The organism is Pleionea sp. CnH1-48 (assembly GCF_024124665.1).
Taxonomy (GTDB): domain Bacteria; phylum Pseudomonadota; class Gammaproteobacteria; order Enterobacterales; family Kangiellaceae; genus JAMXSB01.
The window spans coordinates 57,672-115,342 of the sequence record NZ_JAMXSB010000013.1 but is presented as its reverse complement, the minus strand read 5'-3'; the positions used below and the strand labels follow the sequence as shown (position 1 = coordinate 115,342).

Genomic DNA, 57,671 nt, shown 5'->3' with positions numbered 1-57,671 from the left:
GTGAGTGCAAACTAATTGGCTTTTGAATGACTAGCTAAGCTTTAGATATAAGGCTTGGAATTGTTAAAATTTGCTGCTATGAATCATTTTATTGGTTTATGAGCTATTAGATGGAGGGAATATAGCAATAAGGTCAAAAGAAAAATGAAGTTGGCGGTTTAAAGCAGCTGAATCCTGATGTTGGTTGTCGGCAATTATTCTTTTGGATTAGATAATTTGCTTGGTGGATAGTTGAAAACAACAGCCTATACTAACCAATTATTATTGTTACGGTGGGTATTTATGTATCGCTTACTAATAACTTTCGCTCTATGCTGTTTGAGTGGCTGCGCAACTCTTGAGTCATTGTATATAAATGACAAAGTACAAGATCAATTACCATCAGCAGCTACTGTTATTGTGTCCATAGGAATATACAAACCAGCTCCTTGATATAATGATTTTTATGCCAATAACTTATATTTCAAAGATGAGCATTCTAATGAAAGCATATTAAAAGCAAGATATAACTCCAGTACCTTCTCCAGTTCTGTCAATGACTACAATGATGTTCATAACAAAATAGGTGTTTATAAGATCTTACTTAAACCGGGGAAATATTCTTTTACTGGCGTTAGTTTTCATTGGTCGGGTCCGGGAATGGCTTCTTCTTCGAAATCAAAGGGCAAGTTCTCTGTGCCTTTTGAGATTGAGTCAGGTAAAACCTACTATCTAGGTCGATTTGTTGCACACTCGATACCAGATCCGAGGAAGGTCCTCGCAATCCCTCTGGTAGGGTACTTTGTTTATGATCACAATAAGGCTAAGGACTTGGAAGTCGCATCCCTAAAGTACCCTGAGCTGAATATTGAATCTATCTATTCTATTGAACTAGAGGGTAATGCCCACCCTTATATTTATCGTGAAATGCTAAAAGAGCCTAGTGTTGACTTCGAGTCGTGGGAACTACATGAGTTTTAAATTCAGTTGTTAGTCGGTGATGCAGTAGTATTTAGGTGGTTTAGACATTGAGTAAGATACTGAACACTATTATATACTTTGATTTATGCTTAAGAGTTACTGTAACTCATTGATTCTTAAGTCCTGTTGTCGTAATAGGTTTAGCTTTTATACTGTAGCGTGTCTGCTTGCTATTTAATCTGGTTTTCCGTATAATTCGCGGCTCATTTTTACAGCATGTCAATGCTGTTCTATTTACAATCTGCTTAAACTCCTTGCTATTGCACTATTTAAAGGGCAGTGGCTGGAAACCGAAAGGAGCAATTATGAATCATTACGAAATCGTATTCATGGTTCACCCGGACCAGAGCGATCAGGTTCCTGCCATGATCGAGCGTTACACGGGCATCATCAAAGACTCTGGTGGAAACCTTCACCGAATGGAAGACTGGGGTCGTCGTCAATTAGCTTACGCTATCCAAAACGTCCACAAAGCTCACTACGTTTTAATGAACGTTGAGTGTGATTTTTCTGCTATCGAAGAAATCGAAAACATTTTCCGTTTCAACGATGCTGTTTTACGTCATTTGACTATCCGTCGTAAGAATGCCGTAACCGAGCCTTCTCCATTAGCAAAAGAGAACAGCGAAGCCGCTACTAAAGCACCTCGTGCTGAAGAAGCCGCCAAGCCTGCTGCTGAAGAAGCCGCCAAGCCTGCTGCTGAAGCAGACGCAGAATAATTTAGGAGATTAATCACATGGCACGTTATTTTCGTCGTCGTAAATTCTGCCGTTTCACTGCAGAAAACGTTACAGAAATCGATTTCAAAGATCTGGCTACATTAAAAAGCTACATCACTGAAACTGGTAAAATCGTACCTAGCCGTATCACAGGTACTCGTTCTAAATACCAGCGTCAGTTAGCAAAAGCTGTTAAACGCGCTCGTTTCTTAGCTTTATTACCATACAGCGATTCACACAAGTAAGTCGCCTGTCGTCAGAATTTTGAATTAAGAGGAAAGACTGATGGAAGTCATTCTGTTGGAAAAAATCCGTAACCTGGGTAACCTGGGTGATAAAGTATCTGTTGCAAACGGATACGGCCGTAACTTTTTGATTCCTCACGGAAAAGCAGTTCCGGCTACAGCGACTAACGTTGCTGATTTCGAACAGCGTCGCGCTGAGTTAGAAAAAGCGGCTGCAGAAAGCTTAGCGGCTGCAGAAGCGCGTTCAGAAAAATTGAAAGAGTTGAGCATTACTTTGACAGCTAACGCTGGTGATGAAGGTAAATTGTTCGGTTCTATCGGTACTCGTGACATTGCTGATGCGATCACCGCTGCTGGCGTTGAAGTATCTAAAGCAGAAGTTCGCATGCCGAACGGTGTTATCCGTACAGTTGGTGAGTTTGAGATTGCTATCCACTTGCACACTGACGTTGACACTACTATCACTGTTAACGTTGCTGCAGAAGAGTAAGTCATTACTTTGATGTAGCAGACACTGAATGTTCTTTACGGAACCTTGAGTGGATGACAGAATAGAACCCCTTGTTTGGTGCAAACCAAACAAGGGGTTTTTTTTATATGAAACGAGTGTTGCAATAGGGCTCTAAGAACCTGTTCTTTGCCTGCAAACTCATGGGTATTAACGCATTCTATCTAGATGGTCTTATGAGCAATTCTGATCCCCAATTAGCACAGTTAAAAGTTCCTCCTCATTCTTTAGAAGCTGAGCAATCCGTATTAGGTGGGTTGATGCTGGATAATGAAGCTTGGGATAAAGTCGGCGATAAGATTGTCGCTGATGATTTTTATACCAAAAGCAACCGGGCTATTTTTCGAGCGATTCAGTATTTGGCGGCCAACTCTAAGCCGATGGATGTGGTGACCGTTCATGAGTTTCTTGAGCAAGAGGGGGAGGCAGATAACACCGGCGGCTTGGCTTATCTGGACGATTTGGCGAAAAATACACCCAGTGCCACCAATATTTTGGCTTACGCAGAGATTATTCGAGAACGCGCTATCTTGCGTGAAATGATCCATACTGCGAATGAAATTGCTGATTCTGCCTACTTCCCCAAAGGCCAAAACTCGAATGATTTGCTTGATAGGGCTGAATCTTTAGTATTCAAAATTGCTGAAAAGCGCGAGACCAATGATGCTGGCCCACAAATCGCGGCAAGCTTTCTTGAAGAAACACTAGAAAAAATTCAATTTGCTGTGGAGTCCGATGGCGGCATGACGGGTCAGTCTACAGGCTTCAAAGATCTGGATGAGAAGACTCGTGGATTGCAGCCAACAGACTTAATCATTGTGGCAGGACGTCCGGCAATGGGTAAGACAACCTTTGCGATGAATATCGCTGAGCATGCCTCTATTCACGGCGGCAAACCGGTGGCGGTGTTTAGTATGGAGATGCCTGCCAATCAGTTATTGATGCGTTCTTTTGCATCGATCGGTGGCGTTGATGCAACTCGGTTGCGTTCAGGACACCTGGATGATCGCGATTGGGATAATCTGATGGTGGCGACCAATATCCTCAAGAACAACTGCAAAATGTTTATTGATGATTCTGCTGGGCTCTCACCTAACGAAGTCCGTTCTCGGGCGCGTCGTATTGTACGTGAGCATGGCGATATCGGCTTGATTGTAATTGATTACTTACAGTTAATGCAGGTACCTGGCCTATCCGATAACAGAACGCTGGAAATCTCAGAGATTTCGCGCTCATTAAAAGCTCTGGCAAAAGAATTGAAGGTTCCTGTTATTGCGTTATCACAGCTGAATCGCTCGTTGGAGCAGCGTGCAGATCGTCGCCCGGTTATGTCTGATCTGCGTGAATCAGGAGCGATCGAACAGGACGCGGATATCATTATGTTTGTTTACCGTGACGAAGTGTACAACAAAGCCACCGAAGCCAAAGGCTTGGCCGAAGTGATTATCGGTAAACAGCGTAATGGTCCCATTGGTACCGTTAATTTATCGTTCCAGGGGCATTTCAACCGCTTTGTGAATTATGCGGCCGAATACATGGAAGAGGAGTACTGATGCGGCCAACCCGTGCAACCATAGATTTGTCGGCGTTGCGGCATAACCTTTCTATTGCCAGACAGTTAGCTCCCAAAAGCTCTACCATGGCTGTGGTTAAAGCCAATGCTTACGGTCATGGATTATTACCTGTAGCGCGAGCATTGTCTGCAGCTGACGCTTTGGCCGTTGCCTGTCTGGAAGAAGCGGTGGAAATTCGTCAGGCAGGCATCCATGCGCCTATTGTTTTGCTAGAAGGCTTTATTGATCAGTCTGAGTTAGATATGGCGAGTCTTTATAACCTGCAAACGGTCATTCATCATCAGGCTCAAATTGATATTTTGGCAAAAAGTTCATCGACTCAACCTTTGATTGTTTGGCTTAAGTTAGACAGTCGAATGAACCGCCTTGGCTTTGATGAAGAGAGTTATTTGCAGGCTTACCAAGCATTAAAAAATTTACCGCAGGTAAAAGAGATTCGCCTGATGACCCACCTGGCCTGTGCTGATGAGATCTCTAATGATAAAACATCACAACAGTTATCTTTGTTTAAGCGTTTGGTCCACGACAAAAACGAACTTAAAACCGTAGCCAACTCGGCGGCGGTTCTAGCCTGGCCAGAATCCCATTATGACTGGGTACGCCCTGGTATTTTATTATATGGATGCTCGCCACTTTCAAATCGCGTTGGAGCTGATCATAAGCTGCAACCTGTGATGACACTAGAGTCTCGCTTGATTGCGATTAAATCGATCAAGAAAGGAGATTCTGTCGGGTATGGCGCTCACTGGGTTGCTGATAAAGATTCTTATATTGGCATCGTTGCCATAGGTTACGGTGATGGCTATCCCCGTCACGCGAAGAATGGTACGCCGGTCTGGATTAACGGCCGCTTAGCAAAATTAGCGGGTCGTGTTTCTATGGACATGATTGCGATTGATTTGGGGAGTGAGGCAAGTGACAGTCTCGGTGATCGTGTTGTCTTATGGGGCAGTGAACTACCTGTTGAAGAAGTAGCTCGTCATGCCGATACTATTCCCTATACTTTACTTTGTGGAGTGACATCACGGGTCAGTTTTCATTGTGTTAACGAAGTTCATTCGAGTTAAAGTTGATGCAACAGAGACAGTCAACGAAAAGCCCACACACCAAATTTTAGTTCTGTTTGAAAAGTGATGACTATATTTATTATTTAGTTATACCGATAAAAAACTAAGTCATACTGTCATATATACCCGTCGCCTTTCAAGATGCAGCGGTGCTGGCCGCGCGCACTCACCCCAATCGCTTAGTCTATCTAAGCTCAGGGGACTCGTTTGCTGGCCGCCTACCTGCACCTTGAAATACTTTGGGTATAGTTCCTTACCTTAAAGATCGAGAGAGCATTATGATTGAGCGTCTGAGCGTTGTGACTTCGCACCAAGGATTGTTTGAAATTACAGATAAGATTAACTGGGCTGTTAATAAAAGTGGGATGTTTGAAGGGCTCTGCACTGTTTTTGTAAGGCATACGTCATGCAGCTTAACGATTCAGGAAAACGCTGATCCTTCTGCTCGTCGAGATTTGGAGCATTGGTTGAATCGGTTAGTTCCAGAAAATGATCCTCTTTATACTCACACCTTCGAAGGGCCTGATGATATGCCTGCTCATATCAAAGCGTCTCTTACTGCTGCATCGCTTTCGATTCCTTTTTCACAAAGCCAGCTTTTGTTAGGTACCTGGCAGGGGATCTATTTATGGGAACACCGCCATCAAAATTCAACGCGAGAAGTTGTTGTACACATGCAAGAATAAACAAAATAAAACAAGGAGAAATGCTTGTTGGTTTTTCTCCTTGGATAAAAATGATTTCCTGATTTCTCTTCTTTTATATCTCTCTTTCAAATTTATTTTTAACTTTTTATTGCGCTGCGCTAATCGCGATTAGCAATGAGCTTCTGGTTTTTTTTATCGCTTTTAACAATTAATTTAATTTTTAGTTGGCAAAAAAAAATCAAATATCATTATTTGAAATTAAAAAATGATTGATTATCGCTATTAATAATTTGCCGTCGCGCATTATTTTGACTTGTTAATTTTTTTTGTTACATTGGCGATGGATTAAAAAATATTAAAAGAACCAAGACGCTATGGGAGCAGCGATATAATGAAAAAAAAGAAACCTAACTCACAACCCTTCTGGATAAAAGCATCGGTATTAGCTATTGCTTCTGCAATTGCTTTTCCTACTTTTGCCGAAGAGGAAGAAGCAGAAAAAAAAGAAGATGAAGAAGACTCTGTAAAAGTAGTTGTTGTTGGCTCTCGTTCTTCTCCTCGTTCTGTCGGAGAGTCGGCCGTACCTGTTGATATCATTACTGGAGACGAATTTACCAGTCAGGGTATTACAGATATGAACTCTATGCTGGCAGTATCGGTTCCCTCTTATAACGTAAATGCTCAACCGATCTCTGATGCTGCTACGTTAGTTCGTCCTGCTAACTTACGTGGCCTGCCACCAGATAGCACATTGATCCTTGTTAACGGAAAACGTCGTCACCGTTCTGCAGTTATTGCATTTTTAGGTGGTGGTATTTCCGATGGCTCACAAGGTCCAGACATTTCTGTTATTCCAAGCGTTGCGTTGCAGCAGGTTGAAGTTCTGCGTGACGGTGCAGCTGCACAGTATGGTTCTGACGCAATTGCTGGTGTTCTTAATTTCCAGTTAAAAGATTCTGATTCTGGCGGTTATGTAGAAGTGAGTAATGGACAGTATTATGATGGTGATGGAAACGCCTTCCAGTTGTCTGCTAACAAAGGTATGCAGCTAACAGAAAAAGGTTTCTTAAACTTAAGTTTTGAATATAAGCAAGCAGACCCTACTTCAAGAAGTGTTCAGCGAACGGATGCGGCGGGACTGATCGCAGCAGGAAATACTAATGTGGCTGACCCTGCACAAATTTGGGGGGCCCCTGAAATAAAAGAGGATTATAAGATCTTCTTCAATTCTGGTGTGGAAGTTAATGATAACAGCGAAGTTTATGCTTTTGGCAATTATGCACAACGTGAGGTTGAAGGTGGTTTCTTTTTTCGTAATCCTTTAACTCGTAGAGGTGTTTTTGGGGCTTATACACCTGATCCCAACGATCCTGATGCTGATGATATTTATTTAGGAGTCCTAGTTGGTAATCTAAATCCAAACACAGCTACATGCCCCACAGCAATACCTTTAGGCCCTAGTGGTCTCCCTGATGCAGGAGCATTAGCCGCAGTAGAGGCTAACCCTAACTGTTTTACTTTCTATAGTCAGTTCCCTGGTGGATTTACACCTCGTTTTGGTGGTGTTGTAACGGATCGTTCTATCGTTGCGGGTTATCGTGGTGAAGACGAAAATGGTTTTGCCTATGACTTTAGTGTTTCCTACGGTAAAAACGATGTCGAGTTTGCCATTAAAAATACTATCAATGCTGCGTTTGGACCTAATACGCCAACGGAGTTTACTCCTGGTTCTTACATTCAAGAAGAGGTGGGTGCAAACTTTGATGTATCTTATCCGTTAGATAACGGTAATATCGCTGCGGGTGTTGAAACTCGTCGTGATACTTTCGATATCATCGCGGGTGATGCGGCTTCTTATACCTTCAATACTGACCTGGCTGCTCAGGGTTTTGGTATTGGTTCTAACGGTTTTCCTGGCTTCCGTCCAGAAGACGAAGGTGCTCGTGATCGTAGTCACTGGGCAGCTTATGTTGACGTTGAGCTTGATTTAACCGACAGCTTCTTACTGACTCTGGCAACTCGATTCGAGGATTACGAAGATTTTGGCTTTACTGAAAATGCTAAAATTTCTGGTCGCTGGCAGTATACGGATACCTTGGCTTTTCGTGGTGCTTTCAGTACTGGCTTCAGAGCACCAACGGTTGGTCAGGCGAATGTAAGAAACGTAAGTACCGTTTTCGGTGCCAACGGTTTAGAAGATCGTGCAACGCTACCACCAACAAACCCGATTTCTGTGCAGTTAGGTGCGACACCGCTTGAGCCAGAACTATCTAAAAACTTCTCTGTCGGTGCGGTATACGAAGCGGATGACTTGTTCATGACGGTGGATTATTACCGCATCAAAGTTGAAGACCGAATCAGTCAGAGCAGCTCCATTGCTTTAACTCCTGCTGATATTGCTGCCTTGTTGGCGCAAGGGGTCACTGATGCATCCAGCTTTAGTGCCATTCGTTTCTTTACTAACGACTTTGATACAACTACTCAAGGTGTTGATTTAGTTGTTAATTACTCAATGGAAATGTGGGGTGGAGATGTTGATTTTGGTGTGATTTATAACTGGACAGACACCGAAGTTAACCGCTTTAATGCGCAGAACATTAGTTTGACTCGAGTGCGTTTGTTAGAAGAAGGCTTACCTGATGTTCGGGCGACACTTTCGATGAATTACACTAATGATGCATGGCGTGTAACGGCTCGATACAACCATTATCATGGGTTCTATGAAGATCACTTAGACTCAGAAGTGTTCCCCATCGAAGTAGACAGCGCTGCAACTGTTGACCTCGAAATTGGGTATGATGTCAACGAAGACATTGATATTGTCTTTGGTGCTCAGAACATCTTTGATGAGTTTCCTGAAGATAACCCATGGGCTGGTGAAGCGGGTGCGGCTTATCCGGTGACTTCGCCGATGGGCTTTAATGGTGGTTACTACTACTTCCGTTTAGGTTATTCCTTCTAAAAGTAAGTTATCTCAAGGCCCAATTATTACTTAGGTTAGTGATATTGGGCCTAATTATCATTTTTTTCTATTTTTTATTTAATAATTACTCAGTTAGGCCGATACAGGATAGGACGAATGCTTAGCGAATTGTTGTCAATTGTCCTAAGCTTACCTAAACATCATAATAATTTACTGTATTTATTTCTTGTGTAATAAATCCCAGTAGCGATGGGAGGCTCATTTTAATATGTCTTTAACGGTTTCTGCTCGTATAGCCGGTGGCTTTTCTTTGGTGGTGGCTTTATTGGTTATCACCAGTATCACCAGTATTTCCAGCATCCGCAGTATCAGCAATAATTTACACAGTGTCGTAGAAGATGCGACGCCCATGCTGCAAAACAGTGGCGAAACGATTTCTGAGTTGCTTGAAGCAAATGACAAGATAAATCGCCATCAAAAAAGCCAGTTAAGTGCCGAGCTTGGAGGGTTTGAAAAGGAGTTTGAGCAAATTAAAGCGCGCTTTGTGAAGCGTCAAAAATTGTTGGCGAAGTCTATCAAGTTAATACAGGGCGCTGAGTCACCGTTTAATGACAGTCGAGCCAGCTCCGAACGCTATTTTGCTCTTATTCCAGAAGTAATCGCGAATCATCAGCTAGAGTTACAGCTGGCCGAGAAGATCAGCGATGCTAAGGGAGAATTTGAAGACGCTGCTGATAATGTCGATAGTATCATCTTTGACTTTGCCGATGAGGTGAGCGACAGCGCGGCCAAGGAACAGGTTCAGGCCATTGGTAATTTGATTCGAGAAAGTACCATTAGCACTTTAGATGCACTTAATCTTGATCGATTAACGACGATTCAAACCGTTTATAAAGATAATCAGGCGATCATTGAAGCGGTTAATTCACGTTATTCTGCTCTTGGTAATACCAGTGCTCGTTCCTCCGATTATTACAGCGAGCTCAGAGAAGCGATCGATAGTTTGCTCAACATGACGAGTGGCAATGAAAGCCTGCTCAGTTTGTATATGGAGCAGATTCGGGCTGGGAATCTATCAGCCAAAACACTCAATGAAGCCGAAGGGCATCTCAGTATAGCGATATCAAAAATGAGGACCGTTGTGTCCAGTATCAAGCAATTTGCTGATCGCTCAAAGGATGAAGCTATATCACAGGTTGAAAGCAGTTTGTCGATCATTGTGATCATGCTTATTGCTGCTGTGGTTGCTGCTGGAGTTATTTCTTATTTAGTGATTCGAGGAATTCGAGGCCCTCTTTCTGATATTGTTGAAGCCATTGCACAAGTTGCTACCGGTGATTTAACTCAAAGAATAGATATTCAAACGAACGATGAACTGGGTGGATTAGCGGCAAGTGTGAATGATTTGGCGGTGAAGTTAAGAGATATAGTGGGCCGTATTGCTGATAGCGCCCAACAGCTTGCTTCAAGTGCCGAAGAAACCGAAGCCATTGCAAAGCAAGGCCATGAGTCGATTAATCGTCAGCGGGAGCAAACGGAGCTGGTGGCAACTGCCATGACCGAAATGACCGCAACGGTAGGAGAAGTCGCGAACAGCGCTAATAATACGTTGCAAGAAGTTCAGAGTGCCAATCAGGAAACGGTTAGAGGACAAGAAGTTGTTGAAAGCAATATCAGAACCATTAACAAACTGGCTGGTGAAATTGAAGAGTCATCCAATGTTACCAACAAGTTGAATGAGTACAGCGAAAATATTGGCTCTGTTCTGGATGTGATTCGTGGTATTGCTGATCAAACCAACTTACTGGCACTTAACGCTGCCATTGAGGCCGCCAGAGCAGGAGAGCAGGGCCGGGGATTTGCAGTGGTAGCTGATGAAGTCCGTACCTTGGCGAGTAAAACTCAGGTATCTACGTCAGAAATCCAAGACATGATCGAGCGTTTGCAAAACGGAACCCGTGATGCAGTGAATGTTATGCAGCAAAGCCAAACGGAAGCTCAGTTAAGTGTGGATCAAACGGCATTAGCTGGAGAAGCATTGCAAAGTATTACTCGAGCCGTCGCTGTCATTAATGATATGAGTACTCATATTGCCAGCTCTGCCGAAGAGCAAAGTTCGGTAACGAATGAAATGCACGAAAACATTTCGAACATTTCAGCATTGGCTGAACAGAATGCTCAAGGTGCTAATGAGAGTTTGTCGGCGAGTCGCCAGTTGGCAGTTTTGGCTGAGCAACTGCAACAGATGGTGATGCAGTTTAAGATATAAGGCAGGTTGGTTTTTTAGATATTTCTGGCTCGAAAAAGATCAAAAGTATCTGGAATTAGTTGACGCAAGAGAAAGGGCGATAAGTAACAAGACTTATCGCCCTTTTTTAGTATCGAGAGGAGCTAAACTCTACGATAGCTTTAAATTACATTTTAGATTGAAACAAATCAACAAAAGGTTGTTTTCCTGCATCTCCAGAACTTACCAAACTCTGAGTCCACTCTAAGATATTTTTTCCATCATTTTCAGGCTTCTTTAGGTTTTTCTTGCCGATTCTAGAGGTAATAAATTTTGCTGCTTCAAACGCGTTGTTATGTGTTGCTGTGCGTAATAAACTGCCTTTTGAACCACACGATATAGCTGGATAGAGAGAACGCAGGTTCATGCCTGACGTTTTCAATTTCCGTCGCATCGATGTTCTGTCATCGGCTTTTGCATAGTCACATAGGCTGGTTGCCAACCTAATTAAGTCATCATTGGCTTTTGCCGGGGTTGCCAGCATAGAAAAAGTAAAGCAGGTTGCTAGAAATAAAACTTTTTTTCTCATACCTGGATAGCTCCTATCAGTGACTCTTATTACGGTTTGTGAGGTCAATATATTCCCGTCGCCTTTCAAGATGCAGCGGTGTTAGCTGCGCGCACTCACCCCAATCACTTAGTCTATCTAAGCTCAGGGGATTCGCTTGCTGGCTGCCTACCTGCACCTTGAAATACTTTGGGTATAGACACTCAATATTGCTCAGTTGTGTTTTGAGTATCGGCTAAGTCTAAAAAATCTTTAATTTTTTACTGCATGACCATGTTGGCATCTAAAGCAAAAGCGGTAACCTTAGCTAGCTTTTACCCGTTTCACTTTTGTTTTTTGAGTGACAACCTCAACGCCCATTAAGCGTAGCGTATCGTTGAACAGCCTTTCGGGATTGAAAGGTTTGACAACATAGCCATTAATTCGATATTTGCTGAGCTTTCGAACGGTATTTTTATCGACAGATTCTGCCAATACCAAGATAGGGGTATCTTTCCAGCGTTCGTCACTACGTATTTTATGTATGATTTGCTCTCCCGGCTCATCAGACAGATCTAAATCAGTAATCATGCAATCAGGAGCAGGTTGAAGCTTCATATATTTAAGAAAGTCGCGTGCTTTACCGAATGTAGTTATATTGAACTCTTTACGGTTAAAGATACTACCAAGTAACTTGTTATCTAACTCATCCGCTTGCAATGCGACAACATACAGTTGCAGTCGGGCCATGATCGAACCAGCGTGATTTAACAGACACAGTATTAATTAATAGTCCAAAACGCTCAGATCCGCAGGGTTTTTGTTAACTATTGGTGAGATGTTTCAAGAAAATTCGAGCCTTAGGCCGCTTACTTTTTTGAGTACGTCCATGCTGAATAAGTAAAGTATGGACTGTGAGAAGCTTGCTAGAGTATAGAGCTTGGGTCTTCATCATCTTTAGGGTGCTGGAAGTAGGTGACTAACGGTTTTGATAATGCTCCTGTGTCGAGAGCTGAAGCTCCGCTTGAGTTTGTGCTGATCGCATCACTCAGTTTCTGTGGTGGCAGTGGCTTGGTCTCGATGGGAGGTGTTGTTGCTAAAGGCGATAACTTGAGTTTTACCTTGTGGGTTTGTGTGGCATTGGTTTCTCCTTCAAGACTGACAACAAAAAGCTTGCCTTTGGCTTTGCCTTTTGTGGACAGTGCAAAGGAAACTTCCAGCTCGACATTATCCAGACTAAAGAAAGAGGAATCCCGAGTATTTTGTGCTTCTACCAGCTCTTGTTTGACCTGTTCTATAAATTCTCCGAGTTCTATGCCACCTTTCATACTATTTTTCTTAGTTGGTTTATGAGGAGCTTCAGTATTTTTAAGCCAGAGTTTGCTTGAATACAATCCCTCATTCGAATTAATGATAGCGCTTTTGTTTCCTACTATAAGCTTCTAGACCGCTTCAGGATAAGCCAAAAGAAATGGATCTGCTTTGGTTCCCCGTATTACAATACGCGGCTCACTGAACAGGTGAAGACTTAATATTACTAAGACTTCTCTTTAGTTAATTAATTTTTCAATTAAACCAATGAGTTATTTAGATAGAACCCTATCCGTTGCGCCGATGATGGATTGGACTGACCGTCATGATCGCTACTTTTTGCGTCAAATTAGTCGTCATACCTTGCTGTATACCGAAATGGTAACCACCGGGGCGGTTATTAATGGTGATCGCCAGCGTTTGTTGGGATTTGATGCGGCAGAGCATCCTATTGCAGTGCAATTAGGCGGCTGTGACCCTCATGAGTTGTCTGAGAGTGCTCGAATTTGCCAAGATTTTGGCTACGATGAGGTGAATTTAAATGTCGGCTGCCCCAGTGATCGCGTTCAAAAAGGCCGCATTGGTGCCTGCTTGATGGCTGAGCCTGAGCTAGTAGCTGAATGTGTGAGTGCGATGCAAAAGGCGGTGGATATTCCAGTGACGGTCAAAACTCGTATTGGAATCGATGACCGAGACAGCTATGAGGAGTTGCATGATTTTGTCTCTCAGGTGGCACAGGCTGGCTGTAAGACTTTTATCGTTCATGCTCGTAAAGCCTGGCTAAAGGGATTAAGCCCCAAAGAAAATCGCGAAATCCCACCATTGCATTACGATACGGTTTATCAAATAAAGTCTGATTTCCCCGAGTTAGAAGTGATTATCAATGGGGGGATTAAGACGCTCGAAGAGACGGAGTCTCATTTAAAGCACGTGGATGGTGTGATGATTGGGCGTGAAGCTTATCAGAATCCATATATCCTTGCTGACGTCGATCAGCGCTTTTTTGGCGCAACCCATAACAAGGTAGCTCGCTCGCAAGTTGTCGATAAGATGTTGCCGTATATCGAAGGCTATCTCCAGCAAGGTGGGCGTCTGCAACATGTTGTAAGACACATGCTTGGGTTATTTCACGCTCAGCCAGGTGGTAAGCAGTGGCGTCGATATCTGAGTGAAAATGCTCATCGTAGTGATGCTGGAATCGAAGTGGTGCAGGCCGCTTTAGAAAGAATTCCTACCCGAATATAGACAGTGGGCAGATTAACCATAATTTGGTTAATTTTGTCATAGCCGCCAAAGCAAGGAGCTGCTTTGGCGTTGTTAATTTTACAAGAATGTCTTTTAAATCTAATAATATCAATGTGTTAAGTCATTATTTAATGGGTTGGCACGAATTCTGAATTACTCTTCTCTGTCAATCACCGGTGACGTTTACAAATTTTAAATTTTATGTGAGGTGAACAATGGGAGTTTTTAGCCGTATTTCGGACATCGTGAACAGCAATATCAATGCGTTGCTGGATAAAGCAGAAGACCCTGAAAAATTGGTTAAAATGATTATTCAGGAAATGGAACAAACGTTAGTAGAAGTAAGAACCGCATCGGCGCGCACCATTGCCGACAAAAAGGAATTGGCTCGTAAGATGGAAGTCATGAGTCACGATATAGAGGCCTGGCAGGAGAAAGCCGAACTGGCGATATCTAAAGGACGTGAAGATTTAGCTCGCGCCGCACTGGAAGAGAAAAACCGCATTAGCGAGATTCTGGAAGCACAGCGCAAAGAGTTTAATCACCTTGAAGACGCTCTCGCAAAATTGGAGCAGGATGTTGGCCGTTTGCAAAGTAAATTAAACGAGGCAATTGCTCGTCGCGATGCGATTTTGCTACGCCGAGAAACCCTCGAAAAGCGCAAAGCGGTAAAGCATCAAGTTAATGCACCTGCAATCGATACTGCTTTTAATAAGTTTGAATTATTCGAAAAGCGAATGGATCAGTTAGAAGCAGAAGTTGAAGCAATGGATCTTGGCCAGAATAAAAGTTTGAGCGAAGAAATCGATGAATTGGCTTCTAACGAAAAAATTGATCAGGAGTTGGAGCAATTGAAACAGAAAGTTGCACAGGCTTAGGCTTGTGCAATTCCCTACCGTAAGTCTTTATTGTTAACCATTGAAGGAGTTTGACATTATGAGAAGCCACTACTCTCGTTCACACCGATTTTATCGTCCCAGTAATCGTAAAAAAGTAGCTGGGGTTTGTGCTGGCATCGCTTTGCATCAGGGGTGGGATGTATCTTTGGTTCGAATCGCGATGGTTGTTTCTTTGATTTTTTTCACTACACCTACTTTGGTTGGGTATATTATCACTGGGCTGATTACAGATTCGATATAACCTCTGGCTAAAAGAATCTATACTATCTTTTTGAATATACCGTTAGAATACTGGCACCTGTGTTTTTAAGAGTGCCATTATGAGATTATTTAAACAAACTATCGCTGTGTGTGTGATTATGTTATCGCTCTGGTCGGTAGAGGGTCATAGTCATTCGCTCAAGGTAACCGATTCTTGGGCGCGCGCCGTGGTAGAAGGACAAAGAGTGTCTGCCGTCTATCTAACGCTAGAAAACGCCTCAGACAAGATGATCGAAGTCGTTGATGTTGAGTCTGATGTATCTCGTTCGGCAATGTTTCATTTGACTCAAGAACAAGATGGCGTTGCTCGCATGTTACATCAAAGCTCAATTCAGGTGCCTGGTGAAAATCGCGTCGAGTTTAAACCCGGCGGGTTGCACATTATGCTGATGGGCATAAAAAAGCCATTGTCTGAGGGACAAACCATTGAGCTTGATCTAGTGTTGAAGAATGGCGAAGTTATTAAGGCCAAGGTGCCAGTAAAAAAATAAATGTCAGCTAATTGGAGAATATTCGTATGACGGATGCATCTGTACCAAAAGAATCCCCAAGTTTCTTTAGCCCAATAAAAGCTATCAGTTTAACGCTGGTGGTCTTGTTTATTTTAGGGTTCTTGGTTGCCATTTTTTGGAGCGTTGAGCCTGAGCTGTTTGATGTTAGAAGCGAAGCTGCTCAACGCAAAACTGCTGATGGCCAACAATTGGTTATTGGCTATACAACAGTAGAAACCACTGCGAAAGTCGCCGAGGCGTTATTAAATAAACCGGGCGGATACTTAAGCAATGATATTCTGCCTCCCAGCGTTTTTATGGACAATATGCCTTCCTGGGAATACGGTGCGCTGATTCAGGTTCGTGATATGGTGGGAGCCTTGCGCGATCACATGAGCCGCAGCCAGTCTCAATCGATTGAAAATGAGCATCTAAAGAAAGCTGACCCATTAATGCGTAACGACCATACTTCCTGGTTTGCGCCAGAAGCTGAAAGCAGTTACAAAGAGTCCATCGTGCTGTTGAGAGCTTATCGGGATGCTCTACTGGATCAAGAGAACCCCAACGTTCAATTTTATTCTCGTGCTGACAATCTGCGCAGCTGGTTGGAGTTTGTCGAGAAACGATTGGGTGCCTTATCGCAGAAGCTTTCTGCCAGTGTTGGTCAGGCCAGGGTAAATACCGACTTAGCTGGTGATGCAAACGCCACACAATCTACCCATGTGGATTCGCAACTGATGGTTCAAACAGATTGGTTAGAAATTGACGACCATTTCTACGAAGCTCGTGGTGCTTGCTGGGCATTGATTCATCTTCTAAAAGCGGTCGAGGTAGACTTCGCACAGGTGCTAGAAAAGAAAAACGCCACCGTCAGCTTGCGACAGATTATTCGCGAGCTTGAAGCCACTCAGGAGCCAGTGTGGAGCCCTATGGTGCTTAATGGCAGCGGATTTGGCTTTTTGGCGAACCATTCCTTGGTGATGGCCTCTTATATTTCGCGTGCTAATGCTGCGGTTATTGATATAAGACGCTTACTCGAGCAAGGATAATACCTTAGTTTTTTGTACAATATACAGCCACTGCCAGGTGGCTGTTTTTCTAAATATCTCTTTTCTGTATTAACTTCTTACATTCTTTAAACCTTTTCTTATCGGCTTGCGTCATAATAGTAGGTAAGTGACCTAAAAGGCCGTCTTTTTGAATAACAATGTTGTTGCTTTAGAAACTGCTCAGTCTTCCAAAGCTTTAGAAAGCTCGTGGGTTAGAGATGCAAAAAATGGTGATGTAAGAGCATTTGAGCATCTGTATCGAACTCACGAAAAGAAAGTCTATGCTTTGTGTTTGAGAATGTGCGCACAGGTTGGACTCGCAGAAGAGCTGACTCAAGAAGCTTTTATTAAAGCATGGCGTTCATTGGCTCAGTTTCGTGGTGATAGCCAGTTTGGTACCTGGCTCTATCGATTGACCAGCAACACGGTTATTAGTTATTTTCGCAAAGCTAACTTGTTGGTTTTTGATGAAAATATAATGGAAGAAGTTCTCGAGTTGCGACCTGGTCCTGAAGTTTTGGGCGAGCAACGCGATTTAGAAAATGCCATTAGTCAATTACCTGAAAAAGCTCGGATGATATTTGTTCTTCACGATGTTCAGGGTTATGCTCACAATGAAATTGCCGACATGCTGGATTGTGCTGTTGGAACATCGAAAGCACAGCTTCATCGAGCACGACAGTTGTTAAAAGGGTGGCTGAATTATGAGTAATGATGGTTATGACAAAAAGCCTACATTAGAGCAGGCGGTGGCGGCATTGTCCGACGAGGTCGAGCCAAGCCGCAACTTATGGCCAGGAATAGAGTCCCGCTTGCAGACTCCGATTGAGCGACAACCATACACAGGTTCTCGTTGGATGCCTCACGCAGTTGCTGCCAGTTTGGTGGTTGCGGTTTCGTCTTTGGCTTTTTCTGTATTTACCTGGCAGCATGCTCAAGCAATAAATTCAGAGCAAGTTGCACTGCTAGAGCAAAACATGGAGATACGTCTGCTGGAGCAAAGGCATCGACTGATGCGAGCTAACTTTCAGCAAAAGTTAGATGAGTATGCAGACTCCATGGATTCTGCTGTGGTAGCCGATATCCGCAATAGTTTATTTGTGATCGATGAAGCTCTGGAAGATTTAAGGGTTGCTATGGCCAAAGAGCCGGAGAATCCGCGCCTGGCTAAATTGCTGGTAGAAACCTATCGTCAGCAACAATTAGTCATTCAGCAGGTGCCTTTTAGAGATCGCTCCATTTAGGTTATAAGTTTAGTGTTTAGAATTGATGCATTAATTTGAGGTTTTAACATCTATGAAACGAGTTTTGTTTTTTGTTCTCTTGTTTAGTTTGAATGCCATGGCTGCAGAAAAAGTGGACCAGGTGCTGGATGTTGTTGCTGACGGTAAGGTAGAAATTTCCAACGTACGTGGAGATATTGATATCGAAGGATGGGATAAAGCTCAAGTTCATGTTAAAGGACGCTTAGATGAAATTACCGAGTCTTTTATCTTCAAGACAGAAGGTAAAGTCACTCATATTAAGGTGAAGCTTCCACAGAATACTCGAATGAGAGGCCATTCTGGTTCAAAACTGAAGATCTTTGTTCCAAACCCAAGCAATGTAGTCTTTCAAGGTGTCGCTACGGATGTCAGCATCAAAGGCGTGAGTGGTGGCGTTGACGTAACCAGTGTGAGCGGCAACGTTGCATTAGAACAGATTGCTAAGCATGTTTATGTAAACAATGTCAGCGGTGATCTGGATTTTAATGGTGTAAAAGGCGCGTTAGAGGTTTCGACGGTCAGTGGCAATGTTAAAGCCATCGTGATGAGCCGGGATATTCAGGTGAGTGCTGTTTCTGCGGATGTAAATGTTAAAACTGAGGAAGTTGAAAACTTAAAAGTTTCTACTGTATCCGGTGATGCTAAAGTTAAAGGCCAGTTGGCAGAAAATGGCAACGTTCGAATGTCTTGTGTTAACGGAGAGGCAACTTTTGATTTTGTTGGTGATGTTGACGCGGATGTTAATCTACAAACAGGGCCGGGTGGTGATATCTATAATAAGCTGACATCCCATGAACCCAAAACCTCTTTCATTCAGGATAAGCAATTGCGATTCACCGTAGGAAAAGGTCAAGGTAGCGTAAAAATGACCACTGTGTCTGGCAGTATCAGTGTAAAATAATCATTATGAGCTTTAATTGATATAGAGATATTTAGGTATTTTTTATTGATGTTTAACTCGGTATGATGACAGTTCTTTGTTGGAGTCAATACAAAGATACATTGTAGGAAACAAGCAATTAATCTTTTGCTAGCGACTCAATACCAAATCGTTGTTTCAGAAAAGGTTATCAGTGCAAACGGTTATAAGTGAATTAAGACATCGAAAACTGTTTAAGTGGGCAACCCTATACCTGGCTCTGGCCTGGGGTGTGATACAGGTTGCTGATGTCTTTTTTAATCCATGGGTTCCTTACGCGGTGCTGTTCGCAGTCACCGCGTTTCCTGTTGTTATCACCATTATTTGGTTGTTCGATCTACATAAATCATCAAAAACAATTCCTGCATCGGAGCTGCGTCAATTCAAAATTGAGCGAGGTATTGAGTTTGGCGTTATTGTACTGGTTGGGTTATTAGTTGCTGGGTTATATCTTGGCGGAGCGGCCGACCGATTATCCACTGAGCCAGAAACCCTGACTGAAACACCATCAACGCCAACGCCGATGGCTGCTGAAAAAGTGGCGGCTATGTTGGATGATTCTAATCGCAAGTCGATTGCGGTGCTCCCCTTCGATAGTTTTAGTGATAATACTCAAGATGAACACTTTGCTGATGGACTGTCAGAGCAATTATTGCATGTACTCGCGTCTGTAAAAGAACTACGGGTATCTGCTAGAACCTCGTCTTTTGAATATAAAAATGCCGATATCAATATTAAAACCATCGCTCAACGACTTGGGGTTCAATATATATTAGAAGGTAGTGTTCGCCGCTCTGGCGAGACTTTGCGAGTGACGGCGCAGCTCATTAATGCCAGTGATGATAGTCACTTGTTTTCAAAGGTCTGGGATAGAGACTTCGAAGATCTATTTACTATTCAAGATGAAATTGCCAACTTGGTTTTGCAAGAACTTAAAGTTCAATTGTTAGGTGAGTCTCCCATCGGGCTCGAATATCGTGGGACTGAGAATCTGGATGCTTTTGCTGAGTATTCCAAAGGCCAGGGTGAACTAAGAAAACGGACTGCCCAGTCATTTGAAGCGGCTATCAATAGTTTTCAGCAAGCGATTGAATTTGATAACCGATACGCCGAAGCCTATGCCGGATTGGCAGAAAGCTATTTACTCCAGGCCAGCTATAAACTGGTAGAACCTGGTGATGCTCAACAAGCTGCCTGGCCTGCGTTGGAAACAGCATTAGGGCTTAACCCTGAGCTTGCCGATGTTCATGCGGTTATGGGACTGTATCTGTGGCAAAAGTCAGGACACAGCGACGAAAAAGAAAACCTGCTTGATAAAGCCCAGGTGCATTTGGCAAAAGCGATGGATATAAACCAAAGCTATGCCGAGGCTTATATGTGGTACGGCAGTATATTGCAGCAGAAAGGTCAATGGGAACAAGGAACCCAGTTCCATAAAAAAGCTTATGAGCTTGATCCTCAATCGCGGGTCGCAGGATACAACTATGGTCAGGATTTGCTATGGCAGGGTAACTATCAGTCGGCTATGCGAGTATTTAACGCCCTGATTAGAACGGATCCTAACTATCCCAATGCTTACAATTTGGCTGCGGATGTCAGTTATAACGTCGGCCAGTTAGACCAGGCATTCAGCCTTTACTTAAGAGCTGCTGAGTTGGCGCAAGATGATCGATTTTGGCCTATCCAGTCAATTCGATTGCTGATTGTATTAGGGCTTTATGACGAAGCCAGCTCTCAGCTGGCACGACTTAAAGATAAGAAAACGTCTGAGCAATACTTTATGCAACTGTTCGATCTTGAGGCGATGTTGCTTATGGCTCAAGGTAAGCAGGATGAATTCATTCAGCTTACGCAGCAAAACTGGCCTGACTTGGAAGACGAGACTCATAAATACAATAAGTATTCTATGCTCGCAGGTCAGTCATTTTGGCGTGGTGTCGCTGCCATGATGCAGAATAATTCTAAGCAGGGTGTTGAGTTCTTATCCAGTGCGTTAGATACCTACATCAAGCTGAAAAAGCAGAAGAAAAAGTATTATATGGAGCAGGAAATTCGCACCCAGTTGATGCTCGCTCGTGCTCATCAATTAGTTGGTGATTATGTTAAAGCGAACACTCAGCTCGATCACGCGGTAAAGCTTCTGGATAAGCGTAAAGCCGATGGCTTTAACCATCATTATCTTACTTATTTCTATTCGTCTTTGGCGGCGATGAAAGGAGATACTGATGAAGCGCTAAGGCTATTTAATCAAGCCGTGCAAGAAGGCTGGACGGATGTGTGGATGGCAAAGGTAGATCCTACCTTTGATAATATTCGCGGGGATTCGGTCTTTACTAATATTCTGGCTGGATTAGAAGCTCAAATCAGTATTATGCGCCGACAGGTGTTGAAACAACAGGCTTCGAAGTTTGCGTTAAAATAGTATTTTTAACTGATATAAAAAAGGGGACTGTGCGTCCCCTTTTTTATTGAAAAATCATTCTTAGAATGCAGGCTTGTCGCTGCTTTCTTCGTAACGATTTACGCTGGCTTCGATTTCTTTACGAGCGGCTTCGGCATTCGCCCAACCGTCAATCTTAACCCACTTACCAGCTTCTAAATCTTTGTAGTGCTCAAAGAAGTGTTCGATTTGGTTACGTAGTAATTCTGAAACCTCATCAATGTCTGTCACGTCTTTGTACATAGGTGTCAGCTTCTCAACTGGAACAGCGATTAGCTTAGCATCAGTACCTGACTCATCGGTCATGTTAAGTACGCCAACAGGACGACACTTGATCACAGAACCCGCCAATAGAGGGAAAGGTGTTGGAACCAAAACGTCAACTGGGTCGCCATCTTCAGACAAAGTGTGAGGAACATAACCGTAGTTACATGGGTAGTGCATACAAGTCGCCATGAAACGGTCAACAAACATAGCACCAGAATCTTTATCAACCTCATATTTTACCGGATCGGCATGGGCTGGAATTTCGATAATAACGTTAATTTCGTGCGGAAGTTTGGCTCCCGCAGGGACTAGATTCAAACTCATGATATTTCGCTCAACTGATTATTTTATATTCTTGACGGCGCGTATTATAACCATCTTGCAACGCAAAATAAATTACTAGCGTTAATTAATAAAAAATCAGTAAAAACAATAATATACAGTTTAGATATGGTTTTATTCCCTGAGCCGACTATGATTCAAGTTATAAAAAACTAAGTAATTATTCGATCTTTGGCTTAATACGGCAGGATTTGTATCCGATAGAACTTCTTTTTATTGGGATATTCCTTCCTGGTCAAAATCTGTCACAGTGAGTTCCATACCCGTCGCCTTTCAAGGTGCAGCGGTGTTGGCTGCGCGCACTCACCCCAATCACTTAGTGCGTCTAAGTTCAGGGGATTCGCTTGCTGGTCGCCTACCTGCACCTTGAAATACTTTGGGTATAAATAAAAAAATAGTCAGAAGTGACGGGCAAAAAAGCCCCGGCAGTGTTACTTGTCAGTCGACGATTGTTGGTGTCTGTTCATTAGTGGGCAGATGTTCATCGCGGTTGTTGCTCCTTACTTGGGAGTTGTTCAGGGTCTGTTGGGGGATATATGAAAGATTTGTTATTGATGCCACCGATAATGGGAGGCATTGGTCTTATTGCTGCTTTCCTTATTTTTGGATTTATCAAAAAGCAGGATGCTGGAACAGGAAAAGTTCAGCAGATAGCGGATTCCATTCACCTTGGTGCCATGGTGTTTATGCGCCGAGAGTACAGCATACTGTTTATGTTTGCTGCTGCCTTAACGATATTTCTTTTTGTGAGTTTTCAGTCATGGCATACGCCTGTCGCATTCATTGTTGGGGCGCTGTGCTCGGCTGTAGCTGGCTATATAGGAATGTACACAGCAACTCATGCTAATGTTCGTACTACGGTGGCAGCGAATCAACAAGGGGCATCCCAAGCTTTGTCGGTTGCTTTCTTTGGTGGCTCAATCATGGGGCTTACCGTCGCAGCGATGGGATTGCTTGGTCTGGGCGGACTGTACTTATTGTTTGGCGCTGATCCTGAGCATGCCGAAGCGATACATGGCTTCGGTATGGGCGCATCAACGGTGGCTCTATTCTCTCGTGTAGGTGGCGGCATCTTTACCAAAAGTGCTGATGTAGGGGCTGATCTGGTGGGTAAAGTGGAAGCGGGTATTCCCGAGGATGATCCTCGAAACCCAGGTGTGATTGCCGATAATGTGGGCGACAACGTGGGTGATGTGGCTGGCATGGGATCTGATATTTTTGAGTCTTATTGCGGCTCTATGATTGCCACGATTGCTATTGCATCAGCCATGTCGGTGGCAACAGTTGCTGAGCTATCGCCAGGTGCTACCTCTGCTGAAAAACTGATGTTTTTACCTCTGGCCTTAGCCTCCGTTGGTTTAATTTGTTCGATTCTCGGCATTATTCTGGTGAAGTTTATGTCGGCTTCAGAACCGGCAAAAGCGCTACGTTTTGGCACTATAGGCGCAACAGTGCTGCTCATTGGGGCTGCTTATGGTGTTGTGAGTTTCTTAAACCTCAACATCAATATTTGGTTCTGTGTTATCTGTGGTGCGGTTGGCGGCATCATCATCGGTCTCGTCACCGAGTATTACACCGGTGGCAAACCGATCGAAGACATTGCTCGCGGTGGTGAGACAGGACCTGCCACGGTTATGATTTCTGGTTTAGCGATTGGTATGGAGTCGGTGGTTATTCCTGTACTAACGATTGCAGGAATTATTTTTGTGAGTAGCTCCTTATTGCCAGAAGGGGTTGGCGTTTACGGAGTTGGTATTGGTGCTGTTGGCATGTTGGCGACTGTTGGGATTACCATGGCCATCGATGCCTACGGGCCTGTCGCCGATAATGCGGGCGGGATTGCCGAAATGGCGGGCCTCGGTGAAGAGACTCGCGCGATTACTGATGGTCTCGACGAAGTAGGTAATACAACCGCGGCTATCGGAAAAGGTTTTGCGATTGGTGCCGCTGGATTAGCCGCGTTAGCCATTATTGCTGCCTATATCGAGGTGGTCTCAAAGAATATTGATGGTTTTAACCTGAGCATCAATGATCCCATGGTATTGATGGGGATGTTCCTGGGAGGCATTTTTCCTTTCTTAGTCAGCGCCATTACTATGCGTGCGGTGGGAGATGCGGCTTTCGATATGATCAAAGAGATTCGACGCCAGTTTAAAGAGATCCCTGGATTACTCGAAGGAACCGCAGAACCTGATAACGCCCGTTGTGTAGAAATTGCTACCACCGCAGCGCTAAGACGGATGGTGTTGCCTGGAGCGCTTGCCGTATTTGCTCCCATGGTTGTGGGGTTTGCTCTGGGAGCGCAAGCATTAGGAGGCATGTTGGGCGGTGCGCTTATTAGTTGTGTGTTGTTGGCATTGACCATGGCGAATGCGGGTGGAGCCTGGGATAACGCCAAGAAGTATGTCGAAAAAGGCAATCTGGGTGGTAAGGGCTCCGAAACACACAAAGCTGTGGTCGTTGGTGACACGGTGGGCGATCCTTTTAAAGATACATCTGGTCCTGCGATGAATATCTTAATCAACGTTATGGCTATTGTGAGTTTAGTGATTGCACCGTTGTTGAAATAAGCCGATGAAGGGTTGTTTAATTTTAATTTGAGATTTGTGGGGCTGAGTAGGTGGCTTGGCTCTGCAAACTCTTGAATCTTTTGCCATACTTTCCATGGACGGTTTGATTTGGCTTATTACATTACTATGAATGCGATGGTTACTCTAAATGAGTTTGGCGAGCTCGAAGATGAAGTAAAACAGGAGTTTTACTCTGACGTTAAGGATTGCTTGCAAGACTTAAAAGATTGCACTCAAGAGATGGGCGATGGAGAGTCTGAGGAACTTATTCATCGAATGTTTCGTGCTATCCATACGATTAAAGGCAACTGCAACATGGTGTTTTTGCCGATGTATGTTGACGCCTTGCACTTTATTGAAGAGATGGTTCAGGATGTCCGGAATGGAGCCTATCCTTACAACTCTGCGTATGCGACCTTATTTGTATCAAGCTGCAATCGTGTTGTTGAGCTCTTGGGCGACTCTATTGCAACCGGACAGGCTGATGAGAAAGCACTAAGCGGTATTCGCCAACTGATAAAAGAAGTGAGAGAAGCAGGTGATGAGCGAAGACCCACCATCGCTCGTTGTGCTGATTCGGCGATTGCCGATGGTCATTACTCTCTTGATCTTATTGCCGCAGCTGATAGTGAAGGGAGTGTATTCAGTATTTTTGATGCGACGGATATGGAGTTCTTTCAATATCTGATCGATTGTCAGAGTCAGATGTTTCCAGATGTTCGTTCTAAAGTTCAAAATATGATCCAATTGTCTTTGGTGTTGAATGAGTCCATGGGAATGGCAGTCGATGAGGAACAGCTAACGGCCGCATTGTACTGCTTCGAGCTATCAAGCCTTTTTGGAAAAGCCAAAACAGAAAACGAAAAAGACTTTGCACAACGACGAATTTTTACTGCGGGTGGTTTGCTCAGTCGAATGCCTGGGTGGAATATAGCCGCAGAAATGATTTTTCAGTCACAAGAAAAATTTGATGGCACAGGATTCCCTAAACAACTTAAGGATAAAGATATCGTACCCGGCGCTCAAATCATCCAATTAGTGTCTCATTTTTTTGACAAGATATTTTCCTGTCGAGACCTGGGGTACAAAAAAGGTTTATTCGCTGCGGTAAAAGCAATTAATGAAGAAGCCGAACGTATTTACTCACCCAAAATTATTCGAATATTTAACAGTGTTATTAAGTCTCACTATTTGTCTCGTAGTCAATGGTAGTTAGGTTCTAACCCTTTTTAAAATATACGCTCGTTAGTTATTAATAGAGTCATATTGTTTTGACTCTGTTTATTACTACGGGAGGGTATAATGAGATTAATCGTAGCTTTTATTTTTTCAGCCGTGGTTGTAATGGGCTTGTTGTTAGGTATGAGCCAGATGGTTGTTGCCAAGGAATATAAAAAAGGAAAGGACACTCCTGATGCCAACTGGTTAGTAAATATTAATGAATCTGATTTAAAAGTAAAGGAGCGTCCAAAGCGAGAGAAAAAAGAGGTGCCCAAACCTCAACCCGATCCAAAACCAGCGAGCAAAAAACCGCCGAAGCCAACCAAAGTCGTTCTTGTTGACATAGGAACTGCAGGACCGTCTTTGCCGCCGTTTTCAGTTCCAGATATTCCCATGTCGCCTGGGACTGATTTTTCTTCAATGGGAGAAAGCACTTCGCTAACACCTAAAGTACAAATTGCACCTGAGTATCCTATGATTGCTCGAAAAAAAGGGTTACAAGGATGGGTTAAGTTGTCTTTTGATGTGAACGAAGAGGGTTACACGACCAATGTTCGTGTGGTTGAGTCGGAGCCTAAACGTATTTTTGATAAAGCCGCGATTCGAGCTTTAAAAAAATGGAAGTATTCACCAGAGAAGGAAGAGGGTAAAGGCGTTTATATGTCAGGGCAGCAAGTAACACTGGAGTTTAATTTAGAAGGGAATGCTTAACGCTAATCTGACCAACAAAAAAAGGCAGCTCTTAGAGCTGCCTTCTCTTTTACACTTTAAATTTCTTTTTAAGCTTTTTTTCAACCGCTACATTTTTAAGACGCACGTATTGAGGCAGTCCGTCTTTATAAGGAGGGTAAGACTCACCAGCAATCAGTGGTTTTAAGTATTCACGACACGCATCAGTAATATGAAAGCCATCTTTGGTAATAAAGTTACGAGGCATCATTTTTTCGACATTCGCAACTTTATCAAGCGGTGCTTCACCGATGGTCCAGCCATAGCGCTTGGTTTTCTTACGATCAATAGTGACCATCACCGAGTTTTTGCCCGCCAAAGCATATTCTACCGCAGCACGACCAACAGCATAGGCTTGATCCACATCGGTTGCAGAAGCAATGTGTCGAGCAGCGCGTTGCAGATAGTCAGCAACAGCCCAATGATATTTGTAGCCTAGCTTTTCTTTGACCATTTGAGCGACGACCGGTGCTACACCACCCAGCTGTTTATGACCAAAAGCATCAACAGAACCTGCGTCTGCTAAGAAGGTGCCATCTTTATAGGCCGCACCTTCAGATACTACGATGGCGCAGTAACCAAATTTCTTAACACAACGGTCAACGCGCTTAAGGAATTTTTCTTGGTTAAAAGCAATTTCTGGGAACAGAATGATGTGTGGAGAATCGCCTTCTTCTTCGGCGGCTAATCCACCTGCGGCAGCAATCCAGCCAGCGTGTCGTCCCATCACTTCCATTACAAACACTTTGGTTGAGGTTTTTGCCATTGACGCTACGTCAAAACCTGCTTCTCGAATAGAAACGGCAATGTACTTAGCAACAGAACCAAAACCTGGGCAGTTGTCGGTAAAAGGCAAGTCGTTGTCGACAGTTTTAGGAATATGAATCGCCTGGATCGGATAACCCATTTGCTCAGACAGTTGTGATACTTTTAAGCAGGTATCTGCTGAGTCGCCACCACCATTGTAAAAGAAGTAGCGGATATTGTGTGCTTTGAATACTTCGATCAGACGCTCATATTCAGCTCGATTCTCTTCAAGACTCTTAAGCTTGTAGCGACAAGAACCAAAAGCACCAGAAGGCGTGTGTTTGAGAGCTGCAATCGCTTTTTTGTTGTCTTTGCTAGTATCAATTAAATCTTCTGTTAACGCTCCGATGATGCCATTGCGGCCAGCGTAAACTTTTCCAATTTTGTCTTTATGCTCTCGAGCGGCTTCTATTACACCACAAGCAGATGCATTGATTACTGCTGTTACGCCACCTGATTGAGCGTAAAAAGCGTTGTATTTTTTTGTGCGAGCCATCAGTATCCCCTGTATGCTTGGCTATCGAGTCATTTTCTCGGCATAATTATAGAGGATATCGAGAACGAATGAATCATGTATCCTCAGAATCTAGGGCATTAGTGGCGTTTTTTTCGACCTTGGCTTGCAAAAGTGATTGATGGGTTAGAACCTGGGGCGGTTAGCGAAGATTGTTCTGGTTGAAAAGTGAACACTCAAGTGTTTTTAAATAAGGTAAGATTTTTAGATTGAATAGCGAAATTAAAAAGTTCTGGAGTCTGGCATTATTACGTGGGACTCCCTCTGGTCTGGCTTTCTCTTATTCTGTTCTAGCCCTGACATTGTTGATTGCGGCAGCAATGCAATGGGGGATCTGGTCAATTAGCGAATCCTTTAATGCTGTTTATGGTGGAGTGTTAGTTGTCCTTCATGTGGTTATTCGAGCTATGCCTATGTGGGCTTTTAGTAAGCCCGAAAGAACGGTTCAAACGCTTACGGCCTTACAGGGCACCGATATTATTATCTACTTGCCGCTATTGATAGTGGCGCTGTTTGCTCAAGGGCCTTCGCTGCCAGCAGAGGCATCTATTATTGTACAAATTGTTTATATCTGGCGTTTGGCGGTCAGTACTTTTATTTACCATAAAGCATTGGAGCTGACGATGCTAAAAGCGTTTGGTCTGGTGATTGGCTTAACGCTGATTAATATGGTGCTTGCTTATTTGATTGCGCCTTTGTTTGTGACTTAGGCGCAGAAATTAGCACTACGCCATGAGTCACGGCTGGGAATTTATGCAGGCTTTGATTATGATGCCAAAAGCAAGTTATCAAACCTTCGCAGGCAGATTTATCTAAAGGTTAAAATATTTATGAAAATTCATATTTCTGGTGTGTGTGGAACCTTTATGGGGGGCATCGCTCAACTGGCAAAACAAAAAGGGGTCGCCGTAACCGGTTCGGATCAACATTGTTATCCTCCCATGAGTACACAGCTGGAACAGGCTGGAATTTTGCTCAAAGAAGGCTACTCGGCAGAGAATATTGAAGAGGATGTGGATACAACCATTATTGGCAATGCGCTTTCTCGAGGTAATCCAGAGGTAGAACATCTTCTTGAGCGTGGTTTGCGTTATGGCTCTGGGCCTCAATGGTTGGCCGAAAATATTTTACAGGACAAATGGGTTATCGCGGTTGCTGGAACTCATGGCAAAACTACAACCTCCAGTATGGTTGCCTGGATACTCGAGGCAAATGACCTCAATCCCGGATTTTTAATTGGCGGTGTACCTGAGAACTTTGGTGTCTCTGCCCGTTTGACGGACTCTATCTTCTTTGTGGTGGAAGCTGACGAATATGACACCGCATTTTTTGATAAGCGTTCCAAGTTTGTTCATTACCGAGCAAGAACCGCCATACTCAATAATCTGGAGTTTGATCACGCGGATATCTTTGACGACCTAAAAGCCATCGAGACTCAGTTTCATCACCTTGTTCGTACTATTCCTGGCAACGGATTGATTGTTCGTCCTGATAACGAGCCAGCGCTAGAGCGCGTGATTGAACGAGGATGCTGGACACCAGAGCAAACCTTAGGAGAGAACGGTGATTGGCAGGCTCGCTTAATCAAAGAAGATGGCAGTCAGTTTGATGTGATTTATCGCAACCAAACGGTTGGTCAGGTTAACTGGTCATTGATTGGTGAGCACAATGTATCGAATGCACTGGCCGCTATCGCGGCATCTCATCACGCTGGGGTGCGTATCGAAGATGCCATTGAGGCCTTAGCGAGCTTTAAAAACGTCAAACGTCGCATGGAACTTAAAGGCCAGGTTGCCGATATTTGTGTTTATGATGATTTCGCTCACCATCCTACGGCGATAAAGTTGACCCTTGACGGGTTGCGCAACAAAGTAGGTAAGCAGCGATTGATTGCGGTTGTGGACATTCGCTCTAATACCATGCGCATGGGACATCACAACGACACGGTGATTCCTGCACTAGCGGCAGCGGATTACGCCATCATTCATGATCCTTCGAGCCAGGATTGGGGACAGCATGACGACAATATCACCGTTGTTAATCAGGTCGATGCTGTCATTGAGCTAATATTAAAAGAGGCCAGTGAAGGTTGTCATGTGTTGTTGATGAGCAATGGTGCGTTCGGTGGCATTTACGATAAATTACTGGCCGCTTTAGAGCAGGAGTTTGGACGTTGAAATCCGCGATAACTTTAGCAATGACCGGGGCATCAGGAGCCGTTTATGGTATCGAGTTGCTACGTCAGTTGCGTTGCCATTATGACACCGTTTATTTGCTGTTGTCTGATGCTGCACGAGTGGTGTTCGCGACCGAGATGGATTGGTCGGTGCCGCAAAATGTTAAAAAAGCGACTCAGTTTATTACCGAACAAACGGCATTGGGTGAGGGGAATCTTGAGATTCATAGCACTCAAAACTGGATGTCACCAACCGCATCAGGATCTTCTGCACCTCAGCAGATGATTGTTTGCCCCTGCAGTACAGGAACTTTATCGGCCATTGCTAATGGAGCCAGCGATAATTTAATTGAACGCGCTGCGGATGTTGTGATCAAAGAGAGAGGCCAGTTGATTATGGTGCCTCGGGAAACACCTTTTTCAACAATTCATTTGCGTAACATGTTGAGCTTGTCCGAAATGGGCGTGACCATCATGCCCGCGGCACCGGGGTTTTATCATAAACCTCAGTCTATCGAAGACTGTGTGAATTTTATGGTGGCGCGTATTATGGATCACCTTAAGCTTGATCATAACTTATCCCAGCGCTGGGGCTATAAAGCATCAGAATAAAACGGTAGAGCTTAATCTACTAACAAGTGTCTATCGGTTACAAAAGCGGGTTGAGTTTCTTTAATAAAGATATCGCATTCTTGTGCGGTCATGGGAGGCGCAATAAGATAACCTTGCGCCTGCATGCAACCGGCATTTTTCAAGAAATCTAACTGCTCCTGATTTTCTACCCCTTCTGCAATCACCTTTAAGCGCAAGCTATTAGCAAGAGAAATAATCGCCTGGGTGATCGCAATGTCATCATCTTGAGTGAAATCTGCAATAAAGGCTTTGTCTATCTTGAGTGTGTCGATAGGCAGTTTCTTAAGATAGCTCAGAGATGAGTAGCCGGTACCAAAATCATCAATCGATATTTGAATACCCATTTCTTTTAGCTGGTTGAGTGTTGTGATCACGCTGTCGGGATCTTCCATCAACATGGTTTCGGTAATTTCTAACTCTAACAGCTGAGGAGACAAATCATTGGCGGCTAATACGTTAGCAATGGTTTTGTATAAATCGGGCTGTAAAAATTGCTTGGTCGAAATATTCACAGACACCGGAATTCGACGACCTGTAAATTGCCAGCTTCTCGCCTGACGACAGGCTTCATTAAGCACCCATAATCCAATTTCGTTTACCAACGATGTTTCTTCGGCGATGCTAATGAATTCGTCAGGTTCAATAGCACCAACGTCGGTATTATGCCAGCGCAGTAAGGCTTCTACGCCGGTGAGTTTTCCATCTTCCAAATTCACTTTGGGTTGATAGACCAGTTCTAACTCATGTTTATCCAGTGCTCTACGCAAATGGTTACCTACGGTCAGTTTTCTAAGTGCTGCCATCTGCAAGTCTTCGGTAAAGAAACGGAAGTTATTGCGGCCTTGAGCTTTGGCATAGTGCATCGCGCTTTCGGCATTACGTAACAAAGTAATCGCATCAGGACCGTCTTCTGGATAACAGCAAATGCCAATACTGGGACTGATGGTGATTTCGTGAGATTGAATACGAATGGGTTGCTGAAAGGTGGCAATGATTGAACTGGCCAGTTGCAGAGTATCGCTCTGTTGTTTACCCGACGATACGAGTAGGGCGAATTCATCACCCGCTAGGCGTGCAACGGTTGAATTATGAAAATTAAGCAGCTGCTTCAGTTTGACTGCTACCGTCTGCAATATTTGATCACCTACGTCGTGCCCAAGAGAGTCGTTAATTTGTTTAAAGTTATCCAGGTCGACACAAAGCAATGCAATGCCTTCTTTATAACGATGAGCATTCTGAATGGACTCGGTTAATCGCTTATGAAAGAGCGCGCGATTAGGTAACCCGGTTAGGGTGTCGTAATTTGCCAGATAAATTAACTGTTCTTCTGTTCGTTTTTTTTCTGTTATGTCAGAGAATATGGCAACAAAGTATTCGCTTTCTTTTTTAAATGGCGTAACCCGTTTGATTTCCATCTGGGTCAGGATTTCGTGAGAGCCACCATTGTTTTGCCACAGGTTGCCTTGCCATGACCCTTTGAGCTTAACAGTTTTGATGATGTCATTATAAAAATCATCATCATGACGAACCGAGAAAAATTGCTGCAGTGTGTGCGAGATAACTTCTGATTCATCTTTTTTCATTAAGCAAGTAAAAGCATGGTTTACCAGTTGAATGCGAAAATAGTTATCGGTGATTACTACTGCTTCGTTCATGCTTTGAATCACTTCGGCTGCCAGGCGCAATTCATTTTCTGCGCGTTTCTTTTCGGTAATGTCTTTTTGCGTGCCTGCTGCCCGAATAGGATTACCACTTTGATCGCGGGCAACGACTTTCCCTCTGTCCAGAATCCAGCGCCAGTCGCCTTGCTTCGTTTTTATACGATATTCAGCTTCGAAGTGATGTGAACTGCCTGACAGGTGCTGGTTCATTTTTTCATCAACCAGTTGAGCATCGTCAGGATGCATCAGCTCAAATAATTGTGCCGATGTGTTTTTGAATTCGTCGTTTTTATACCCCAACATTTGGGTAATACCATGACGGCTGACAATGCCGTTTTTGATATCCCAATCCCACAAGCCATCACCGCTGCCCCATAAAGCCCAATCAAGTTGTTCTTTGGATTTTTGTAGTTGTTTGAGGGAGTGGCGGTGTTGTCGATGGCGTCGCAGACCATAAAAAATCAGCCCGCATATCAATACCAGCAGATAGAGAATTAACAGGGTGTAATCGGTCAGCTCAGAGACATCTATCGCCTCTGAAGGCGTAGCACGAGAAGAGGGACTGGCGCTTGCCAGAAACCACAAAATGAATAAAGTAGTTGTATCTCTCATGCCTATCTCTATATAGTTATGACATCACCAATATGAGTCCATTTTCTTCTATTGACCAGGACAATTCGTCATTACTTTGAGCGTTTATTTTGGCAACCACTTGTTCAAAAAAAGCTCAAGTCGAAATTGCTCTTGCTCTGCGAACTTCCATGTAGAAGATGCAGTTACTATATCATGAATCAGAGGCGAGTCTTCACACATTTTCGTGGTAAGAGTTGCTGTTTATCGGTCGTGTGTCTGTTTGGACCCTTCTAATTTTTAACAATGAAAACCAAGATATAAAGAATATTGGTTAAATAAGCGACTATTGTAAAATAAGTAGACATTTATGAATAAAACAGCGTTGAAATTAACCGGCTTGCGTAAAATTTATGCAAACGGATTCGAGGCACTGAAGGGGATTGATCTTGAGGTTGAATCAGGAGACTTTCTTGCTCTATTAGGACCCAATGGTGCTGGTAAGTCGACCACCATCGGCATAGTAAGCTCGCTGGTGAATAAGTCAGAAGGTCAGGTCACCATTTTTGGTTATGATCTGGATAAAGAGACTTTTAATGCCAAAAGCTCTTTAGGCTTGGTTCCTCAGGAATTTAATTTCAGTCAGTTTGAAACACCGTGGCAGATCGTCATTAATCAGGCAGGCTACTATGGTATTCCACGCAATCAGGCTGCTGCTAGAGTAGAGCAATTGCTTAAACAGCTGGGATTGTGGGAAAAACGCGACGGACCATCGCGTAATCTTTCGGGTGGTATGAAGCGTCGCCTGATGATCGCTAGAGCGTTGGTGCACGATCCTAAGTTATTAATACTGGATGAGCCAACGGCAGGAGTCGATATTGAGCTGCGTCGTTCAATGTGGGAGTTCCTTACCGAGCTGAATGAACAAGGGACAACCATTGTTCTTACTACTCATTATTTGGAAGAAGCTGAGAGTTTGTGTCGTAATATCGCCATTATTGATCAGGGGCGTATTGTCGAAAACACCTCCAAGAAGGCATTGCTGGCCAAATTGGATATGGAAACCTTTATTTTTGATATTGAACCTTATCAAGGAGCATTGCCGGATTATTGTGGTCAACCTGTTCGACAGCTGGATGAGGTCACCTTAGAGGTTGATATATTACGTCACGATACTTTAAACGACCTTTTTGTTCGCTTTAAAGAGAGTGGGATTACGGTATTAAGCATGCGCAATAAAGCCAATCGTCTCGAAGAGCTGTTTGTGCGTTTGGTTGAAAGTAACGATTGAGGTTAACCAGATGGTTCGTGAAAATTTAGTAGCATTGCAAAGCATTTTAACCAAAGAAGTCGGGCGTTATTTTCGTATCTGGGTGCAAACACTGTTGCCACCCGCCATTACCATGAGCTTGTACTTCGTTATCTTTGGTAACTTAATTGGCTCACGCATTGGTGAAATGGGTGGTGTGTCTTATATGGCTTACATCACGCCAGGTATTATCATGATGGCGGTGATCACCAATTCTTATTCCAACGTTGTGTCATCGTTTTTTAGCGCCAAATTTCAACGACATATCGAAGAGCTGTTGGTTGCTCCGGTGCCTAATATCTATATCTTAATTGGGTATGTGGGCGGTGGCATGAGCCGAGGACTGTTAACGGGAGCCATTGTCACGGCTATCTCGCTGTTTTTTGTCGATTTAGAGGTGCATAGCTACGGGGTGATTTTTGCCGTGGTGTTATTAACCTCTACCTTGTTTTCGACAGCAGGACTTATCAATGCGGTTTTTGCTAAGAAGTTTGATGATATCTCTATTGTTCCGACCTTTGTGTTAACACCTTTGACTTATCTGGGAGGCGTTTTCTACACTATAACCTTATTACCCGAGTTTTGGCAGAAGGTTTCCCTCGCCAACCCAGTTCTGTATATGGTCAACGCGTTTCGTTATGGTTTCTTGGGGCAGTCAGATATTGATTTGACCACCGCTTTTATCATTATTTCTGCGTTTATTGTTGTGTTGTTTTCTTTTGCACTTTATTTATTGAACACAGGCAAGGGCTTAAAAAGCTAGGTTGAGGCATCAAATGTGGCTTGCTGGTCGGTGAAACAATAACGACAAATCTCAGGTGTAGTATGTTAGTTCAAGGTATATATATTATACCTGAGATAACTTCAGCGAAGAGCAAGTGCCCAATGGTCGAACCCGAAAGAGCTGTGTTTCCTCTCAATACCGTATTATTTCCCGGTGCTTGCCTTTCTTTGGTTATTTTTGAGCCGCGCTATCTAGAGATGGTGTCGCAATGCCTTAAAAATGAAATCCCCTTTGTGGTCAGCCGCTTACTCGAGGGACGAGAAGCTGACAGTCGAGTGCGTTTTGAAATGGTCGGTACTTACGCCCGTATTTCTGACTTTGGCTCTCGTGAGGATGGGCTGTTAACCATTAAAGTGACCGGTGGTGAACGTGTGCGCTTACATGAGTGCCATTGTGATGACTCGCGCCTTAACGTGGCCCATCATCTATCGGTGATCGAACCTGTCGAAGACCAGTTAATTCCCATGGAGTTGTCGGCGTTAAAATCGGTGTTATTGAAATTGGCAAATTTGCCAGATACCGAACTCAATACATCGTCCGTTGCTTTGGCCAGTTCTGAGTATGTGGTGAATCAACTTGCTCAGCTATTGCCATTGCCGCTTGAGTTTAAACAGTTTTTATTGGAAGAAAACGATTCGCTAGAAAAATGTCTGCGGCTATATGATTATTTATTACAGGAATCAGAGGATTAGTTATTGCCTCCGCGCTTCATAAGTCCTTTTGTGGCTTGTTAATAACAAAAAAGCATTATCTTTCACTGTGAGTTTTTGATATCAATAGATGTGTGGAGTGAAAGATGCGACTATTTAATCAATTTTTTACAATCCGATCCTTTTTTAACATCGAGTTTTCTACTCGATCGTTTCCCTATTTCTATTATTTTTATTGATTCTTTGACTCTTCTGTCAATTTGAGTCTATCCCCCGACCTGTTAAAGACAATGGAGCGATTATGAATACCCGATTAAGCAATATTAATGTTTCCCAAGAAAACATCTTGATAGCACCTCATGTGCTAAAAGAAGAGTTTCCATTATCTTCAATTGGGCGTCAAAACGTATTGTCTTATCGCCAACAGGTGAAAGATATTCTTGCGCGCAAAGATCATCGATTGTTGGTTGTGGCTGGGCCCTGTTCTATTCATGATGTTCAAGCTGCAAAAGAATATGCAGAGAAGCTAAAGCGGTTACATGATCAATATGCCGATGAGCTTTTTATTGTCATGCGAGTGTATTTTGAGAAGCCGCGTACGACGGTTGGCTGGAAAGGCTTAATCAATGACCCTCATCTTAACGATACATTTGATGTTGAAACGGGTCTAAAAGAAGCGCGTCAATTATTAACCTGGTGCGCAGATTTAGGGATACCCACAGGAACAGAAGTGTTGGACCCTATTACTCCGCAGTATTTATCCGATTTATTTACCTGGGCCGCTATTGGGGCACGTACAACTGAGTCCCAAACACATCGCGAAATGGCGTCAGGTTTATCGATGCCTGTTGGTTTTAAAAATGGAACTGATGGTAATTTAGAAGTGGCCATTAATGCACTTTGCTCGGCTTCATCTGGTCATCATTTTATTGGGATCAATCAACAGGGGCAGGTGGCGCTTATCGGTACCAAAGGAAACCCCGATGGGCACATAATTTTGCGTGGTGGCAAACATCCAAACTATGACTCGGTGCACATTGCTATGCTAGAGCAGCGGTTACAGCATGAGAAACTCGATGCTCGGTTTGTGGTGGATTGCAGTCATGGCAATTCGCAAAAAGATTATCGCTTACAGCCTTTGGTCTACCGCAATGTGGTTAGTCAGATCCGGCAAGGTAACCGCTCGATTCTAGGATTGATGTTAGAAAGTCATTTGCATGAAGGCAATCAAAAGCTAACGGCTGATAAAGGCGACTTAAAGTATGGTGTGTCGATTACCGATGCTTGCATTAATTGGGATACAACCGCTGAGCTGATTGAAGAAAGCTACCAACAACTAAAAGGTTACCTGAAAAAAAGAATCGAATAGAATGCTCTTGATGTCTCATTAATATCCGTTGCCTTCAAAGTGGTACGGGGCTGGTTAGGTGCACTTTGAAATACTTTGGGTATATAATTTGTTGCAAGCGGTATATCTATGAGGCCATCTGATGAGCGAAGCCAGTGTTGACTCTATTCGCCAGGGTATTGATGAATGTGATGAACAGTTGTTGCTCTTGCTAAAAAAGCGGCAACAACTTGTTGAGCAACTTGCTCAAGTAAAGCGCGAGAAAGGCGACGCTTTATATGTACCAGAGCGCGAAAAGAAAGTGTTGGCCAGAATTCAGCAGCAGGCAAAAAATATAGAATTGGAGCCTGCGCTAGCCAGTGATGTGATGCAGCGAATATTTCGCAACTCTTATCAGCTACAGTCTCAGATGCGTTTTTCTCGGTCTTGCGAGCAGGTAAAAAAGGTTGCCGTTATTGGGGGACGAGGAAAACTAGGTGCCTTATTCGCTGAACACTTTCAACGCAGTGCCTACGATGTTGTGATTATCGAAAAGGATTCGACTAATGATGAGTGGGCGCAGCTAAAACTTGTCGATCTGGTTTTGGTTGCTGTTCCTATTGAAGTCACAGAGAGTGTCATTCAACAGTTAACTGGATTGAATAAAAACTGTGTTGTTGCCGATATTACCTCCCATAAACAAAAGCCGTTAGGTTGGATGATGGAGGTGCATTCTGGCCCTGTTATTGGTTTGCACCCTATGTTTGGGCCTGGCTGTACCACCTTGGCTCGACAGCTCATGTTATTTTGTCACGGACGTGAGGCTGAATCATGTCAGTGGCTCATTGAGCAGTTTTCTGTCTGGGGGTGTTTGTGTCGTGAAGTCGAAGCGACTCAACATGATGAGGTTATGTCGATAGTTCAAGCTCTGCGACATTTTTGTGCAATTAGCGCTGGGCAACATTTGCTGTCATCACAAGCGGATATTGGTGCTATTGCTCAAATGAGTTCCCCGGTCTATCGGATGGAGTTAGCATTTATTGGACGATTATTCGCGCAAAACCCAGAGTTGTATGTGGATATTTTGCTCAATTCAAGTCAAGGCGTCGAAGTGATTGAATCTTATTCTGAGCAGTATCAATCCTTGTTAGCATTGCTAAAAAACAAAGATAGAACAGGGCTTCTTAAGTGTTTTAATGAGGTAAAGGAGTATCTTGGGGATTACGCTGAGGACTTTTTGCAAGAAAGCAATCGACTACTGGCTGCCGCCAGCGAGCGCAATTAAGGCAATGGTTGACACTCAGTGAGTACATCATGAATACTGATGTTTGTCTTGTTATATTGGTGGGCAAAACCCTACGATGGAATGCTTGTTAAACAAAAACGATTACAGCCGCGGTCGCTTATTGGCGAGGTGCGCGGGTGTGATGCTTTTGATGGTTATGGCGCTTCCTGCATCCGCCGAATCCTTTAAAAAATATAAAAAGCACACGCGGTATGACGCTTACTTTAAAAAATACACCAAACGCTATTTTGGTCCGACCTTTGATTGGCAGGTTTTTAAAGCCCAGGCGATTGCCGAATCAAACTTAAATCCCGATGCCAAGTCTCCCGTAGGGGCACAGGGATTAATGCAAATAATGCCGCGTACTTATGATGAAATTAAACGCAAAAATAAAATGATCCAGGGACATGCTCGTGATGCTCGATGGAGCGTTGCCGCAGGTCTTTGGTATAACAAAAAACTGTATGAGTTTTGGCAAAAGGGTCGAGGGACAACAGAACGGTTGCGATTCACTTTCGGCTCTTATAATGCTGGCAAAGGCAATATGCTAAAAGCTCAACGAAAAGCCATCGAAAAAGGGCTGAATCCTCGTATCTGGACATCGATAGAAAGCGTTCTGAATGAGGTGACCGGACGGCACAGCAAAGAAACGATTGGCTACGTAAGAAAAATAGAAAAAATAAAACAGGAGATCCGATAATGGATTGGAATATCGCTTTTATGAATTTTATTTACACCTTGATGGGATCATCGGTGGCGCTCATTGTCATGGCACTTGGCTATAAACTGTTCGATGCTATGACACCCTTTGATACCCATGAAGAGCTGACTAAGGGGAATCGAGCGGTGGGTTCTGTCGTAGCCTCTATTTTTATTGGATTGGGCATCGCCGTTGGACTGGTTGTTGGCATGTCGTTTAACTAAGAGTCTATCAACTAAAGAGTGGTAGGCTCTGGATGAAACACTCTGGCCCTTAAACCTTTTGTAACCTAATCGATTGCTGGTTAATGCTGGATTATCTTGTTTTCGGCATTGGCTTCTGCAACACTTACTAGTGACTATCAACGCAAGATCAACTAGGCCCTGGGCCATCTCATAACAACCGGAAGCCGAATGTCGGAACAACGAACCACTTATCAATTATCAAGCGAACAACTATCTGCACATTACAACGAAACTGAGTTGCCTTTCGACTCATTGGATGAATTGGAGTCCAGTGTCGATTTTTTAGGCCAAACTCGTGCAAAGGCGGCTCTTGGCTTTGGTTTGGAAGCCAGCCGTAGTGGTTACAATTTATTTGTCATGGGAGAGTCTGGCACTGGACGGATCTCGATGGTTATGCGTCAGCTGGAAGCCAAAGCGCAAGTCAGTGAACCGCAACCAGACTGGGTTTATGTCAATAATTTTGATGAACCGCGAGAGCCCTGGGCGGTGCAGCTCCCGGCGAGTTTTGGCAAGCAGCTAGTGCAAGACTGTCAGTCGATGGTTCGAAAACTGATGGTGACCATTCCTGCATCCTTCGAAAACCCCAGTTACCAACGCAAAAAAACGGCTATTGAAAGAGAGTTCAATATGCGTTTTGAGACGGCTCTTGATGAGATGGAAAAGCAAGCCAATGCTCTCAATTTTGCGTTATTTCAAGATGCCTCTAATGTGTCTTTCTCGCCATTAAAAGATGGTAAAGCGATTGATGATATTCAGTTTGCTGGATTACCCGCAGAAGAAAAAGAAGAAATCAACCAGGCGATCTCTTTGTTAGAAGACAAGCTTAGCGAAGCTTTGCTCGAGATGCCGCGTTGGAAGCGAGAATCTTACGAGAAACAACAAGAGTTGTATTCAGAGACGATCCAAGCCGCGATTCAAGATCTGGTTCAGGAATTAGAAGATAATTATCGTGGATTAACTGGCGCGCAGATTTATTTTAAAGAACTGAGCAGTTATCTGGTTAAAACGATTTTAGAAAACTTCCATTTGATCGAATCACCAGAACTTAAAAATAGCCTGGAGTTGCGTGAGCTATTACAACAGAATTTTGTTCCCAATCTTTTGATTACAAATAATCCTGCGTTAGGTGCACCCGTTGTTTATGAAGCTCACCCAACCTACGCCAATCTATTTGGTCGAGTTGAGTACTGGAACGAGGCCGGAGCATTAACGACCAGCTATCAGTTTATCCGTGCTGGGGCATTACACCGCGCTAATGGCGGATATTTGATCCTCGAAGCTGAGAAACTGTTTGAAGATCCTTATATTTGGGAGCAGCTCAAGCGCACACTGCAAACGCAAGAGTTAAAACTGGAGCCGCCTACGGCAGAAGGTCAATCCGCTGTCAGTATTGGGTTGAATCCTCATGCGATCCCCCTGGATGTTAAGATTATTTTGGTTGGTCATCGTCATCACTATTATCTGTTGCAAGATATGGACACAGAATTCAGCGAGCTGTTTCGTGTATTAGTGGACTTTGATGATCAAACCAAACGTTCGACAGATAACATCACTCAACTGGCGCGACTGATAAAAACACATGCAGAAAGCGAAGGGTTCGCTCCTGTTGATTTATCGGCGTTTCGCGAGATTGTAACTTTTAGTTCTCGCTTATGTGAAAATCAAAAGTTATTGTCATTGCGCTTTGGCGAAGTCTTTGAGCTGATTGGTGAAGCCGAAGTCATTCGCGCACAAAAGCGAGATACCACCATATCGAACAAACATGTAACCAGTGCGTTATTGCAGCGAGAATATCGACACTCGCGCATGCACAGTGACATGTTACGAGAAGTGATCGATGGACAGATTCTAATTTTGACCGATGGCGATGTGATTGGAAGTATCAATGGATTAACTGTCTGGGAAATCGGCTCCACACAATTTGGAACTCCAGCTCGTATAACAGCGACGGTGTTTCCAGGTGCCAAGGGCATTGTTGATATTGAACGCGAAAGTGACTTGGGACTTTCTGTTCATTCAAAAGGTGTTTTGATTTTATCAGGGTATTTATCAAACCGTTATGCTCGTGAGTTTGCTTTGACTATCTCGGCCAATATTGTAATGGAGCAATCCTACGGATTGATTGACGGCGATAGTGCATCACTGGCTGAACTCTGTGCACTGATTTCTGCCATCACAGAGAAGCCTATTCGACAGTCTTTGGCAGTCACTGGCTCCATTAACCAGTTTGGCGAAGTGCAAGCCATCGGTGGTGTAAATGAAAAAATCGAAGGTTTTTATCAACTGTGTAAAGCCCGTGGATTAACAGGAACTCAAGGCGTTATTATTCCCAAAGCGAACCAGCAACACCTCATGTTAAAGAAAGAGGTGATTGATTCGGTACGCCAAAATCAGTTTGCTATCTATACCGTAGAAACGGTTGATCAAGCGTTAGAAATTCTATGTTTAGATAACCGTGATCAACTTAAAGAGATGCACACAAAAATTACGGAAGCGCTAAAAGAATTGCATGATATTTGCGAGGGTGCCGAAGAAGAGGAAGAAGAAAACGCTGAGGCTACCGACAAAGATAAATCCAATAAAAGTGAAGAAGAGACTAAAGCGGCAGAGAATAGCAGCGATAAAAAAGAGTAACTGGAAAAGCCTTCGTAACATTTTCTATAGCGGAGGCTCTAATCAGTACTAACACAATATAGAGGCTTGTAGAGCTATGAGTCAGTCAGTTGTCATTGGTGGTGGATGTTTTTGGTGCCTTGAGGCCGTGTTTCAACGGGTTAAGGGGGTTGAGAAAGTAGAATCTGGTTATGCGGGAGGTCACATTGATGATCCCGATTATCGTAGTGTCTGTCGTGAAACTACCGGACATGCAGAGGTGGTGCGTTTAACTTACCAAGAAGATGTTATTTCACTTAAGGAATTGTTAGACATCTTCTTTATTATTCATGACCCTACAACCTTAAACCGACAAGGTAATGATGTTGGAACTCAGTATCGCTCGGTGATTTATTTTAGCACTGACACAGAAGGTGAACAGATCCAGCAGTGGATGCCAGAGTATCAAAAAGAGTTTGCTCAGCCCATTACCACAGAAATTAAACCTCTGGAGCGTTTTTGGTCAGGAGAAAGCTATCATCAAAATTACTATAACAATAACTCACAACAACCTTATTGCCAGATAGTTGTGCAAGAAAAAGTAAATAAGCTGCTTAAATATTTTGGCGACTACGCGGTGTGATCAAGCAATTTACTTTTCTAGAAGCAACATGTTTATTGAGGATCTTCTGGAGGCAGTGAGTTGATATCGATTTCAATTTCTAATTCGACTTCTTCACTACTATCTACGGCACTCATCCAATATAACGAGGCAGGAACTTCACTAAAACTTAAACCCGCCTGATTGAGGTAAGAGAGTAAAAAAGTACTGGTTTGAAAAGCAAGGTTGCCAAATCCTGCCAATGTTAAACACTTGAGCATTCGAGTAATGCGCAGCTGATTATGATTATGTTGGCAACACCAGCGTTTGCTTTGCGTCTCAATATGAGGGCTGGCATACAGTTGTTCATCATCGTCGCGATAGAATCCCCAAAAAGCAGCCATAGTATCGTAAGAGCGCAATAAGTTTGCTCTGATTTCAGGAGCTTCCTGTATCTTCTGGCGTAGAGATTCGGTAACTAAAGGAGCGTGGGGATTGATGGGACTTGGCTCCGTTGTAGGGAACAACCACTGAATGTAGTCATGTGTCGACTCCAATTCTTCGAATGTCATCGTCCAGATATCCAGCAATAGACGTTGCTGGTTGTCGCTGCCTTTATGCAGGTAAAAGTCTAGCCACTGTTGTTCCGAGCTCAAACTCAGTCCCCAATATTAAAATATCACACTAATAATGCTGAGTTTACGGAGTGCCCTTGTCGATTACAGGGACATTAAGACGGTAAGGTTAATTTAGCCGATAAAGCGTTAACATACTTTCTGAATACCAGATGCCGTATAATAGGCTCACCTATTGTCGGTTTTCTGGATATCGATTGTTATGTTTGTCAGTGATGTTTTGCTGTCGTCTACGCTATTGTTATTTGCCAATCTGATAGCCTGTTTGGGCCTGGGCTTCGCGTTATGGAAAGCAAGCTGGCGCATGATTTTTGAAGTACCTTTACGCCAACACTTACTCTTTGCCACTGTGATCTTATTGGTAATGTTCTGGTCGATGGATTTTGAAGTCTTGAATGCTATTTCTTTGCATTTTTCTATGATGGCTTCGGCGACTTTGGTACTAGGACTTCGTTTTAGTGTGATCTGTGCCAGTATCGCCATGTTGGGTTATTTACTGATACAGTCGCAGCCTTGGCAGCTATGGGGAGTGAACCTACTGATTAACGTTTGGATGCCTGCCTTGTTTATCTCGTTTCTAGTCTGGCTTATGCGACGTTTAAAACCCACTAACTTGTTCTTCTATACATTGGGGATTGGCTTTTTTGGCAGTGCCCTGACCATTCCCTGTGTTTTAATCGGGGCTTCCATCGCAGTGTATTTATCGGGGTATTCATTGTTCGAGTCATTGAAGGAATTTGAAGTCGCCTGGATTTTTTTGGCCATGTTCCCTGAGGCTTTTTTGAATGGGGTGGTGGTGTCTTCGATTACCGTATTCTACCCCGAGTGGATGAAAACCTTTGATGAAGAGTATTTTCTGTCTCGATAAGCCCTTAATTTGAGCATGCGATTAAAAATTGTGCAGAGCGGTAAATCTGTTTTAATTTAGTGAAATGTCCTGACTTTTTTGATTGGCTGGATGGTCAGAAAGAACCATGAATAGGCTTGCTGTGGATTTTGCCTATCACTTCAGTGGTGCTTAAGCTATCGTCACTGATGTTTGAAAATATATCTCATGAATGGCCTGTGACTTATATTTTATTTTAATATCAAAAGGATAAGCTTGATGGTATGGGTTTTTATTCCACTCCTATCTATACGACTGTTTAAAACAGTAGTTTTAAAGTATTTATCAAGGAATGACGGAACTGGCGGGCTGCTCAATCTCCTTTTAGGGGGATATTTTTTGACAAAAAAAGCTATTTAATGTCCTAACTAGTACCTTAGTACCAGTTTTAGTCTTATTTTGCTTATGTTCCATTCGTTTTCTGACGTCCTGATAGAGAGGGTCTATCAGAGGAAGACACATTCTAACAATAACATAGGGCCACCCCCACCTTGGACAGTGGATTTTTAAAATATCTTTAGGCCCTGGTACTTCCCCCTAGGAGACAGGCAATGAATAAAAAACTGATTGGCGCGATAGCGGTATCTTCAGTTCTGGGTTCGTTCTCTATCAGCGCGCATGCGGAGCTGGGAGATTACGGTTTTTGGCAAACGATTAAAAACTTGTTTTCACCTCCTAAAGCCGACAACCCAGTCAACTCTACACAACGACTTCCTCCGTACCCACTAAAAAGCAACCCGAGTGGGTTTGATGATGGTTTTAGCGCGGGTAGTTATCTTAAGTGGCAAACGGTTCAGTTACACCCAGACACAGGTGCGGTTTGTGGTGATGGCTCGCCTTATAAAATCTTTGTAAATCGCGTTGCACATACCAGTAATACCGTGTATTACCTCGAGGGTGGTGGTGCGTGTTGGGATTATGAGAGCTGTACTGGACAAACGGGTATTCGTGGTGCGCGTAACCCCAACGGTATTCCAGATAACTACATGAGTTTGATGAATCCGAGTGCCAGTTTAGTAAGTCCTTTTGTATTCCGCCTACACCCCTGGACACGCACCAAATCTCAGAACTGGAATATGGTTTATATTCCTTACTGTACGGGTGACATTTATTCTGGTGATAAAGTGGAAGTGTATGAAGATCCACAAGGCCAGAAAGAGCCATTAGTGTGGCATCACAATGGATTGAAAAATCTTCGTGCCGCAACAGCCTGGTTGAAAAACAATTTGCAACGTCCAGGTCAATTGCTGATGACCGGATGTAGTGCAGGTGGTACAGGAACTCTTACCAACTACGCCGGACTTCGTGAAGATATCGCGCCAACCAAAGGTTATATGATTAATGACTCAGGCCCTATCTTTACGGCACCTCGTGGTGGATCTGATAGAGACTATCCTTCCATTCGTTTGCACGAACAAATTCGCGCAGCTTGGGGCTTAGATAATGGACCATTAGCATTCCTATCAAGTCGTGTTCCTGGATTTAGCGATAATGACATGGGAACCCTCTATGGTGGTCTAGCGCAGAAATATGGCAACGATCGTATGGGGCATACTCACTTCTGGCAGGATCTAAACTACTCATCATACTCTTATGAGCGTTTTTATGATGACATTAATAACGAGTCAGACCCTGTTATTAAAGAGCAGAAAATTCATGCCTTGTGGCACAAAGACACCAACAATCTTGTGCAGAATTTAGAAGGTCATAGCAACATTGGTTATTACTTGCCTTACTATCGTGGTGTTAACGAAAGTCACTGTACTTCGATCATCGAGTTTGCTAATGCAGATATTCAAGAGCAAGGTCTTGAGCTGGATGACTTTGTGAAGAACGTAATGGAAGGTAATGGTGCGGTTATGCAGGCGTCAGAAACTGACAAGAATGCAGACTACAACAAACCGTTCAACTTCTTGTACTGGTTGTTAGATCAGCTGCTTTAATAAAAAAGTTGGCAAGAAAAAAAAGCCTCCTACGGGAGGCTTTTTTTATGAGCTATGATTATGAGCTTTATATTGAAGTTGTCATTCAGATGATAGATGTGCATCGGAATGCAGTTTGTTTTGGTAAGTCTTTGGTGTCATGCCATAGTGGGCTTTAAAACAGCTGCTAAAATACGTTGAAGAAGAAAAGCCAACAGAAAAAGCAGCTTGCGTTATTGTGCTGTTTGTTTTTAGTAACTCGGCAGCTTTTTGCAGTCGATAAGTTTTTATATAATCTGGAATGCTTTTGTTGAGTAAGGCTTTAATCTTTCTCTGTAATTGACTCTCACTCATTGATAAGTACTGACTAAGGAATTTCGCATTGAGCTCAGGGTTGTCATAGTGCTCTGATAAGAGCTGCTTTAATTTTTCGATAAATAAGCTTTCTTTATCTTTGTTTATTGAGACAGCTTGAGTGGTTGAAGATTCTAACTCGCGGCTGAGTCGTTGGCTTAACAAACGGCGAATACTCAGCAAGTTATGACAACGCGAGAGCAACTCGTCAGCGTTAAATGGCTTCTCCATATAATCATCAATGTCACTTTTCCAAGCTGTAATACGATTGGTATCATCGGCCAAAGCGGTTAGCATAATAATAGGAATATGTGAGGTGCGAGTATCATTTCGTATAAGCTCTGTTACCTCGTAGCCGGACTTATGTGGCATCATTAAATCTGTAATGATTAAATCGGGTGTTTGTTCGAGTGCTTTTTCGACGCCTTCTTTCCCATCTTTTGCTTGTAGACAGTCAAAGTGATCATTCAGAATGTTTTCTATATAGTGACGCATATCGGGATGATCTTCGATAATTAATACGCGAGGCAAGTTTGTCGCAGGTGTGATGGATGGTGTTGACTCCGACGCAGGTTGTCTTAATGCGCTGGCTTCCTGTTGTAAGATATGAAGATCTTTGGTGCTGGAATAAAGAACCTCTTTACTCACCGAAGGTTCTGCCGCAGGAAATTCAATTTTAAAACAGCTGCCATGTTGGGAGCTCTCTACCTTAATTATTCCATTAAAGTTTTCGCTCAGTTGTTTAACGAGAGCCAGACCGATACCTGCCCCTGGCGTATAACCAGAGGAGGGTGTTTCTAGTCGTACAAAACGTTCAAAGATTTTTTCTTGATGCTCAGGGGCAATACCAATCCCGGTATCTTCCACCACTAGCATCTGTGAGTTATTGGATGTCATGACTTTAACGGTAATGAGTCCCCCTGCTGGTGTGAACTTAATGGCGTTGGATAGGAGGTTAACAAGAATTTTTTCTATACCGTCCTGGTTAGCTTGAATCCACAGTTCTGGTGTTATGGAGTGCTTCACCGTCAGTTTATGCTGTGCAAACAGACTGTCCATATTCGTAAGAATATGTTCTGTTACATCAGACAAGTTGATAGGACTAAGCTTTACTTCTTCTATATGTTCTATACGGGAGAAGGTAAGTAGCTGATCAACCATTCGTTGTAGACGTTGAGCATTCACTAAGGTCGGTGTTAATGTTTGTTGAACTTTAGGGCTACGGCTTTCTTCCAGAAGTTTAGACACTGGGCCAGAAATAAGCGTTAACGGTGTTCTAAGCTCGTGAGAAATATTGGCTAAGAACTCGTCCTTTTTTTGCAGTAATGATTCTATCGTCTGTTTTTGTGTTTCAATTTCTGATGTTCGTAAAGTCACTTCTTGTTCTAATCTTAATGCTTGTTTTCTTAGTGAACGGGTGCGGTACTGTACAATACAGACTATTGTCAAAATAATGAGTGATGCGTAGAGCACATAAGCGAGGTTTGTTCGCCAAAATGGTGGCAGTATTTTTATCTTTATAGATTGACTAACCTCTCCCCACTGGTTATCCAAATCCATCGCTTTTATGTTTAATCGGTAGTTTCCAGGATCGATATTAGTAAAGTGAGCAGCGGCATCTTTATAACTGGTTTGTATCCATTGGTCATCCCATCCTTGGAGTTGATAAGCATAAGCAACCCTTTTTTTCTTGAGTGCATTGATGGCTGCAAACTTAAAAGAGAACACATGCTGTTTATAAGGCAGCACGAGTTCTTCCACCGAATGAATAGGCTGTTTTAAGTAAAACTGATCAGAATCAATCGAATGTTTGATTGAGACTGGCTGATTGGCCAATAGGAGATCGGTAAAGTGAACTTGAGGTGGTTGATTGTCTGTGCTGATATTTTGTGGTGAAAAATAAGTAACGCCTGCACTGCCTCCAAAAAATAACCTACCATCGTTACCTTTGGAATGAGCATTGTGGTTAAACTGTGGGGACAGTAAGCCATCTTCCTGACGATAGCTGGTAAACTCTTGAGTTTCTGGGTTGAACTTAGCAAGCCCTTTATTGGTGCCTAACCAAAGATGACCTTGAGCATCTGGTAAAATACCGTAGATGGTATTGCCTGGGAGCTTATCTTTTGCTTTGTAGGTGCGAAACTGCTTGGTGGCAGGATCAAAGCGATTAAAGCCATCGATGGTACCAATCCATACAGTATTTTTATTATCTTGATACAAAGACAAAATAAAGTTGTTGCTGAGCGAGTTGTCATCATTCGGTATATGTTGATACTGTGTGTATTGATTGGTTGTTAAGTCATAGCGAAAAAAACCTTCGGTAGTACCAAACCATATTGTGTTTTTGTTACTGGCAAAGAGAGTCCCAACTCCTAGCTGAATTTCTCCCGAGTTGTTATGAGAGACAAAAGTATTTATTTGCTTGTCATACTCTGTTAATGATTTATCCGCACTGCCTATCCAGAGGCGATCGGAGCTTCCTCCCTTTATAGTCAGTATACTTTCTGGGCCTTTGGGGTAGTGTATAAAACCTAATGTTGAGTCATCAAAACGCGCAAGGCCTCCATCGACCGTTCCAACCCAGATAGTCCCTTCAGCATCTTGATGTAAAGTCGTTACGTTATTGCTTGGCACACTTTGTTTGTTGAGTGGGTCATGACGGAAGTGATGGATCCTTTGACGAGCAGCATTATGAACAGATATACCGTCACCGTAAGTACCAACCCAAAGCCGCTGTTGATTGTCTTCTAATAAGGATATTACGGGAGGAGAGCCTTCGAGTTGAATATTTTTAAATCGGCTGGCGGCTTGATGAAAGTAGCAGAATCCGCTGTTGCCTATCGTTCCAAGCCAGATACGATCCTGTTTATCCTGATAAATATGCGGGATGAAATTATTGCAGAGCCTGTTAGAGTAGTTTTTATGTTCAACATAATGTGTAAGGGCCTGCTCATTACCTATGCTTCTTACTAATCCTTTGCCAAAAGTTGCAAACCATAAGTTTCCGTTACTATCTTGCAAAATACTGCGCACATCAGTGTCAGCTAATATTCGGCGTTGCTCCGAAGCGTTGACTTTTATCGCTCCAGCATTGGTAGCGACCCAAAGGAATCCTTCTTTATCTTCCATTATATCGTTAATACGGCTAATCGGTTTTCCTTTGGTACAAAAAGATATTCGCTTCACTGTCTGAGAACCTGAAGTGAGCTTATTTAGACCATCGCTGGTTCCAATCCAAAGAGTACCCTTACTGTCTTTGTAGAGGCTATAAACATCGTCAACAGTGAGAGAGGCAGGATCTTGTTCGCTTGCCCGATAATGTTTAGCGGTTGAAGTCTGTACATTAAAATAGTTGAGGCCTCCATTTGATGTTCCTATCCAAAAATGCCCAGGCTTTTCTTCGACAATGGCAGAGATATGGCTAGAAGATAAACTTTGATGATTGTCTGGCTGATGATAGTAACGAGTAAATTTGTCGGTCTCTGGGTCATAGCGATTAAGCCCATTTGCTGTCCCTATCCAGATAAATCCACGACTGTCCTCGATTATCACCTGGATGTAGTTGTCTGACAGGCTATCAGGGTTGCCAGGATCATGTTGGTATATTTTATTGTTGATACCATCAAATCGATTGAGTCCATTTTGTGTTCCTAGCCATAAAAATCCACGCCGGTCCTGAATAATGGTTCTGCCTGTCGGTGCAACACTCAGTTCAGAGATTTCAACATCCGATGGCATAGAATAAAAAGCAATCTGGTTGCCTGATTCTGATGCGTGGCAGAGTGATAGTGCCAGTGCAAAAAAAATACGTAATATGTTGCTGAAGAAGCGAAAACAATAATCAATGAGCATAGGAAGATCGTGTTTTTAATGCCTAGTATCACAAATATAATTAAATAGAGACGTGCAATACATTCAGTTTGCACAGTCTATTAATAAATCAGCTATTTCCCTGCTGAAAAGAAATTAACAACTATTCGGCCAGCCTCAATACCTTTCCTTTGACCTTGTACAAGATTATACAAGCAGCAGCCAGTGATAGGAAGTGTTGCAAGAAAATCTGTCTATAAATGTGCTCTAGGGAGCATTGGCATTTTGAAGTTGGTCACACTTCTATCCTTTAGAAGTCATATTTCTTAATTAGTTATTCTTGAGATTAAATTGGGGGATATTGAGAAGCTATACAGGACAAATAGTGGCTTTTAAATTGCCTGCCTGAATATTTAATGCATCTTCCCGGATTTTTAAGGCTCTTATTTGACCATGAATATATGTTGGATGGCTTGTTGGCCAGAGTCTTTTTCGGCGCTAGGAGTGTACTTAGTTAATCCTTCAGAAAGTAGATAAACAAAGTACTCACAAACGCTCCAACTGACTAGTCAACTTGCTGTTTTCATTTCAACAAGTGCGTTAATCAGGTTCAGAGGCAACAGAGGTTGCCTCTGACTGTAATGATTAGCTGTTTGAGGATTTTGCTTTATTTTAGGAGCTGTTATGCATCGTTACAGGTTGTTGCTGTTTGGTTTTTTATTAATGCCCTGCATTCTTTGGGCAGGTGGTTTCACACAATATCCCACGGGTACTAATACGACAGGAAAGTACACATTAAAGTGGAGCAATTCAGGCTCCGGTAATTTAATGAGTGTCTATGTTAAAGAGTATAAAAATAATGCATTTCAAGGCAATGTAACCAGTGGGCCAAGTGTTTCCAGTGCCGTTGTGTCTGGTCGAAATAGCGGTAGTTATCGCTATGAGTTATGGCATAGAGTCGAAGTCTATATGCGAGGTGAGCCTTTCTTTCGAAACACCAAAATCGATACCATTAATGTGAATGTCTCGGTACAGATAGCACCGCCTACCGTCACTTCACCACATAATGATTCTGATGGTCAGTATAGTGTTTCATGGACCTCACCAACCTCTGGTGTAACTTATAGTTTGCAAGAATCATTAAACAGTGGTGCCTGGACGACTGTTTATACTGGAGGTCAAACGCAGTTTTCCTTGACTGGAAAAACGCCGGGTAGTTACCGTTATCAGGCGCGTGCATGTTCTGGAAGTAACTGCTCTGTATGGAGTAACATCGATACGACTCTGGTTGAGTTTCCTCCTACCGCATCTCCACAGTGGACCTCTGAAACTACACAAAACACTTTCGGTTTTGCTGATTTGATCAAGGTATCCTGGAATACCGTTCCAACCGCTACTTATTATCAGTTACAGGAGAAAGTAGGTGAGAATTGGTATACCCGTCAAAGCAGCGTCAAAACGTCGCTAACCTTATATGGACGAGAATTAGGTAGTCATCAATATCGTGTTCGAGCCTGTAATACATTTTGTGCTGATTATTCACCAGTTCATACGATTACTTTGCAACGGGTAACCAATCTTAGTGGGCCAACCGAGTCTCGCGGCTCTTTCACATTAAACTTTCTCGAGTTCGGAGCTGCTCACTATATTCTCCATGAATTTGGACAGTCCTCTCAACAATACGAAGAGCGTAGTGTTACTTTAAATCGAGGAGTCGGCCAACACACATTTCGTCTGGAGTTGTGTTCTCGTAACTGGGAAGATCCGGATGATTGGCAGCAAACAGTGACCTGTCATGGAACAGGCTTGCCTTTTGTTCATACTGTGATCGATTATCCTGCGCCTCCTAGCGCTATGACAGTTCCTAATTCCAGCGAAACAGGGACTTTTGATATCAGCTGGACAGCATCCAGTAGTGCCGAAGACTATAAAGTTTATCAACGTAAAAACTCTGATAACTGGTTGCTTCTGCCTGCAACAACGAACTTGACTCAACACTTTGAAAACCTTGTTGATGGTCTCTACGAGTTCCGAGTGCAAGGATGTAATACGGCTAACAACGAAAAAGGTTGTGGTGACTTTGCCGTATCGACGGTTGTTCCTGTCGCCCGTCAACCTGATAAGCCTCAAGCTGTGAGCAGTGTGTTACTCAGCAATGGAAAAGATATTGATTTAGCCTGGGTGAAGCCCGTTGGTGTTAACGTTTCTTCCTATGTTCTAGAAATCAAAAAAGACAACCAGGCATGGCAATCGGTTTATAGCGGAAATAACACTCAGCATAAGTTGTCGGATTTGCAGCCGGGTGTTTACGATTTTCGAGTAAAGGCTTGTAATACGGTTGGAAGCTTTACCAATTGTGGTGCCTATAGCGATTCTAATGCAGGAACCTTGACTTATATATTAGAGCAGCCTGCGACCATTGATGTTCCTTATACGGATGCAGATGGTTATTACTCCATCGCGTGGGGAACCGTCAGTGATCATGCACAGTATTATGAAGTGCAAATGCAAGCAGACAATGGAGAATGGGTTACTGTTTATTCGGGAGCTGATTCTGCATACAGCTTAAGTGCATTAGCCGATGGTGCTTATGGCTATCGAGTTAGAGCGTGCATGTTACATAACAGCACAACTTTCTGTAGTGGCTATCTCGAATCTACCATCGTTGCTGTGGGGACCGAACCTGCTGCAGCACCAACGGTTGCACAACATGATATTGATGAGTCCGATCGAGTGGGTATCACTAAAGGTGAGTTCCGAGTCAGTGAGTCGGGCAGTTCTGATTACCACTTACCTATTTTAACGGGTCCATCATCGGGCAACGTCGCTCCAGAAATCAGTTTGAACTACAGCAGCCTGGGTGGTAACGGACTTCTGGGTAAAGGATGGCAAGTAAGTGGATTGTCTTCGATCCAACGCTGTCGCCAAACCAAAGAACAGGAAGGTGTTGATAAAGCTCTGAAGCTCAATGAAGATGATCGTTTTTGTCTTGATGGAATGAAGCTCATTGCTTATCAAGGAGAATATGGTGCAGATGGTACTTATTATCGCACTGAGGTAGATAGTTTTACGCGCATTCGTTCTGTGGGACAGTCTGGTAATGGTCCTGATCATTTTGTTGTAGAACGTAAAGATGGTTCCATAAGTTATTACGGAAATAGTACTGATTCTTATACCGAAGGTTCTTATGACCTGGCGGACGTGGCGACGGCTAACAGTGGAAAAACATCCTGGTTACAGTCGACGTTTAGTGACTCCGTTGGGAACACAATTGAGTACTACTATAACCATTACAACGACACCAACGAACTGATTATTAGCCATATCCGTTATGCGACAAACGGTGCTACGGATGCAACCAACTTTATTCAGTTTAAGTATACGAGTGACCGGCCCGATAAGAGAGTTGCTTATCACTTTGGTCGCAAAGAAACTTTAAGTAAGCGTTTAGCAACCGTATTGTCATTTTCTGCTGGCGTTGAATTACGTCGATATAACCTGGACTACAAAACAAGTACTACAGGCGATAGTTTGCTGAAATCGATTCAGGAATGCGTCAGTGAACTTTGTTTAAAAAAGTTGGAGTTTGATTGGTCAACACCGGATATTGGTATTAATTCTGCGACGCAAATGCAGCGCGGTCATTTATCCAGTCGATTCATTGATGCTCGCTGGGGTGATATCAATGGTGATGGCAAGCAAGACCTCGTCTGGATTTATTATCACAATGGTTCTGGTGGTAATAAATATTACTGGAGAATTTCGCTTTCTGATGGCACTCGTCTGGTTACCCAGAGCAGCGAGCTTCGTGCCCGTAATGATGGTTTAAGCGATTGGTATCTCATCGACTTTAACTATGATGGCAAGATGGATATTCTCCATGCGCCAGAGTCCGGTGACAATGCTTACTGGCAAGTAAGCTATTCCAATGGCACTTCTTTTCAGGCATCCACGCCAACAAATATTCTGTACGAAAGTGAAAACACCGCCTTTAGAGACTTTAACGCCGATGGTATTCCTGATCTGGTTCGAGTGGTTAATCATGACGATAGAGATGACTTGATTCAGGTTCGATATTTAACTCCTAGTGCCCAAGGCGGGTTGGATATTTCTCCTAGCTGGGAAACCTTACCTGTTGTCATTACTCATACGGGTGGCATCGAACGTAGTAAGGCAATGGTCTCATTTAATTTAGACTACACTAGCCTTGCTGACTATAACAACGATGGAAAAGCCGACATGCTGCTTGCGGTGACTGCCGAAACCAAGCCTGCGTTTTGTCCGGATGGTCCTCGTCGTTGTGAACAGTTTGGTGGTGGTCCATTTGTTTCTCGTAATCTGGTGTTATCGCAGGCTGATGGAAGTTACAAAGAGATTGAACACTTTGTAGGAGGTGTGGCCTTTGTTCCTGACTGGCGAGCGTTATCGGCTGACTTTAATGGCGATGGATTAACGGATCTGGCTTATTTTAACCGTTCGTACATCGACAATAAGCATTGGCGCATTAAGTTCAATACGGGTAAAGGCTTTACCGACGAACAGACAATTCCTGCATTAGAAGGTGTCTGGAAAGGTCAGGTTGATATTGTTGACTGGGACAATGATGGTATCGCCGATTTGGCTTATCCCGGTGCAGGAGAAATTTATCATATCGGCAAGTGGGAGAATGAACAGCTGATTGATACGGGCAGTACCGGTATTTCTTCATTCAATGATAATCGTCATCATTACTTTGTTGACTTCACTGGTGATGGATTCACTGATCACATCGAAGTCAAAGCTAACCTCGACAGTGGTTCTGACTTTGTTCACTACTACTTCTCGAATGGAGGCAATACGCCAAGAGATGTGATTGTTGGTGTGACGGATGGTTATGGTGCCAAAACTCATATTGATTACCAGCTGCTGACAGATTCCTCTGCTAATGTTTATCAACGTTCCTTCGACGCAAACACATTAAATTACGGCAATGGCTCCCCCGTCTTTGATCTGTTTGTTCCTATGTTTGTGGTATCTAAAGTTGAACAGTCTGCACCGATAGAGTTTAACCCAGACAATATGGTGGAAACTCGATTCCATTATGAAGGGTTACGAGCTCAAGCTGGCGGGCGTGGTATGCTCGGTTTTGAAAAAGTGACCAGCATTGATGCACAAACAGGCATTAGGACTACAACAACCTATGAGCAAGAGTTTCCTAAAATAGGAATGGCGAAGTCCGTTGTGCAAAAGAATGCATTGGATTTAGTTATCGCTCAATCATCAACGGAATTCTCTATTGCTTCGACACGTTTGGGTACCGTTTATCCCTATGCTTCTGTTAACCGCAACAGTCATTATGATCTCAATGGTCTGCTGACTCACACTCAAGTAACGAGTATGAGTTACGATACAGCCGATGATATTGATTATGGCAATGTAAGTCGCCTGGAGGTGGCTACTTATTCTGGGAGTGATTTGACCGGGCAACTTAAAGGCAAAACACTCACTACGAATGAATACACTAATCGTGTTAACAGTCAGCAGTGGCACCTAGGACGTTTAACAAAATCAAAAGTAGAAGATACTCGGGGGCTCGTTACTCAATCGCGAGAATCAGAGTTCAACTATGACTTAACGACTGGGTTGCTGACCGATGAGTGGATTCATCGAGGTACAGAGCTAGAGTTACATAAGAACTACGTCTACGATAGCTTTGGCAATCGTATTTCAGCGACGACAACCGCTCCTAATGAAACTGCCAGGATAGATAGTCAGGTATTCGATAGTAATGGCCGTTATTTGATTTCTAAGACCAACGCAAAACTGCAAGTGACAGAGCGTTTTGATAATCATAATGCTTACGGAAATCCGCAGTCATCATTTGATATCAACAACGTTAAGTCCAGCAGTCAATACTCTGCCTTTGGCCACCTTTATCTAAGTCATTCTGAATTAGGTTCAAGCTCTCGTTTATTAAAACGTTGGTGTGATGATGGTGGTTGTCCTGCCGATATGCCTCAAGCTGTGTTCCGTATTCATCAGTACGGAAATGATGAAGCTGAGTCTATTGAGTATTTTGATTCGCTAGGCCGTTCCATTCGAAAAGAATCGACCAGTTTTGATGAGTGGGGTAATTATCAAGTTTACGCTGATACCTACTACGATGCGTTAAGCCGTGTTGCTAAACAGTCTTCTCCTTATCGAGCAGGTGGTTTAGCTTACTGGACACATTATACCTATGACGTACTAGGTCGAACTTTGACGGCAACAACGCCATCAGGTGAATGTAACCTTAGTTACCAGTATGCAGGTTTAGCTGCCACTGTGACTCGATGTACTGAAAGCACGACGACCAAGGTCAATGTGTTTGGTGAGAACGACACAGTGACAGATGCTCTTGGTGGACAGCTGGTTTACTCTTACCATCCTTTCGGCCTGTTAAAGTCTGTTGAGAAGAAGGATACCAGTGGCAGTTCTTCTAGCGTGACGAAATTAAGTTACGACGCGCGAGGAAACAAAATTGAGCTGGATGATCCTGACAAAGGACGTTGGAGTTATAGTTATACTGGTTTTAATGAACTAAAAACTCAAACGGATGCAAAAGGACAGCGAACTGAAATGTCGTACGATGTTTTGGGGCGTATGGTAAGCCGTCTTGATCTGGATACTCATCACAACCTGGTGACCCATACTCGTTGGTACTACGATAAAGCTCTTGATTGTGTTAGCCAATCTCCTGGACGCTTATATGCTGTTGCTCAACGTCAAGGAGAGTTGTTATCTGATGATTGCAGCTTGGTTTCTTCTCAAGCGGACTATCTTCGTCGTATGGGTTATGACAGCTATGGAAGGGTTATCGACACTCATTCTGATTATCATCCTTCCAGTGAAACTGAGTTTTATATAGAAGAAGTCAGTTACGATCAATATGGAAGAAAGTTCCGTTCCTTTGATGCTGCGAGTCAAGGCAGTCGCTCTTTTGGTATTCAGCATGAGTACAATACTCAAGGGCAATTAACGTCCATCATTGATACGCGTTTTGTTGATGGTAAGTCAAAGCAACGTTATATCACTATCAAAAGTATGACGTCTCGTGGCCAGGTCCAGTCTGTTCAATATGGTAATGGAGTTACTACGGCTCGTCTTTATGATGAGGCGACGGGAAGATTAACTGGTATAGAGACTTCTAATCCCATGGGCAGTAGTCAGTTATTACAAGATATTGAGTATGATTGGGATGACAATGGAAACCTGTTAAGTCGTAAAGAGCTAAGTGGAGATTCCAGTATCACCAAGGCACTGGAAGAAAACTTTGAATACGATGACCTCAATCGCCTGCGTTATGCAAATCTGTATCGTTCTGGCAGCTTGATCAAATCTCAAGAGACTCAATTTAGCGATAGTGGCAACATCACTTTCAAATCGGATGTGGGTAGTTATCGTTATGGTTCCGAATGTGCTTCAGGATTTGGTCCTCATGCTGTGTGCGAAACCTCAGGTGCGAATAACGTTAGTTATGACTACGATGCAAATGGTAACTTGATTAATGATTCGAGTGGACGTCAGTTAGAGTACTCTACTTTTGACAAGCCAGTAAAAATTGTTAAAGGTGGTCATACAACGACATTTGAGTATGGACCAGATCGCAATCGAATTGTGCGTATAGACTCTGATGGAAGTAATACCGTTACGACTCGCTATCTTAATAATGTTGAAGAAGTAGTCGAGAGAAACCATCTTGGCAACATTACGGATGCGTTTTACCGTCGTACTATTGCGGGTGTTGCAACGATCAAGATAGAGCT

At 43.2% G+C, this 57,671-nt stretch carries 44 protein-coding genes (1 of these 44 only partly in view); 36 read left to right on the top strand and 8 right to left on the bottom strand.

Annotated elements, in window-relative coordinates; all coding sequences use genetic code 11:
• The first annotated feature begins 639 nt into the window (after positions 1-639).
• The 9 genes from NH399_RS19395 to NH399_RS19355 all read left to right on the top strand — a co-directional run bounded on the left by NH399_RS19395 (position 640) and on the right by NH399_RS19355 (position 10,912).
• Positions 640-960 carry a hypothetical protein gene (locus NH399_RS19395; RefSeq protein ID WP_253042846.1) on the top strand — a complete coding sequence of 107 codons (321 nt, stop codon included), beginning with the start codon at positions 640-642 and terminating at the stop codon, positions 958-960.
• Positions 961-1,265: 305 nt separating this feature from the next.
• Positions 1,266-1,679, top strand: coding sequence for a 30S ribosomal protein S6 (gene rpsF / locus NH399_RS19390; RefSeq protein WP_253042845.1), 414 nt, complete (start codon positions 1,266-1,268; stop codon positions 1,677-1,679).
• 17 nt (positions 1,680-1,696) lie between these two features.
• Positions 1,697-1,924: a 30S ribosomal protein S18 gene (gene rpsR / locus NH399_RS19385; RefSeq protein WP_253042844.1), complete on the top strand. Its 228-nt coding sequence runs from the start codon at positions 1,697-1,699 to the stop codon at positions 1,922-1,924.
• Positions 1,925-1,964: 40 nt separating this feature from the next.
• Entirely contained in the window at positions 1,965-2,414 is a 450-nt protein-coding gene (gene rplI / locus NH399_RS19380) for a 50S ribosomal protein L9 (RefSeq protein WP_253042843.1), read from the top strand.
• Positions 2,415-2,608: 194 nt separating this feature from the next.
• Positions 2,609-3,985 carry a replicative DNA helicase gene (gene dnaB, locus NH399_RS19375; protein ID WP_253042842.1) on the top strand — a complete coding sequence of 459 codons (1,377 nt, stop codon included), beginning with the start codon at positions 2,609-2,611 and terminating at the stop codon, positions 3,983-3,985.
• Complete coding sequence (alr, locus tag NH399_RS19370; RefSeq protein ID WP_253042841.1) at positions 3,985-5,073, top strand: alanine racemase; 1,089 nt, start codon at positions 3,985-3,987, stop codon at positions 5,071-5,073. The genes dnaB and alr overlap by 1 nt, the downstream gene beginning before the upstream one ends.
• Before the next feature lie 278 nt (positions 5,074-5,351).
• Entirely contained in the window at positions 5,352-5,759 is a 408-nt protein-coding gene (locus NH399_RS19365; protein WP_253042840.1) for a secondary thiamine-phosphate synthase enzyme YjbQ, read from the top strand.
• 352 nt (positions 5,760-6,111) lie between these two features.
• On the top strand, positions 6,112-8,682 hold the full coding sequence (locus tag NH399_RS19360) for a TonB-dependent siderophore receptor (RefSeq protein WP_253042839.1): 2,571 nt from the start codon (positions 6,112-6,114) through the stop codon (positions 8,680-8,682).
• 229 nt (positions 8,683-8,911) lie between these two features.
• The gene (locus NH399_RS19355) at positions 8,912-10,912 is read left to right on the top strand and encodes a methyl-accepting chemotaxis protein (protein ID WP_253042838.1); all 2,001 of its coding nucleotides are present in this window, start codon (positions 8,912-8,914) and stop codon (positions 10,910-10,912) included.
• Positions 10,913-11,057: 145 nt separating this feature from the next.
• Here the strand turns inward: NH399_RS19355 and NH399_RS19350 are convergent, their stop codons facing one another.
• The 3 genes from NH399_RS19350 to NH399_RS19340 form a co-directional block, all read right to left on the bottom strand.
• The gene (locus NH399_RS19350; RefSeq protein ID WP_253042837.1) at positions 11,058-11,459 is read right to left on the bottom strand and encodes a DUF3718 domain-containing protein; all 402 of its coding nucleotides are present in this window, start codon (positions 11,457-11,459) and stop codon (positions 11,058-11,060) included.
• 282 nt (positions 11,460-11,741) lie between these two features.
• Positions 11,742-12,167 (bottom strand): PleD family two-component system response regulator, encoded by a 426-nt coding sequence (locus NH399_RS19345; RefSeq protein WP_253042836.1) that lies wholly within the window; start codon positions 12,165-12,167, stop codon positions 11,742-11,744.
• 176 nt (positions 12,168-12,343) lie between these two features.
• The gene (locus tag NH399_RS19340) at positions 12,344-12,745 is read right to left on the bottom strand and encodes a trypco2 family protein (RefSeq protein ID WP_253042835.1); all 402 of its coding nucleotides are present in this window, start codon (positions 12,743-12,745) and stop codon (positions 12,344-12,346) included.
• A 250-nt stretch (positions 12,746-12,995) separates the two neighbouring features.
• On the opposite strand from NH399_RS19340, the gene dusA reads away from it, so the two are divergent.
• The 9 genes from dusA (at position 12,996) to NH399_RS19295 (ending at position 21,279) form a co-directional block, all read left to right on the top strand.
• Positions 12,996-13,973 (top strand): tRNA dihydrouridine(20/20a) synthase DusA, encoded by a 978-nt coding sequence (dusA, locus tag NH399_RS19335; RefSeq protein ID WP_253042834.1) that lies wholly within the window; start codon positions 12,996-12,998, stop codon positions 13,971-13,973.
• A 215-nt stretch (positions 13,974-14,188) separates the two neighbouring features.
• Positions 14,189-14,851, top strand: coding sequence for a phage shock protein PspA (gene pspA / locus NH399_RS19330; RefSeq protein ID WP_253042833.1), 663 nt, complete (start codon positions 14,189-14,191; stop codon positions 14,849-14,851).
• A 58-nt stretch (positions 14,852-14,909) separates the two neighbouring features.
• The gene (locus NH399_RS19325; RefSeq protein ID WP_253042832.1) at positions 14,910-15,113 is read left to right on the top strand and encodes a PspC domain-containing protein; all 204 of its coding nucleotides are present in this window, start codon (positions 14,910-14,912) and stop codon (positions 15,111-15,113) included.
• Between the two features lie 79 nt (positions 15,114-15,192).
• Positions 15,193-15,624 carry a copper chaperone PCu(A)C gene (locus NH399_RS19320; RefSeq protein WP_253042831.1) on the top strand — a complete coding sequence of 144 codons (432 nt, stop codon included), beginning with the start codon at positions 15,193-15,195 and terminating at the stop codon, positions 15,622-15,624.
• Positions 15,625-15,650: 26 nt separating this feature from the next.
• On the top strand, positions 15,651-16,673 hold the full coding sequence (locus NH399_RS19315; RefSeq protein WP_253042830.1) for a DUF2333 family protein: 1,023 nt from the start codon (positions 15,651-15,653) through the stop codon (positions 16,671-16,673).
• A gap of 148 nt (positions 16,674-16,821) precedes the next feature.
• Complete coding sequence (locus NH399_RS19310; RefSeq protein WP_253042829.1) at positions 16,822-17,385, top strand: RNA polymerase sigma factor; 564 nt, start codon at positions 16,822-16,824, stop codon at positions 17,383-17,385.
• On the top strand, positions 17,378-17,917 hold the full coding sequence (locus NH399_RS19305; protein ID WP_253042828.1) for a hypothetical protein: 540 nt from the start codon (positions 17,378-17,380) through the stop codon (positions 17,915-17,917). Before NH399_RS19310 ends, NH399_RS19305 begins: the two co-directional genes overlap by 8 nt.
• 52 nt (positions 17,918-17,969) lie before the next feature.
• Complete coding sequence (locus tag NH399_RS19300; RefSeq protein ID WP_253042827.1) at positions 17,970-18,839, top strand: DUF4097 family beta strand repeat-containing protein; 870 nt, start codon at positions 17,970-17,972, stop codon at positions 18,837-18,839.
• Between the two features lie 172 nt (positions 18,840-19,011).
• The gene (locus tag NH399_RS19295; RefSeq protein WP_253042826.1) at positions 19,012-21,279 is read left to right on the top strand and encodes a tetratricopeptide repeat protein; all 2,268 of its coding nucleotides are present in this window, start codon (positions 19,012-19,014) and stop codon (positions 21,277-21,279) included.
• Positions 21,280-21,339: 60 nt separating this feature from the next.
• On the opposite strand, the gene ppa is transcribed toward NH399_RS19295, so the two are convergent.
• Positions 21,340-21,888 carry an inorganic diphosphatase gene (gene ppa, locus NH399_RS19290; protein WP_253042825.1) on the bottom strand — a complete coding sequence of 183 codons (549 nt, stop codon included), beginning with the start codon at positions 21,886-21,888 and terminating at the stop codon, positions 21,340-21,342.
• A 554-nt stretch (positions 21,889-22,442) separates the two neighbouring features.
• Between ppa and NH399_RS19285 the strand changes: the two genes are divergently transcribed.
• From NH399_RS19285 to NH399_RS19275, 3 genes are all read left to right on the top strand, one after another.
• Positions 22,443-24,476, top strand: a complete 2,034-nt coding sequence (locus tag NH399_RS19285) for a sodium-translocating pyrophosphatase (protein ID WP_253042824.1) — start codon at positions 22,443-22,445, stop codon at positions 24,474-24,476.
• 108 nt (positions 24,477-24,584) lie between these two features.
• Positions 24,585-25,688 carry an HD domain-containing phosphohydrolase gene (locus NH399_RS19280; protein WP_253042823.1) on the top strand — a complete coding sequence of 368 codons (1,104 nt, stop codon included), beginning with the start codon at positions 24,585-24,587 and terminating at the stop codon, positions 25,686-25,688.
• 90 nt (positions 25,689-25,778) lie between these two features.
• Entirely contained in the window at positions 25,779-26,408 is a 630-nt protein-coding gene (locus NH399_RS19275) for an energy transducer TonB (protein WP_253042822.1), read from the top strand.
• Between the two features lie 49 nt (positions 26,409-26,457).
• Here the strand turns inward: NH399_RS19275 and NH399_RS19270 are convergent, their stop codons facing one another.
• A complete protein-coding gene (locus tag NH399_RS19270) occupies positions 26,458-27,729 on the bottom strand; it encodes a 6-phosphofructokinase (RefSeq protein WP_253042821.1) in 1,272 nt (423 codons plus the stop codon).
• 227 nt (positions 27,730-27,956) lie between these two features.
• Here NH399_RS19270 and NH399_RS19265 point away from each other — a divergent pair, with 227 nt between their 5' ends.
• The 3 genes from NH399_RS19265 to NH399_RS19255 all read left to right on the top strand — a co-directional run bounded on the left by NH399_RS19265 (position 27,957) and on the right by NH399_RS19255 (position 30,535).
• Positions 27,957-28,457 carry a hypothetical protein gene (locus NH399_RS19265; protein WP_253042820.1) on the top strand — a complete coding sequence of 167 codons (501 nt, stop codon included), beginning with the start codon at positions 27,957-27,959 and terminating at the stop codon, positions 28,455-28,457.
• A gap of 120 nt (positions 28,458-28,577) precedes the next feature.
• Positions 28,578-29,924 carry a UDP-N-acetylmuramate:L-alanyl-gamma-D-glutamyl-meso-diaminopimelate ligase gene (gene mpl, locus NH399_RS19260; RefSeq protein WP_253042819.1) on the top strand — a complete coding sequence of 449 codons (1,347 nt, stop codon included), beginning with the start codon at positions 28,578-28,580 and terminating at the stop codon, positions 29,922-29,924.
• Between the two features lie 20 nt (positions 29,925-29,944).
• Positions 29,945-30,535, top strand: a complete 591-nt coding sequence (locus NH399_RS19255; RefSeq protein WP_253042916.1) for a flavin prenyltransferase UbiX — start codon at positions 29,945-29,947, stop codon at positions 30,533-30,535.
• 11 nt (positions 30,536-30,546) lie between these two features.
• On the opposite strand, the gene NH399_RS19250 is transcribed toward NH399_RS19255, so the two are convergent.
• A complete protein-coding gene (locus NH399_RS19250) occupies positions 30,547-32,829 on the bottom strand; it encodes a GGDEF domain-containing phosphodiesterase (RefSeq protein ID WP_253042818.1) in 2,283 nt (760 codons plus the stop codon).
• 328 nt (positions 32,830-33,157) lie between these two features.
• Between NH399_RS19250 and NH399_RS19245 the strand changes: the two genes are divergently transcribed.
• The 9 genes from NH399_RS19245 (at position 33,158) to msrA (ending at position 42,322) form a co-directional block, all read left to right on the top strand.
• Positions 33,158-34,078 carry an ABC transporter ATP-binding protein gene (locus NH399_RS19245; protein ID WP_253042817.1) on the top strand — a complete coding sequence of 307 codons (921 nt, stop codon included), beginning with the start codon at positions 33,158-33,160 and terminating at the stop codon, positions 34,076-34,078.
• Between the two features lie 10 nt (positions 34,079-34,088).
• A complete protein-coding gene (locus NH399_RS19240; protein WP_253042816.1) occupies positions 34,089-34,859 on the top strand; it encodes an ABC transporter permease in 771 nt (256 codons plus the stop codon).
• A 122-nt stretch (positions 34,860-34,981) separates the two neighbouring features.
• On the top strand, positions 34,982-35,572 hold the full coding sequence (locus NH399_RS19235) for an LON peptidase substrate-binding domain-containing protein (protein ID WP_253042815.1): 591 nt from the start codon (positions 34,982-34,984) through the stop codon (positions 35,570-35,572).
• 256 nt (positions 35,573-35,828) lie between these two features.
• Entirely contained in the window at positions 35,829-36,899 is a 1,071-nt protein-coding gene (locus tag NH399_RS19230) for a 3-deoxy-7-phosphoheptulonate synthase (protein ID WP_371876102.1), read from the top strand.
• 121 nt (positions 36,900-37,020) lie between these two features.
• Positions 37,021-38,142 (top strand): bifunctional chorismate mutase/prephenate dehydrogenase, encoded by a 1,122-nt coding sequence (tyrA, locus tag NH399_RS19225; RefSeq protein WP_253042813.1) that lies wholly within the window; start codon positions 37,021-37,023, stop codon positions 38,140-38,142.
• Positions 38,143-38,284: 142 nt separating this feature from the next.
• Entirely contained in the window at positions 38,285-38,842 is a 558-nt protein-coding gene (locus NH399_RS19220; RefSeq protein ID WP_253042915.1) for a transglycosylase SLT domain-containing protein, read from the top strand.
• Positions 38,842-39,066, top strand: coding sequence for a DUF350 domain-containing protein (locus NH399_RS19215; protein WP_253042812.1), 225 nt, complete (start codon positions 38,842-38,844; stop codon positions 39,064-39,066). The genes NH399_RS19220 and NH399_RS19215 overlap by 1 nt, the downstream gene beginning before the upstream one ends.
• Before the next feature lie 189 nt (positions 39,067-39,255).
• Positions 39,256-41,721 (top strand): Lon protease family protein, encoded by a 2,466-nt coding sequence (locus NH399_RS19210; protein WP_253042811.1) that lies wholly within the window; start codon positions 39,256-39,258, stop codon positions 41,719-41,721.
• A 76-nt stretch (positions 41,722-41,797) separates the two neighbouring features.
• Entirely contained in the window at positions 41,798-42,322 is a 525-nt protein-coding gene (msrA, locus tag NH399_RS19205) for a peptide-methionine (S)-S-oxide reductase MsrA (protein WP_253042810.1), read from the top strand.
• Between the two features lie 32 nt (positions 42,323-42,354).
• On the opposite strand, the gene NH399_RS19200 is transcribed toward msrA, so the two are convergent.
• Positions 42,355-42,936, bottom strand: coding sequence for an opioid growth factor receptor-related protein (locus tag NH399_RS19200; RefSeq protein WP_253042809.1), 582 nt, complete (start codon positions 42,934-42,936; stop codon positions 42,355-42,357).
• A 181-nt stretch (positions 42,937-43,117) separates the two neighbouring features.
• On the opposite strand from NH399_RS19200, the gene NH399_RS19195 reads away from it, so the two are divergent.
• Both NH399_RS19195 and NH399_RS19190 read left to right on the top strand, forming a co-directional pair.
• Positions 43,118-43,783, top strand: a complete 666-nt coding sequence (locus NH399_RS19195; RefSeq protein WP_253042808.1) for an energy-coupling factor ABC transporter permease — start codon at positions 43,118-43,120, stop codon at positions 43,781-43,783.
• Between the two features lie 569 nt (positions 43,784-44,352).
• On the top strand, positions 44,353-45,744 hold the full coding sequence (locus tag NH399_RS19190; protein ID WP_253042807.1) for a pectinacetylesterase family protein: 1,392 nt from the start codon (positions 44,353-44,355) through the stop codon (positions 45,742-45,744).
• An 81-nt stretch (positions 45,745-45,825) separates the two neighbouring features.
• Here the strand turns inward: NH399_RS19190 and NH399_RS19185 are convergent, their stop codons facing one another.
• On the bottom strand, positions 45,826-49,929 hold the full coding sequence (locus tag NH399_RS19185) for a two-component regulator propeller domain-containing protein (RefSeq protein ID WP_253042806.1): 4,104 nt from the start codon (positions 49,927-49,929) through the stop codon (positions 45,826-45,828).
• 642 nt (positions 49,930-50,571) lie between these two features.
• Between NH399_RS19185 and NH399_RS19180 the strand changes: the two genes are divergently transcribed.
• Positions 50,572-57,671 carry the 5' portion of an FG-GAP-like repeat-containing protein gene (locus tag NH399_RS19180; RefSeq protein WP_253042805.1) on the top strand. Its footprint extends 1,372 nt past the window's final position, so only the first 7,100 of its 8,472 coding nucleotides appear in the window; it begins with the start codon at positions 50,572-50,574; its stop codon lies off the right edge, out of view.

Excerpts from the sequence above, each read along its gene's own strand:
- msrA (WP_253042810.1), top strand. The coding sequence starts at position 41,798 with ATGAGTCAGTCAGTTGTCATTGGTGGTGGATGTTTTTGGTGCCTTGAG.
- rplI (WP_253042843.1), top strand. The coding sequence starts at position 1,965 with ATGGAAGTCATTCTGTTGGAAAAAATCCGTAACCTGGGTAACCTGGGT.
- dusA (WP_253042834.1), top strand. The coding sequence starts at position 12,996 with ATGAGTTATTTAGATAGAACCCTATCCGTTGCGCCGATGATGGATTGG.
- NH399_RS19365 (WP_253042840.1), top strand. The coding sequence starts at position 5,352 with ATGATTGAGCGTCTGAGCGTTGTGACTTCGCACCAAGGATTGTTTGAA.
- NH399_RS19185 (WP_253042806.1), bottom strand. The coding sequence starts at position 49,929 with ATGCTCATTGATTATTGTTTTCGCTTCTTCAGCAACATATTACGTATT.
- NH399_RS19300 (WP_253042827.1), top strand. The coding sequence starts at position 17,970 with ATGAAACGAGTTTTGTTTTTTGTTCTCTTGTTTAGTTTGAATGCCATG.
- NH399_RS19395 (WP_253042846.1), top strand. The coding sequence starts at position 640 with ATGGCTTCTTCTTCGAAATCAAAGGGCAAGTTCTCTGTGCCTTTTGAG.
- NH399_RS19355 (WP_253042838.1), top strand. The coding sequence starts at position 8,912 with ATGTCTTTAACGGTTTCTGCTCGTATAGCCGGTGGCTTTTCTTTGGTG.
- NH399_RS19190 (WP_253042807.1), top strand. The coding sequence starts at position 44,353 with ATGAATAAAAAACTGATTGGCGCGATAGCGGTATCTTCAGTTCTGGGT.
- NH399_RS19250 (WP_253042818.1), bottom strand. The coding sequence starts at position 32,829 with ATGAGAGATACAACTACTTTATTCATTTTGTGGTTTCTGGCAAGCGCC.
- dnaB (WP_253042842.1), top strand. The coding sequence starts at position 2,609 with ATGAGCAATTCTGATCCCCAATTAGCACAGTTAAAAGTTCCTCCTCAT.
- NH399_RS19350 (WP_253042837.1), bottom strand. The coding sequence starts at position 11,459 with ATGAGAAAAAAAGTTTTATTTCTAGCAACCTGCTTTACTTTTTCTATG.
- NH399_RS19215 (WP_253042812.1), top strand. The coding sequence starts at position 38,842 with ATGGATTGGAATATCGCTTTTATGAATTTTATTTACACCTTGATGGGA.
- NH399_RS19255 (WP_253042916.1), top strand. The coding sequence starts at position 29,945 with ATGACCGGGGCATCAGGAGCCGTTTATGGTATCGAGTTGCTACGTCAG.
- NH399_RS19315 (WP_253042830.1), top strand. The coding sequence starts at position 15,651 with ATGACGGATGCATCTGTACCAAAAGAATCCCCAAGTTTCTTTAGCCCA.
- NH399_RS19325 (WP_253042832.1), top strand. The coding sequence starts at position 14,910 with ATGAGAAGCCACTACTCTCGTTCACACCGATTTTATCGTCCCAGTAAT.
- NH399_RS19245 (WP_253042817.1), top strand. The coding sequence starts at position 33,158 with ATGAATAAAACAGCGTTGAAATTAACCGGCTTGCGTAAAATTTATGCA.
- mpl (WP_253042819.1), top strand. The coding sequence starts at position 28,578 with ATGAAAATTCATATTTCTGGTGTGTGTGGAACCTTTATGGGGGGCATC.
- NH399_RS19360 (WP_253042839.1), top strand. The coding sequence starts at position 6,112 with ATGAAAAAAAAGAAACCTAACTCACAACCCTTCTGGATAAAAGCATCG.
- NH399_RS19285 (WP_253042824.1), top strand. The coding sequence starts at position 22,443 with ATGAAAGATTTGTTATTGATGCCACCGATAATGGGAGGCATTGGTCTT.
- NH399_RS19235 (WP_253042815.1), top strand. The coding sequence starts at position 34,982 with ATGGTCGAACCCGAAAGAGCTGTGTTTCCTCTCAATACCGTATTATTT.
- NH399_RS19195 (WP_253042808.1), top strand. The coding sequence starts at position 43,118 with ATGTTTGTCAGTGATGTTTTGCTGTCGTCTACGCTATTGTTATTTGCC.
- NH399_RS19220 (WP_253042915.1), top strand. The coding sequence starts at position 38,285 with ATGCTTTTGATGGTTATGGCGCTTCCTGCATCCGCCGAATCCTTTAAA.
- NH399_RS19270 (WP_253042821.1), bottom strand. The coding sequence starts at position 27,729 with ATGGCTCGCACAAAAAAATACAACGCTTTTTACGCTCAATCAGGTGGC.
- NH399_RS19345 (WP_253042836.1), bottom strand. The coding sequence starts at position 12,167 with ATGGCCCGACTGCAACTGTATGTTGTCGCATTGCAAGCGGATGAGTTA.
- tyrA (WP_253042813.1), top strand. The coding sequence starts at position 37,021 with ATGAGCGAAGCCAGTGTTGACTCTATTCGCCAGGGTATTGATGAATGT.
- pspA (WP_253042833.1), top strand. The coding sequence starts at position 14,189 with ATGGGAGTTTTTAGCCGTATTTCGGACATCGTGAACAGCAATATCAAT.
- NH399_RS19340 (WP_253042835.1), bottom strand. The coding sequence starts at position 12,745 with ATGAAAGGTGGCATAGAACTCGGAGAATTTATAGAACAGGTCAAACAA.
- rpsF (WP_253042845.1), top strand. The coding sequence starts at position 1,266 with ATGAATCATTACGAAATCGTATTCATGGTTCACCCGGACCAGAGCGAT.
- rpsR (WP_253042844.1), top strand. The coding sequence starts at position 1,697 with ATGGCACGTTATTTTCGTCGTCGTAAATTCTGCCGTTTCACTGCAGAA.
- NH399_RS19305 (WP_253042828.1), top strand. The coding sequence starts at position 17,378 with ATGAGTAATGATGGTTATGACAAAAAGCCTACATTAGAGCAGGCGGTG.
- NH399_RS19320 (WP_253042831.1), top strand. The coding sequence starts at position 15,193 with ATGAGATTATTTAAACAAACTATCGCTGTGTGTGTGATTATGTTATCG.
- NH399_RS19210 (WP_253042811.1), top strand. The coding sequence starts at position 39,256 with ATGTCGGAACAACGAACCACTTATCAATTATCAAGCGAACAACTATCT.
- ppa (WP_253042825.1), bottom strand. The coding sequence starts at position 21,888 with ATGAGTTTGAATCTAGTCCCTGCGGGAGCCAAACTTCCGCACGAAATT.
- alr (WP_253042841.1), top strand. The coding sequence starts at position 3,985 with ATGCGGCCAACCCGTGCAACCATAGATTTGTCGGCGTTGCGGCATAAC.
- NH399_RS19240 (WP_253042816.1), top strand. The coding sequence starts at position 34,089 with ATGGTTCGTGAAAATTTAGTAGCATTGCAAAGCATTTTAACCAAAGAA.
- NH399_RS19275 (WP_253042822.1), top strand. The coding sequence starts at position 25,779 with ATGAGATTAATCGTAGCTTTTATTTTTTCAGCCGTGGTTGTAATGGGC.